General features: G+C 42.2%; 56 protein-coding genes and 1 pseudogene (1 of these 57 running past the window's edge). 29 read left to right on the forward strand and 28 right to left on the reverse strand.

Annotated features, from left to right (window positions below; genetic code table 11):
• The coding region (locus CUN85_RS06835; protein ID WP_135389584.1) for a transposase at window positions 1-199 on the reverse strand (199 nt) is incomplete at its 3' end.
• Between the two features lie 108 nt (window positions 200-307).
• Window positions 308-601 (reverse strand): transposase, encoded by a 294-nt coding sequence (locus tag CUN85_RS06840; protein WP_135389585.1) that lies wholly within the window; start codon window positions 599-601, stop codon window positions 308-310.
• A gap of 233 nt (window positions 602-834) precedes the next feature.
• On the opposite strand from CUN85_RS06840, the gene CUN85_RS06845 reads away from it, so the two are divergent.
• Entirely contained in the window at window positions 835-1,461 is a 627-nt protein-coding gene (locus CUN85_RS06845) for a TVP38/TMEM64 family protein (protein ID WP_135389586.1), read from the forward strand.
• 310 nt (window positions 1,462-1,771) lie between these two features.
• The gene (locus CUN85_RS13530) at window positions 1,772-1,894 is read left to right on the forward strand and encodes a hypothetical protein (RefSeq protein ID WP_268921604.1); all 123 of its coding nucleotides are present in this window, start codon (window positions 1,772-1,774) and stop codon (window positions 1,892-1,894) included.
• Between the two features lie 202 nt (window positions 1,895-2,096).
• On the opposite strand, the gene CUN85_RS06850 is transcribed toward CUN85_RS13530, so the two are convergent.
• Window positions 2,097-2,288 (reverse strand): TRAM domain-containing protein, encoded by a 192-nt coding sequence (locus tag CUN85_RS06850; protein ID WP_135389587.1) that lies wholly within the window; start codon window positions 2,286-2,288, stop codon window positions 2,097-2,099.
• Window positions 2,289-2,568: 280 nt separating this feature from the next.
• Window positions 2,569-3,033 carry a phosphatidylglycerophosphatase A family protein gene (locus CUN85_RS06855; protein WP_135389588.1) on the reverse strand — a complete coding sequence of 155 codons (465 nt, stop codon included), beginning with the start codon at window positions 3,031-3,033 and terminating at the stop codon, window positions 2,569-2,571.
• Between the two features lie 377 nt (window positions 3,034-3,410).
• Between CUN85_RS06855 and CUN85_RS06860 the strand changes: the two genes are divergently transcribed.
• Both CUN85_RS06860 and CUN85_RS06865 read left to right on the forward strand, forming a co-directional pair.
• Window positions 3,411-4,241 carry a DUF1638 domain-containing protein gene (locus CUN85_RS06860; protein WP_135389589.1) on the forward strand — a complete coding sequence of 277 codons (831 nt, stop codon included), beginning with the start codon at window positions 3,411-3,413 and terminating at the stop codon, window positions 4,239-4,241.
• Between the two features lie 70 nt (window positions 4,242-4,311).
• Entirely contained in the window at window positions 4,312-4,920 is a 609-nt protein-coding gene (locus CUN85_RS06865) for a methyltransferase family protein (protein WP_135389590.1), read from the forward strand.
• 189 nt (window positions 4,921-5,109) lie between these two features.
• On the opposite strand, the gene CUN85_RS06870 is transcribed toward CUN85_RS06865, so the two are convergent.
• Window positions 5,110-5,301: a TRAM domain-containing protein gene (locus tag CUN85_RS06870; protein ID WP_135389591.1), complete on the reverse strand. Its 192-nt coding sequence runs from the start codon at window positions 5,299-5,301 to the stop codon at window positions 5,110-5,112.
• 284 nt (window positions 5,302-5,585) lie between these two features.
• On the opposite strand from CUN85_RS06870, the gene CUN85_RS06875 reads away from it, so the two are divergent.
• The 5 genes from CUN85_RS06875 (at window position 5,586) to CUN85_RS06895 (ending at window position 10,773) form a co-directional block, all read left to right on the forward strand.
• Window positions 5,586-5,828: a hypothetical protein gene (locus tag CUN85_RS06875; protein ID WP_135389592.1), complete on the forward strand. Its 243-nt coding sequence runs from the start codon at window positions 5,586-5,588 to the stop codon at window positions 5,826-5,828.
• A 77-nt stretch (window positions 5,829-5,905) separates the two neighbouring features.
• Window positions 5,906-6,112 carry a hypothetical protein gene (locus tag CUN85_RS06880; RefSeq protein ID WP_135389593.1) on the forward strand — a complete coding sequence of 69 codons (207 nt, stop codon included), beginning with the start codon at window positions 5,906-5,908 and terminating at the stop codon, window positions 6,110-6,112.
• A 176-nt stretch (window positions 6,113-6,288) separates the two neighbouring features.
• On the forward strand, window positions 6,289-8,307 hold the full coding sequence (locus CUN85_RS06885) for a CocE/NonD family hydrolase (protein ID WP_135389594.1): 2,019 nt from the start codon (window positions 6,289-6,291) through the stop codon (window positions 8,305-8,307).
• 8 nt (window positions 8,308-8,315) lie between these two features.
• The gene (locus CUN85_RS06890) at window positions 8,316-9,602 is read left to right on the forward strand and encodes an ATP-grasp domain-containing protein (RefSeq protein WP_135389595.1); all 1,287 of its coding nucleotides are present in this window, start codon (window positions 8,316-8,318) and stop codon (window positions 9,600-9,602) included.
• A gap of 94 nt (window positions 9,603-9,696) precedes the next feature.
• A complete protein-coding gene (locus CUN85_RS06895; RefSeq protein WP_135389596.1) occupies window positions 9,697-10,773 on the forward strand; it encodes a KamA family radical SAM protein in 1,077 nt (358 codons plus the stop codon).
• A 75-nt stretch (window positions 10,774-10,848) separates the two neighbouring features.
• Here the strand turns inward: CUN85_RS06895 and mtaA are convergent, their stop codons facing one another.
• Window positions 10,849-11,895 carry a methylcobamide:CoM methyltransferase MtaA gene (mtaA, locus tag CUN85_RS06900; RefSeq protein WP_135389597.1) on the reverse strand — a complete coding sequence of 349 codons (1,047 nt, stop codon included), beginning with the start codon at window positions 11,893-11,895 and terminating at the stop codon, window positions 10,849-10,851.
• Window positions 11,896-12,114: 219 nt separating this feature from the next.
• On the opposite strand from mtaA, the gene CUN85_RS06905 reads away from it, so the two are divergent.
• Window positions 12,115-12,774, forward strand: coding sequence for a YggS family pyridoxal phosphate-dependent enzyme (locus CUN85_RS06905; protein WP_135389598.1), 660 nt, complete (start codon window positions 12,115-12,117; stop codon window positions 12,772-12,774).
• 797 nt (window positions 12,775-13,571) lie between these two features.
• On the opposite strand, the gene CUN85_RS06910 is transcribed toward CUN85_RS06905, so the two are convergent.
• Window positions 13,572-16,304 carry a UPF0182 family membrane protein gene (locus tag CUN85_RS06910; protein ID WP_235856232.1) on the reverse strand — a complete coding sequence of 911 codons (2,733 nt, stop codon included), beginning with the start codon at window positions 16,302-16,304 and terminating at the stop codon, window positions 13,572-13,574.
• A gap of 651 nt (window positions 16,305-16,955) precedes the next feature.
• Between CUN85_RS06910 and CUN85_RS06920 the strand changes: the two genes are divergently transcribed.
• The 5 genes from CUN85_RS06920 (at window position 16,956) to CUN85_RS06945 (ending at window position 20,289) form a co-directional block, all read left to right on the forward strand.
• Window positions 16,956-17,795, forward strand: coding sequence for an arsenic resistance protein (locus tag CUN85_RS06920; protein WP_235856246.1), 840 nt, complete (start codon window positions 16,956-16,958; stop codon window positions 17,793-17,795).
• Between the two features lie 466 nt (window positions 17,796-18,261).
• Entirely contained in the window at window positions 18,262-18,582 is a 321-nt protein-coding gene (locus CUN85_RS06930; RefSeq protein ID WP_135389601.1) for a transposase, read from the forward strand.
• A gap of 243 nt (window positions 18,583-18,825) precedes the next feature.
• Window positions 18,826-19,110, forward strand: coding sequence for a ferritin family protein (locus CUN85_RS06935; RefSeq protein ID WP_135389602.1), 285 nt, complete (start codon window positions 18,826-18,828; stop codon window positions 19,108-19,110).
• 171 nt (window positions 19,111-19,281) lie between these two features.
• The gene (locus tag CUN85_RS06940; RefSeq protein ID WP_135389603.1) at window positions 19,282-20,043 is read left to right on the forward strand and encodes a TrkA C-terminal domain-containing protein; all 762 of its coding nucleotides are present in this window, start codon (window positions 19,282-19,284) and stop codon (window positions 20,041-20,043) included.
• Between the two features lie 48 nt (window positions 20,044-20,091).
• Window positions 20,092-20,289 carry a hypothetical protein gene (locus CUN85_RS06945; protein ID WP_135389604.1) on the forward strand — a complete coding sequence of 66 codons (198 nt, stop codon included), beginning with the start codon at window positions 20,092-20,094 and terminating at the stop codon, window positions 20,287-20,289.
• 495 nt (window positions 20,290-20,784) lie between these two features.
• Here CUN85_RS06945 and CUN85_RS06950 read toward each other — a convergent pair whose 3' ends face one another.
• From CUN85_RS06950 to CUN85_RS13710, 5 genes and pseudogenes are all read right to left on the reverse strand, one after another.
• Complete coding sequence (locus CUN85_RS06950) at window positions 20,785-22,245, reverse strand: MFS transporter (protein ID WP_135389605.1); 1,461 nt, start codon at window positions 22,243-22,245, stop codon at window positions 20,785-20,787.
• A 247-nt stretch (window positions 22,246-22,492) separates the two neighbouring features.
• Window positions 22,493-24,889 (reverse strand): endopeptidase La, encoded by a 2,397-nt coding sequence (gene lon / locus CUN85_RS06955; RefSeq protein ID WP_135389606.1) that lies wholly within the window; start codon window positions 24,887-24,889, stop codon window positions 22,493-22,495.
• A 65-nt stretch (window positions 24,890-24,954) separates the two neighbouring features.
• Window positions 24,955-25,374: a MarR family winged helix-turn-helix transcriptional regulator gene (locus CUN85_RS06960; protein ID WP_135389607.1), complete on the reverse strand. Its 420-nt coding sequence runs from the start codon at window positions 25,372-25,374 to the stop codon at window positions 24,955-24,957.
• A gap of 120 nt (window positions 25,375-25,494) precedes the next feature.
• Window positions 25,495-25,752: a pentapeptide repeat-containing protein gene (locus CUN85_RS13705; protein WP_235856247.1), complete on the reverse strand. Its 258-nt coding sequence runs from the start codon at window positions 25,750-25,752 to the stop codon at window positions 25,495-25,497.
• A gap of 72 nt (window positions 25,753-25,824) precedes the next feature.
• Window positions 25,825-25,968 (reverse strand): annotated as a pseudogene (locus CUN85_RS13710) (pentapeptide repeat-containing protein); the annotation flags it as partial.
• 178 nt (window positions 25,969-26,146) lie between these two features.
• On the opposite strand from CUN85_RS13710, the gene CUN85_RS06970 reads away from it, so the two are divergent.
• Window positions 26,147-26,686 (forward strand): PGF-CTERM sorting domain-containing protein, encoded by a 540-nt coding sequence (locus CUN85_RS06970; protein WP_135389608.1) that lies wholly within the window; start codon window positions 26,147-26,149, stop codon window positions 26,684-26,686.
• Between the two features lie 115 nt (window positions 26,687-26,801).
• Here the strand turns inward: CUN85_RS06970 and polX are convergent, their stop codons facing one another.
• The 4 genes from polX to CUN85_RS06990 form a co-directional block, all read right to left on the reverse strand.
• Complete coding sequence (gene polX, locus CUN85_RS06975; protein WP_135389609.1) at window positions 26,802-28,520, reverse strand: DNA polymerase/3'-5' exonuclease PolX; 1,719 nt, start codon at window positions 28,518-28,520, stop codon at window positions 26,802-26,804.
• Entirely contained in the window at window positions 28,517-30,226 is a 1,710-nt protein-coding gene (locus CUN85_RS06980) for an ATP-dependent DNA ligase (protein WP_135389610.1), read from the reverse strand. Before CUN85_RS06980 ends, polX begins: the two co-directional genes overlap by 4 nt.
• Window positions 30,227-30,416: 190 nt before the next feature.
• Window positions 30,417-30,887 carry a metal-binding protein gene (locus tag CUN85_RS06985; protein ID WP_135389611.1) on the reverse strand — a complete coding sequence of 157 codons (471 nt, stop codon included), beginning with the start codon at window positions 30,885-30,887 and terminating at the stop codon, window positions 30,417-30,419.
• Window positions 30,888-31,422: 535 nt separating this feature from the next.
• Window positions 31,423-32,862 (reverse strand): ribulose-bisphosphate carboxylase, encoded by a 1,440-nt coding sequence (locus CUN85_RS06990; RefSeq protein WP_135389612.1) that lies wholly within the window; start codon window positions 32,860-32,862, stop codon window positions 31,423-31,425.
• Between the two features lie 171 nt (window positions 32,863-33,033).
• Here CUN85_RS06990 and CUN85_RS06995 point away from each other — a divergent pair, with 171 nt between their 5' ends.
• From CUN85_RS06995 to CUN85_RS07010, 4 genes are all read left to right on the forward strand, one after another.
• Window positions 33,034-33,777, forward strand: coding sequence for an SIMPL domain-containing protein (locus tag CUN85_RS06995; RefSeq protein WP_135389613.1), 744 nt, complete (start codon window positions 33,034-33,036; stop codon window positions 33,775-33,777).
• 519 nt (window positions 33,778-34,296) lie between these two features.
• Window positions 34,297-35,775, forward strand: a complete 1,479-nt coding sequence (locus tag CUN85_RS07000; protein WP_135389614.1) for a sensor histidine kinase — start codon at window positions 34,297-34,299, stop codon at window positions 35,773-35,775.
• A gap of 132 nt (window positions 35,776-35,907) precedes the next feature.
• Entirely contained in the window at window positions 35,908-36,870 is a 963-nt protein-coding gene (gene mch / locus CUN85_RS07005; RefSeq protein ID WP_135389615.1) for a methenyltetrahydromethanopterin cyclohydrolase, read from the forward strand.
• Window positions 36,871-36,941: 71 nt separating this feature from the next.
• Window positions 36,942-37,415 carry a DUF2124 domain-containing protein gene (locus tag CUN85_RS07010; protein ID WP_135389616.1) on the forward strand — a complete coding sequence of 158 codons (474 nt, stop codon included), beginning with the start codon at window positions 36,942-36,944 and terminating at the stop codon, window positions 37,413-37,415.
• 32 nt (window positions 37,416-37,447) lie between these two features.
• Here CUN85_RS07010 and CUN85_RS07015 read toward each other — a convergent pair whose 3' ends face one another.
• Complete coding sequence (locus tag CUN85_RS07015; protein WP_205804384.1) at window positions 37,448-38,470, reverse strand: class I SAM-dependent methyltransferase; 1,023 nt, start codon at window positions 38,468-38,470, stop codon at window positions 37,448-37,450.
• A gap of 103 nt (window positions 38,471-38,573) precedes the next feature.
• On the opposite strand from CUN85_RS07015, the gene CUN85_RS07020 reads away from it, so the two are divergent.
• Complete coding sequence (locus tag CUN85_RS07020) at window positions 38,574-39,326, forward strand: ArsR family transcriptional regulator (protein ID WP_135389617.1); 753 nt, start codon at window positions 38,574-38,576, stop codon at window positions 39,324-39,326.
• Here the strand turns inward: CUN85_RS07020 and CUN85_RS07025 are convergent.
• The 6 genes from CUN85_RS07025 to CUN85_RS07050 form a co-directional block, all read right to left on the reverse strand.
• Window positions 39,310-39,993 (reverse strand): DUF2110 family protein, encoded by a 684-nt coding sequence (locus tag CUN85_RS07025; RefSeq protein WP_135389618.1) that lies wholly within the window; start codon window positions 39,991-39,993, stop codon window positions 39,310-39,312. The genes CUN85_RS07020 and CUN85_RS07025 overlap by 17 nt on opposite strands.
• Window positions 39,994-39,995: 2 nt before the next feature.
• The gene (locus CUN85_RS07030) at window positions 39,996-40,577 is read right to left on the reverse strand and encodes a MarR family winged helix-turn-helix transcriptional regulator (protein WP_135389619.1); all 582 of its coding nucleotides are present in this window, start codon (window positions 40,575-40,577) and stop codon (window positions 39,996-39,998) included.
• Window positions 40,578-40,682: 105 nt separating this feature from the next.
• Window positions 40,683-41,846: a tRNA (guanine(10)-N(2))-dimethyltransferase gene (locus CUN85_RS07035; protein WP_135389620.1), complete on the reverse strand. Its 1,164-nt coding sequence runs from the start codon at window positions 41,844-41,846 to the stop codon at window positions 40,683-40,685.
• A gap of 20 nt (window positions 41,847-41,866) precedes the next feature.
• Window positions 41,867-42,388 carry a plastocyanin/azurin family copper-binding protein gene (locus tag CUN85_RS07040; protein ID WP_135389621.1) on the reverse strand — a complete coding sequence of 174 codons (522 nt, stop codon included), beginning with the start codon at window positions 42,386-42,388 and terminating at the stop codon, window positions 41,867-41,869.
• A 61-nt stretch (window positions 42,389-42,449) separates the two neighbouring features.
• On the reverse strand, window positions 42,450-43,106 hold the full coding sequence (locus CUN85_RS07045) for a metallophosphoesterase family protein (RefSeq protein WP_135389622.1): 657 nt from the start codon (window positions 43,104-43,106) through the stop codon (window positions 42,450-42,452).
• Between the two features lie 38 nt (window positions 43,107-43,144).
• Window positions 43,145-43,918 (reverse strand): TIGR00266 family protein, encoded by a 774-nt coding sequence (locus tag CUN85_RS07050; protein WP_135389623.1) that lies wholly within the window; start codon window positions 43,916-43,918, stop codon window positions 43,145-43,147.
• Window positions 43,919-44,110: 192 nt separating this feature from the next.
• On the opposite strand from CUN85_RS07050, the gene CUN85_RS07055 reads away from it, so the two are divergent.
• The 7 genes from CUN85_RS07055 (at window position 44,111) to CUN85_RS07085 (ending at window position 51,188) form a co-directional block, all read left to right on the forward strand.
• Entirely contained in the window at window positions 44,111-45,601 is a 1,491-nt protein-coding gene (locus CUN85_RS07055) for an aminotransferase class I/II-fold pyridoxal phosphate-dependent enzyme (protein ID WP_235856248.1), read from the forward strand.
• Window positions 45,602-45,675: 74 nt separating this feature from the next.
• Window positions 45,676-47,169, forward strand: a complete 1,494-nt coding sequence (gene cobD, locus CUN85_RS07060) for a threonine-phosphate decarboxylase CobD (protein WP_135389625.1) — start codon at window positions 45,676-45,678, stop codon at window positions 47,167-47,169.
• The gene (locus CUN85_RS07065) at window positions 47,166-48,161 is read left to right on the forward strand and encodes a cobalamin biosynthesis protein (RefSeq protein ID WP_135389626.1); all 996 of its coding nucleotides are present in this window, start codon (window positions 47,166-47,168) and stop codon (window positions 48,159-48,161) included. The genes cobD and CUN85_RS07065 overlap by 4 nt, the downstream gene beginning before the upstream one ends.
• Before the next feature lie 40 nt (window positions 48,162-48,201).
• Window positions 48,202-48,807 (forward strand): alpha-ribazole phosphatase CobZ, encoded by a 606-nt coding sequence (cobZ, locus tag CUN85_RS07070; RefSeq protein WP_135389715.1) that lies wholly within the window; start codon window positions 48,202-48,204, stop codon window positions 48,805-48,807.
• Entirely contained in the window at window positions 48,804-49,631 is an 828-nt protein-coding gene (gene cobS, locus CUN85_RS07075) for an adenosylcobinamide-GDP ribazoletransferase (protein WP_135389627.1), read from the forward strand. The genes cobZ and cobS overlap by 4 nt, the downstream gene beginning before the upstream one ends.
• Window positions 49,619-50,266: an NTP transferase domain-containing protein gene (locus tag CUN85_RS07080; RefSeq protein ID WP_135389628.1), complete on the forward strand. Its 648-nt coding sequence runs from the start codon at window positions 49,619-49,621 to the stop codon at window positions 50,264-50,266. The genes cobS and CUN85_RS07080 overlap by 13 nt, the downstream gene beginning before the upstream one ends.
• A 328-nt stretch (window positions 50,267-50,594) precedes the next feature.
• Window positions 50,595-51,188, forward strand: coding sequence for a GNAT family N-acetyltransferase (locus tag CUN85_RS07085; protein WP_135389629.1), 594 nt, complete (start codon window positions 50,595-50,597; stop codon window positions 51,186-51,188).
• Between the two features lie 267 nt (window positions 51,189-51,455).
• Here CUN85_RS07085 and pncB read toward each other — a convergent pair whose 3' ends face one another.
• Both pncB and CUN85_RS07095 read right to left on the reverse strand, forming a co-directional pair.
• A complete protein-coding gene (gene pncB / locus CUN85_RS07090; protein ID WP_135389630.1) occupies window positions 51,456-52,667 on the reverse strand; it encodes a nicotinate phosphoribosyltransferase in 1,212 nt (403 codons plus the stop codon).
• 171 nt (window positions 52,668-52,838) lie between these two features.
• Complete coding sequence (locus tag CUN85_RS07095; RefSeq protein ID WP_135389631.1) at window positions 52,839-53,657, reverse strand: DUF1638 domain-containing protein; 819 nt, start codon at window positions 53,655-53,657, stop codon at window positions 52,839-52,841.
• Window positions 53,658-53,782: 125 nt separating this feature from the next.
• Here CUN85_RS07095 and CUN85_RS07100 point away from each other — a divergent pair, with 125 nt between their 5' ends.
• A complete protein-coding gene (locus tag CUN85_RS07100; protein ID WP_205804386.1) occupies window positions 53,783-54,628 on the forward strand; it encodes a winged helix-turn-helix domain-containing protein in 846 nt (281 codons plus the stop codon).
• Here CUN85_RS07100 and CUN85_RS07105 read toward each other — a convergent pair.
• From CUN85_RS07105 to CUN85_RS07115, 3 genes are all read right to left on the reverse strand, one after another.
• Window positions 54,599-54,967, reverse strand: coding sequence for a hypothetical protein (locus tag CUN85_RS07105; protein WP_135389632.1), 369 nt, complete (start codon window positions 54,965-54,967; stop codon window positions 54,599-54,601). The genes CUN85_RS07100 and CUN85_RS07105 overlap by 30 nt on opposite strands.
• Window positions 54,968-55,087: 120 nt before the next feature.
• Window positions 55,088-55,951, reverse strand: a complete 864-nt coding sequence (locus CUN85_RS07110) for a hypothetical protein (protein ID WP_135389633.1) — start codon at window positions 55,949-55,951, stop codon at window positions 55,088-55,090.
• Window positions 55,952-56,137: 186 nt separating this feature from the next.
• Window positions 56,138-57,671, reverse strand: the 3' portion of a protein-coding gene (locus tag CUN85_RS07115) for a DUF3656 domain-containing U32 family peptidase (protein ID WP_135389634.1). 950 nt of this gene lie beyond the right edge of the window; 1,534 of the gene's 2,484 nt are visible here — the last part of the coding sequence; its start codon lies off the right edge, out of view — the gene reads right to left on this strand; its stop codon occupies window positions 56,138-56,140.

Raw genomic sequence — 57,671 nt, forward strand, 5'->3', positions numbered from 1 at the left:
TTTTCAGCCTTCTCCATGCTGTAACACCAGAACCATAACGTTCAGGCAGGTCTCTCCATCTGCAACCTGTAGCTAGGACAAAGAGAATACCATTGATGACCTTACGGTCATCAGCTCTCTTTCTACCAGTTATCGGTTGTGGTGGTAAAAACGGTTTAATAAATTTCCACTGTTCGTCTGAGAGTTCTTTAAACCCCATTCAAATCCCCATAATACTATTGATGAAAGGGGTATTTATATTTTTGAAACCAGCTCTTTATTATTTCTCTTAAGTATTCTTTAGACTTGATGAATGTGACTGAAATTACTATTTAACACTTTTCCATATAGATTCTATCGGATTCAGATTTGGCGAATAAGGTGGTAAGAACAATAGCTCAATTCCTGGTTCTTGAGCTTTTGCAACTGTTTTCTTTGTATGGTGAGCTCTAAACTTATCGATTATGATAACTATTCTTCCAGTTGCAATCTGCACAGAATCTCCTAAATATCTGAATTTAATAAAATAAAGCCTTTGGAGCAATCTGGAATTCTTTTCTTTTTTGATAAGATCATCAAACTGCTCCAGAGTTAGCTTGTGCTCAATATTTATCCCCCTCATAATAAAAGATAAGTATATCAAGCATAATCAACTATATGTTTAACTATAATTCTTTCCATCGGTCCTGATATTTAACAGCATCAAGAGAAATGCTTACTTTCAGGAATATTTACATTTATTCCTTGTTCTGAGTAACTAGCAGATTATCGAATTTAGTTAATCCCAATAGAAAATCCTTTGCAGGAAGAATAACAAACTCATTCTAAAAACGTTGACTGAAAGGAAGAGATTATATGAGTAAAGGCAAAAATGTCTTAAAATGGAGACATATTCCTGTAATACTTGCTTTTATATTCCTTTTTTTGTTTATATTGTTTGAGGTTTCAGGCTTAATAACTCTTGAAAGGATTAACTCTCTTGTCCGGGAATCAGGTTCTTTTGCAGCAGTCTTAATAATATTGTTTCTGATTATTGATCTTATTCTCCCGATGCCTTCTACGGTATTAATGACCTTTTCCGGAGCGTTTTATGGGACCTTCATGGGTACATTGATAAATATCACAGGATCTCTTCTTGCCTCATTAGCAGGATTTGTAATAACAAGAAAACTGGGGAAAAGATGGTCATTCCTCGACAATCAAGAAAAACAATCCATGAATGAATGGTTCAGAAAATGGGGAGAAGGGATACTTATTCTTTCAAAAATGATTCCAATAGCATCCGAGACGATGGCATGTTTTGCAGGACTTACGAGAATCTCCCTGAGTCACTTCATTATCTTAAGTTTAATAGGAATAATTCCTGTTTCAGTGTATTATGCATATTTTGGAAGCATCTCTGAAAGCTTCTCTGAATGGTTGCTCCCATTATTTTTTGGGATTGCAATACCCATTATAGTCTGGAGCATACTAAAAAGATAAAAGGAAAAATACAGAAACTAATTTCATAAGTCTGTATAAATTAAATCTATCTGTTGTTATTTATTTGATGTTCAAAACCGGTTCAACTTTCAAACTGATTAGTATTTCCATATTTCCGACCTGTGGCCAGGACATCTGCAGATTCTATTCAAATCAATCTGCTTAATTATTAGAAACTAAAATGGAAAAGTCAGTTTCACAAGAGGTTTAATTGCATGGCCTATATTTTACAATCATGTATGCTTCCTGAGTGCCTGGAAATAAAAGTGGAAGCCATACTGATAGATTTGAACAGGGGAGGTGAAAGCATATGGTAAAATGCGGAATTTGTGGAGGAGACGTGCCACAACAGCCACGCGTTACAGATGAAGGAAAATGTGACCAGTGTGGTAAACAATTAGAACTGGCTGAATCGGAAAAGAGCAAAAGGTGATTGCTGTACTTCAGTTAGAAATTAACGAGCTATCCTAACAAGAGATTTGCTGGCAGGAGGGCAGTTTCCACATTTATGATTAACAATAATCAAGAATGCTATATACCAAATTATAAAAAAGTAACAGTGTATAGAAAAGTAAGAGTGGGAGATCAAAATTTGATCTTCCAAGCACATTTTTAATTAATCTGAAATTGTAAAATTAAACAACTTCGCCAAATGCGAACTTGCGCATTACTTTTGTAACTTTTACAGTAACTTCGTCGCCGACCTGTGTGCCTGGGACAAAGATGACAAATCCGTTCACTCTTGCAATTCCGTCGCCTTCTCTTGCAATATCTTCAATTGTCACTTCGTAGCTTTCTCCAGTCTCTACCGGAGCGTTTGAATCCATGTTATCGAACAAATATTTCACATCCTTTAGTAATTAGCTTAAAAGGAAATACAATAATTTGGTTAAAGATACTAAAAAAAAACAGTAAATACGGTTAAAGTAATACTATTTAACTATTAGACCTATAATTCATCAAATTAGTTTAAACCTCTAAAAGCATTCTTACTAATGAAGTTGGTCATATATAAACTTTCTGATATGCATGTACAAAACAGGGCATAAAAAACTTCTCACATTTGCAATCTTTCTCTCACAAAATATATTGAGATCTCGGAGATCATTACACTTTCCCTTTTGATCCCTCCAACAATTTCGAAACCTTGCTCACTAACAATATCAGCGCAATGGCTATTGATGCGGCAGCAATATCATCCAGAACGATACCAAATCCTCCGGGTAGCCGTTCAACTGCGTGAATACCCAGAATTTTCAGGTAATCAAATAATATAAAAAGTGTAAGACTCGCAGCAACATGTATAACTCTCAATGATGATAGAACAAGAAAACCTGCTGCAACGAATTCATCGATGACCACACAAAATGGGTCCTTTCCAATCATTGCAGCAGCAATGTTTGTAATGATGATTGCCAGGATGACCTGCAGGATAAGTATATAATACCAATATTTTGTATGTGACCTTAACCACCACCCCCAACCTGCACCAAGAACTGCAGCCATCCCGGGAGCAAAAGGCAATTCACCAAGGCCTGCCAGTGTCACAATAAAAATTACTGCTTCGTTCATGTAACTTCATTCTTATATGCGTGTATTCTATAACCTAAGTTCTACTCGTGGAATCTCATGAGCCCTACTTTCTTACTTACATGCATTTACTGATATACTTAATTATCTTTAATTATCGTAGTTATGGAGAACTTCTACAGAGGCAGGTTTTATCCTTTTCAAACTATTACATTAAAAATGAAACTAAAATAAACTGATCTACCAGTCATAGTATTTTTTCTAATCTCGAAAAATACTATGCAAGATAAAGGTTATGTTCATATATAAGTTAGCAGAAACCATATTATGCTTAACGGGGTAACACTGTTTACGGAGAAAATCTTCATTTGTAGTATGTGGGAGAACCGTGTGTCAAAAACCAAAAAGAAGGTTACAAAATGCCGTCATTGTATGTAATATCCTGCCGTATGTTTGAAGATGAACTTGTTCACATATTCGAAGAAGAAGATAAGGATGCCCGCGTGATACTGATCGAGAACGAGAATATAGAAGGAATTGAAAAGAAATTTAGTGAAGTAGGAATAAAGTACGAAAAAACCTCCGTTGAGGATTTGCCTTTAAAGCTCGGTCCGAAAGAAGATTTTATAGTAGTTCTTAACATTCTGGAATTTGCACTGGATGCTAACCCTTCACTTCTTAAGGATAAAGTCTACACATCCATCGAAGAGACCGGGAAATATTTTAATGGTATCCTCGTTTTCTACGGCCTCTGTGGAAATGTGCTCGGTTCACTCGAGAAGGATTTTTCCTATATGGATATTCCGGTGAGGATACTTAAGGATGCCTGCGGGAACATTGTAGATGATTGTATATGTGCCTCTTTTGATAACAGGGATGCCTATGTCAATGCAGTGATGGGTGAAACGCGAGGAGAGGGCACATACTTCCTTACACCAATGCAGGCAGCTAACTGGAGGGAAATGCTTGTTCTTGCTAAACTGGCTCCTGATCCTGACGATACCGAAATGATGAAAATGGTCTTTGACTATTCCGGTTATAAAAATGTAGGGAAGGTGGACACAGGATTATCCTATGAAAAAGATTTCGGGAGCATTGTAGATGAATTTGCCTCCCTCTTTGACTTTGAAAAACGTCTATTTAGCGGATCTACAAAAATATCTGATGAATGCTACCATTCCATTAAAAAGTACATAGTTGAGAATGTTACTGCTGAATCATCTGTAGAAGGTGAAGCTTGTAAAAACTGAATCAGCCCTATTTAATTCACAAACTCTAAATACAACCTTCTCCAAATAAAAACTTGGAGAGTACAAGAACTTGGTTTCATCCACAATCATCCTGATAATCAGTCTGGTGGCATTTGCAGTCATACACAGTTTTTTAGCAAGCCTGTTTTTCAAACGCCTGCTTATAAGGGCTATGGGTTCCAGGGCAGAAAAATTGTACATGCCTGCGTTCAGCCTCATTGCAGTGATAACGATATTGCCGCTTGTTTATCTTCTCTACAAGTATCCGGGACCGATAATCTACATCGTTCCGTCTCCATGGCGCTGGCTGATGGTGGGCGGGCAGATAATCGCTGCAGTCGTTGCCCCAAGGGCTTTACTGGATGCACCTCACAGATTCAGGATTAGGTCACAACTATCTGCACCGAATTCCCCTGAAGCGGGTCATCTGGATATCCGGGGTATTTACCGATGGGTTCGGGACCCCTTCCTGCTCTCTGGCCTGGTGATCATCTGGCTCACTCCCTTTATGACAGTCAATCTGCTGATCATATTCATTCTGACCACAATATATCTTTATCTGGGGTCCCTGCATTGGGAAAGCAGGCTGCTTGCACAGTTTGGTGATGAATACCGGAGCTATCAAAAGAAGGTGCACAGGATAATCCCTCTTCCTGGAAGATATCGAAGAAGGCTTTGACAGGACTTATTCAGAAAATCCCTGTCTGGTCTGCAAGTTCCTGAATGAGGTAAGCAAAAGTATTCCTGATCCCGAATCAAATTAGTAAGGTAAATAATGACTTAGGAAAGTGAACTATAGAAAAGTAAGAATGGGAGATCAAAAATTTGATCTTCCAGACACATTTTTAATTGATCAGAACTTGTAAAATTAAGCAACTTCGCCAAATGCGAACTTGCGCATTACTTTAGTAACTTTTATTGTAACTTCGTCGCCGACTTCTGTGCCAGGGACAAAGATGACAAATCCGCTTACTCTTGCAATTCCGTCGCCTTCTCTTGCAATATCTTCAATTGTCACTTCGTAGTTTTCTCCAGCTTCGACCGGAGCATCTGAATCCATGTTATTAAACAAATATTTCACGTCCTTTAATGATGAGCTTAAAAAGAAATACAACCAATTGATTAAATATAAGAAAAAACAGTAAAAACGATTAATGTAATACTATCTAGCCCTATTATTTATCTAAGTAGTTTCAACCTCTTAAAGCACACTATAAACGGAAGTATACTATATAAACCTATTCCTGTGGAACCATATGTATTTCATTCGCCCGCATTGTTGAATTGCCAGCCTACTCCTAATCGAACGAGTATGAAAATGTAAACGGTATCTTTGAGGTCCATATGATAGATATCACAAAGGTGGATAATCCAGGGTCAAATGACACTGCTGAAGCAGAAATCATATTCACAGACCCTGCCGGGAAAAATGAATACAGGGTCGTTCTGACTGATATTATCCCGGTAGGTCCGGATCACCCGTTCGGTGGCGGAGTCATTATTGACAGCTACTTACACGGTAAATCATCGATAGTAACCCGTATGGTAGCAACAGCCTGTGTATGGTACATTTTGGGGAGTGAGTGAGCTATACGTAAACGGTGAAATTGCGAGCGATAACAGTCTGGTACATGTAATGGCAACTGAGCAGGTAAGAACTTCCGATGAGGATTACAGACTGCTTTTTGACAATGAACTGCCACATCAAGGAATACACACATATTGTGTTAGCTGATGTTGTAGTCACACCAGAGGGAACGATGCAGGAACCCGTACCAACAGATTACATGTTACCTGACGGAACAGAACAGCCATTTATTCACATAATTTTCGAAGATACCGAGATTCAGGGATTGGATGTTCCGGGATGATCAGATATCCCGGAACGGGATTAAAAGTTCGAATCTGATGTTGTAGATCACCACATTTGCTTTATATTTTTAATAATTCTTTTTTGATTGCTTATTTAAAAAAATATCTGAGAATAAATCATAGATAAGTTATTTATGTCCTCATGCTGACAATATAGTGGGAGAGGGAGGTTTGGATGAGCTGCATAGAGAATCTACCCGTAAGGGAACTTGAAAATGTCTGGATTACAATGCCTGATAGCTGTAATCTTGCAGCAAAGGTATGGTTACCAGAAGATGCTGAAAAAGATCCAGTTCCGGCTATCTTGGAGTATATCCCTTACAGAAAAAGGGATTTTAAAGCAGTACGTGATTCCCGGATGCACAGATATTTTGCGCAGCAGGGCTATGCATGCCTCCGTGTGGATCTCAGGGGTAGCGGAGATTCTGAAGGGATTCTAAAGGACGAATATCTTCCCACTGAATTAAAAGATGGCGTGGATGTCCTGAAATGGATAGCTGCACAGCCTTGGTGCAACGGAAATGTTGGAATGATGGGAATCTCATGGGGCGGTTTTAACGCACTCCAGATAGCAGCAATGAATCCACCTGAATTAAAAGCTGTAATTACTGTAAGTTCCTCGGACGAGAGATACACTGATGATGTCCATTACATGGGCGGATGTATGCTCACGGACAACCTTTCCTGGGCTTCGAACATGTTTTCATATAATTCAATCCCACCGGACCCTGCCATAGTTGGAGAACGCTGGAAGGATATGTGGCTGGAAAGACTTGAAGAAAGTGGTCTGTGGCTGAAAAAGTGGCTTGAACACCAGCATCGGGACGATTACTGGAAACATGCTTCAATAGCCGAGAATTACGGAGCTATCAAATGTCCTGTTTTTGCGATCAGTGGCTGGGCAGACGGTTATTCAAATACGGTTTTGCGTCTTCTTGAACATCTGGACGTACCAGTAAAGGGTCTGATAGGAGGATGGGGACATAAGTATCCACATTTAGGAGATCCATGTCATTCAATCGATTTTCTGAAAGAGTCAGTAAAATGGTGGGATCACTGGCTTAGGGCTGTGGATACCGGACAGGACAATGAGCCGGCAATACGTGTGTGGATGCAGGATAGCGTCTCACCCCTGATAGCAAAGATTCCCGGGCGCTGGGTGGCAGAAGAGAAGTGGCCGTCCCAGCGTATTGAAATGAAAGAATTCATCCTTTCACCCAACAGGATCAACTTCGAACCTGTAAATACCGGGGAAGAAGTGATGAAAGAGGAAATGCGCATAATAAGCCCCCTGAGTGTTGGTCTTTTCGCCGGGAAGTGGTATTCCTATTCGGAATCAACGGACAGACCACACGACCAGACAGAGGAAGACGGAGGTGCACTTATCTTTGATAGTCCGGAGCTTGAAGAGGATATCGAGATATTTGGTGCTCCGGAGCTTGAAATTGAACTCAGTTCTGACAAGCCGATTGCGATGATCGCTGTTCGCCTCAATGACATGTGCAAAGAGGGCACATCTACCAGAGTAAGCTATGGGCTCCTGAACCTTACACACAGAAATGGTCACGAGAATCCTCAAGAACTGGATGAGGGATGTTTTTACAGGATAAGATTACAGATGAACTACGTGGCTCAGTGTTTTCCTGCCGGCAACAGGATACGTGTTTCAATTTCTACTTCTTACTGGCCTTTTGCGTGGCCGAGTCCCGAATCATTCGTTCTGACCATAAAATCAGGGGGAAAACTGTTCCTTCCTGTCAGGCCTCGTAACGACAGGGATGAAGAGCTTCCTGAATTAGGATTACCGGTGATGGCTGAACCGGTTCCAACTACACTTATTGTACCTGCAAAGAGGGAATGGACCGTGACACATAACCTTGCTAGCAATGAAGTGAAACAGAAGATCATCAATAATGATTCCAGGATACGTCTTGATGACATTGATCTGGAACTGCAAAAGGATACAACTGAAGTATATACATATTTCAATAACAATTATGACACTGTAAGGGGAGAGGTCAATACGATCCGCAGCCTGAAGAGGGGAGAGTGGCACGCAGTTAGTATCACCAGAACTGTCCTGACGTCCACCCGAAGACACTTTCGTATCCGGGCCATCCTGGATGCATACGAAGGAGATACACGGTTTTTTAGCAAGAGCTGGGATGAGACCATTCCCCGTAATATGATGTAGGGGTTAAAATGAAAATGAAAATGAATGTTTTTATCGTGGGAATGGACCGGTTCAATCTCAAAAAGCTGCAGAGAGTTCCCGAAGCAGAAGAATGCGAATTTCATGCCGCTCTTTATATCGATGAGATCAGGAATATTTCGCAGTATGATATGGATGCACTTATCGACAAAGCTGAGCAGCGCATAAAATCGACTCCCGGAGGCATTCATGCTATAGTCAGCTATTTTGATTTCCCGGCAACGGATCTTATACCCATTCTTGCTGAAAAGTTTGGGGTTCCGGGCCCTGATCTGGAATGTATTCTCAAGTGTCAGCACAAATACTGGAGTCGGTATGAACAAAAAAAGATCATTCCCGGCCACATACCTGAATTCTGTCCATTTGACCCCTTCGAAGATGATCCTTTTTCCTCTATTAATCTTGAACTGCCATTCTGGATCAAGCCATTCAGGTCTTTTCGCTCATTTCTGGCTTTCAAGATCACCACAAAAGAGCAATTTTATGAATACATTGATGAAATACGGGAAAATGTCAGTTACATTCATGAGCCGTTTCTATACATCCTGAAAGTACATGAGATACCGGATGAAATAGCAAATATGAAAGAAAGCTGCATCGCCGAAAAACCGATTTCAGGACACCAGTGTACGCTTGAGGGTTATGTTTTCAATAAAAAAGTGGTGATCTACGGTATTGTGGATTCTATCAAAGACCAGTATTTTTTCTCTTTTTTACGCTATGAATATCCTTCCTGTTTACCGGACGAAGTGCAGAATAGGATGGTAGATGTGTGCTCCAGATTCATTAAGCATATCGGACTGGATAATTCGGCGTTCAATGTGGAGTTTTTTTATAACCAGGCAAATGATGAAGTATATCTGCTTGAGATCAATAGCAGAATATCTCAATCCCATGCAGACCTCTTCGAAAAAGTTCATGGAATGTCACATCACCGTGTGATGCTGCAGATAGCACTTGGAAGAGAACCTGATCCCCTTGGACAGAACGGGGAGTTCAGATATGCAGCCAAGTTCATGTACAGGACCTTTGAAGCGGGAAAAGTACAGAGAGTTCCTTCAGAGGAAGAGATTGATGAAGTCATAAAAGAAATACCAGGTACCATCATCAAAACAAGGGTCGTGGAAGGACAGAGACTATCAGAGCTCCAGATGCAGGACAGCTATAGTTATGAGCTTGCCGATATTTTCGTAGGAGCTCAAAACCGGGATGAACTGGTCGATAAGTACAACTATATCCTTGAGAGGATTCCCTTTTCAATTGAAAGAAAGAACTGATTATGCAATGGTTCTGCAGCATTGATTCTGTTCTTATCAGACCGAACAGAATATATTTAATGACTTCAAGTAACTATAAGGAGTATTCACTATAATGAGTGAAGAATGGAAGAATCAGATTAAAGATCAAATTAATACCCTGGAACAGCTCGAAGAAATAATCAACGTAACAGATAGTGAAAGAGAAGCCATTGAAACCCTCAATACACGCTGGGGTACTACACCTTATTTTGCTTCGCTTATGGACAAGGATGATCCTGATTGTCCTATTAGAAAACAGGTCGTTCCCTCTCTTCATGAAAAAAATAACAAATATGGAATGACCGATTATCTTGTCTGGAAGGAAAACCGGGATACCGATGAAGTGCGTCCTGATAGTATTGCCAGACAATACAAGGACAGGGTAGCTTTCACAGTGCTGCAGAAATGTGGTATTTATTGCCGGCATTGTTTCAGGAAGGAGCTTGTTGTCGATGATGACCTGAAACTGGATTTCGATGTGGATGAAGGTATTGAATGGATTCGTCAGCACCCGGAAGTCCGGGATGTGCTTATCACGGGCGGGGATCCGCTATTATTATCAGATGAACAGATAGGATATTTAATAGAAAGCCTCAGGGATATCCCGCATGTCGAAATGATCCGTATCGGTTCAAGGTTGCCTGTCGTACTTCCACACAGGATCACTGATGATCTTAAGAAGATACTAGGTGGCTATCATGATGTACCAATATGGCTGAACACACAGTGTAACCACCCAAAGGAGATTACAGACAAAACCAGACGTGCTGTTTATGACCTTGTCACTTCAGGAGTAAACGTAGGAAATCAGGCCGTGCTTCTGAAAGGTATCAACGATGATGCACAGGTCATGCGCGAACTTCATCAAAAATTGTTAAGCGCAAGAATAAGACCGTATTATATATTCTATTGTGAACCTGCACCGGGAATCGATCATTTCCGGACTCCTGTGGAAAAAGGGGCCGAATTGATACGTGACGGCCTAAGAGGTCACACAACAGGTTTGGCACAGCCAATGTATGTAATAGCAACAAATATTGGTAAGATCCCATTGATGCCTGATTATTACACCATGGACAAGGATGAAGAAAAATATGTCCTTAGGAATCATCGTGGCGAATTGACAGAATTGCCTAATATTCCCGAATGATTCTGATCACAACCGATATTCCGGTGCCTTAAAATAGGCACCCATAACTATTAGATGGTTTATAATCACGATAGATCATTGACCCTGCTCCGAATATGAATATTCATCCCTTGCCTCGACCATGGCCAGAAGGTTTTTCAGAGGCGATTCCGGTGCGATCCCACAACCAGGCGCCAGTATATCAACGCCCTTTTCGAGACAGATCATGGATTCTTCCCTGACATCATCGGCAGTTTTACTGAAAAGAGTTATTGATGTGGAAATATTCCCGATAACAGCTGTGTTCTTCTTGTGGGCCAGATCAACAATACGGCTCAGGTCCTCCACACTTTCCTCAACACTTATTGCATTAAAGCCACAATCCAGCAGATCAGGAATTATACTGTCTGTTTTCCCACATACGTGAATAATACAATGACCATCAACACTATCTGTAAATCTTATCAGTCCGGGTTTTATAAATTCTATGAAAGCATCCGGACCCATAATATCAGGAGAAGCAGTTGCATCTGCAATTACTACCGCATCTGCACCTGAATCGATTAATGCATTGGCATACAATATACAGATATCAATACATTTATCGACAATCTCCCTGGCAAGTTGCGGTTTTTGGATTGTCCATTTTAAAAAGTATCTCATTCCACAAAGATAAGATGCGAGATCTGCAGGTCCTTCAAGTCCTGCCACAATTGGTATTTCCTCTCCTTCTTTACTTCTTAGAAGCTTTGATACTTCCAGTATCACAGGTATCCGCCCTCTTCCCGGAAGATCCGGCGGCACATCGATTGCTTCCGGATTATCTTCAAAAGGATGACTTACTATTGCCGGTGTTCTTGCCTTAGTGCCGGGATCGATGTTGCACCCCATTGCTTCACCAAGTACGGTTACATCAAAAGGATAACGTATAACTTCAAAATTTGCAACTGTATGCAAAGAACCTGCGAGTTTTACCATCTTTTTTGGATCACGATCCGCTTCCGGCCTGATTGCTCCGGTGATATCCATCAGTTCAAGTAAACCTGCTGTAGTCACAGTGCCCACAAGTGGAGCTCCGACATATTTCCTGTCAAGAATATCCCGAAACTTTTTTCTGAGAGTTATTTCTGGTTCGTTGATGATATTACCTCAGTTCTGTTCTTCTAATATATATGCCGGGCCTATTATTGAAAAAAGTTTGCATCAAACTCGTACTGTAACAGATTAAAAAGATATACCGGTATTGAAGCAGAATACTTAAGCAAAATAACTTATTTATATGAAATTAGTTCATTAATTCAATTGATCGCAATCAAAACAGTCCAATTTAAGTGCATTGAATAAAATCGATAAGGGAACAGAATGTCAGTAAATGAGAATGTTAATATGATTCTTAAGGAGCTTGGAAGGACAAAACTTGTCTGTGTCACCAAAACAGTGGGACCTGAAAGGATGAATGAATCCATAAGGGCCGGAGCCACCATCATAGGCGAGAACAGAGTTCAGGAGTTCGAGGAGAAATCGGATGAGATTCTGCCCTCTGAAAAGCACCTTCTAGGACATCTACAGACAAACAAGGTTAAAAAAGCTGTCCGGCTCTTTGATGTGATCCAGTCGGCCGACTCATTAAAAGTAATACAGGAAATTGATAAAAAAGCAGCAGAAATAGGAAAGACACAGGAGGTCTTCCTTCAGATCAATATAGGAGAAGAGCCACAGAAATACGGCTTCAGCCCGGAGGAGATAGAAACTGTCATGCCGGAAATACGTTCACTCAATAATATCCATGTTCATGGGCTCATGTGCATTCCTCCTTTTGTACAACCCGAACAGGTACGTCCCTATTTCAGGAAGATGAAGGAGCTTTTTGATGAGTTGCAGCAGAAAGGACATGCAAAAGAGGATAATATCAACATCAAGGAACTCTCCATGGGAATGTCCAATGATTACAGGGTTGCCATTGAAGAAGGAGCTACTATGGTGCGTATCGGTTCTGCAATATTTGGAGACAGGGATTACTGAGGAGCAAATCCGGCTTGTACTATAAACAAACCTTCACTTATCTCTAATGGAATGGATCCTTAAAGGTGATTAATACTAAACTGACTCTATGGTATCGTCTATTTCTTCTTTTGACTCTTTTTGCTTCTCAACGAATTTCTCGATCAGATTCTTTCTTGATACTCAAGGTAGATCCATCCTCCCAGACTAACAATAAGTGCTCCGGCAGTATCGGCATAGATAATGCATAGTATATGTCAGGCTTGAAAGTTGCAGGTTTGTCCCAAAGAAAGTATCACTTGTGTATTCTACAATTTCCCACAGAGCCCCCTATCGCCAGCGAGAATCCAAAAGTGAGAATGACTGTCATGGAAGGGCTCAATTCGGTAGATTCTGGTCTGTATCGGGTCAGTTCGTTAATCAGTAAGAATCCAGGGGAACCCACGGTAAGACCAAACAACAGATGCATAAATAGACCCCACCACCAGTACTCTTCGAAATAGTTTCTTAATTACCAGGTAATAAAGCAAGATAAAAACAGATAATTATTGGGCTCTGTAAAAATCCTCACAATTCAGGTGATAATCAAATTTTGATAATAATTCAAATGTACTGCCAGCTATTGAACTAAGTTACAAGTTTTGCCTTGATGATAGCGTTTTTTATAGGTTTTCTACAGAGCTTCATTGGCCTTTATTAATTATAATTAGGCAAAATGGGACAAAAGTTTTATGTTTACATTACCCTAAGAACCTTATATATCACTAAAAAATTAAACATGGAAAGTAAAAAATAACAGCCAGGTTATAAGCCTATTATTATGTCGTACTTAAATTTGTTCCCTGCAATGGCGCACTGGAATTTGTTTCCTGAACAACCATAGAGAGCTGGTCAAGTATGTCTTCCATCTGATCGATCTCTTCACCATATCCGGCCCAGTTACCTTCTCCTAGGTGTTCCTGAGCTCTGTTATAATGGTCCAGGGCCTGTTGTGCAAGGTTCCTTGTGATTATCGGTACCTCTGCCTGAGTACCATCCTCCTCAATGACCATGCCCTCAACCAGCATTTGCAACGATATTTGCAGATTTTCTCCCATGACGACCTTCTGTCCGGAAGACGCTACAACTCTCCTGAGCTCAGGAATTTCGGACTCTTCAGCACTAATGAATATAGGTTCTGTGTACAATATCGAATTACCAATAGGCACCACCAGCAAATTACCCCTGATCACCCGGGAGCCTGACTGGCCCCAGAGAGTCATCTGCTCGGAAATATCCGGATCCTGATCGATCCGGGATTCAATCTGGGTCGGTCCGTAGATAAGTTCGCCCTTTGGCAGTTCATAATGCTTTATCTCACCATAGTTTGGTTCGTCACATCTGGCTGCGATCCATGCGATCATATTCTCCCTGTTGCGGGGTGTGAAGGGTTGCAGTAATACATATTCCAGCCCGCCGCCATTGGGCAGTTCTGTGATCATGTAATATGGTTCCATTTCGATACTACTGCCCCTGTAGACCTCTTTTGGGATCTGCCAGGCATCTTCTCTATTGTAAAATGTCCCGGGATCTGTCATGTGGTAGTTTTCGTACATATCCATCTGAACCTTAAAGAAATCCTTTGGATAGCGAATATGTTCCTGCAGACCTTCAGGCATCTCACTGTAAGGCTTGAACAGGTCAGGGAAGATCTTTGAATATGTATTAACGACAGGTTCATCCTCCATCATATAAAAATCGACAGTGCCTTCATGGGCATCGATAATAACCTTCACGGAATTCCTGACATAATTGTTACCATCGAACTTAGTTCCGTAGTGTGTTTCTGAATACGGGTATTTGTCAGCCGTAGTATAGGCATCTATTATCCAGTAGACTTTATCGCTGTATATTACAGGATACGGGTCATTATCATACTCAAGGAAAGGAGCTATCTTTTGTGCTCTTTCTTCGATCTGCCGGTCATACATCAGGCGTGAGTTATCGTCGATATATTCACTAAGGATGAACTTCGGTTCGCTAAAAATGTATGCAAATGCCAGTCTTTTAACAAATGAGTCCAGTAGTATCCCGCTTGCGCCTTCGTATTGTGTGAATACGTTCTGTCCTCCTCTCGGATAGTCGAATTCAGCTCTTCCCGAATTTGCTATTTTGTATTCATCAGTGATCTCCCCATAATAGATACGCGGGTTGGAGACATTGAACACCCCGACCGGCGGAATGTTGCTTAAAACAAACTCAGGTCTGCCATCTGATGTCTTCGTACTTACGGGATTCATCACGACCCCGAACCCATGCGTATAGACAAGACGTTCATTCACCCATGTCCGGGCTTCCGGGGCCAGCTGGGTTGTATCGAGCTCTCTTGCCGATATCATATACTGCCTGTATCCTTCATCCGTATGATACCGGTCGGTATCAACATCATTGAATGTGTAGTAGGTTCTTATCTGCTGGAGTTGCCTGTAGGTCTGTTCAAGGGCACGCCTATCCCATATCCTTATGTTTTCGGTGACCTGAGTGTTATTTTCCAGTTCTGAGGGGGTCAGTTCATTATTGATCTCAAAAGAAGTTTCTTCGATATCCGATAGGCCAAAAGCCATTCTTGTATAATTTATATTATACTCAAGATAAGGTTCTTCCAGCTGGAATTCCGTAGGTTCAACTCTGTATTGTTGATAAGCACCCGGTACAAAGGAGCTGGCCAGGAAGAATGCCGCTATCAGAGCTATACCTATGATCGGGATCTTTATGTTCTTAAGTTTTACATTTGCCAGTAAAGCGACCGCTGTTAGCAAAGATAATATTGTAAGTATGTCAAATATCGGAAGCCTTACATGCACGTCAGTATAGCCTGCACCTGATACGACCCCTTGTTGTGAAAATAGTATCTCGTACCTGTTAAGGAAAAAACCAAAGGCGATCAAAGCAAACAGGAAAGCAAGAAGTGCCGATATATGGATCAGGACCTTTGCAGGCAGTTTGTCAATTACATCCTCTACACTGATATTGCGGCTCTGGAAGTAATATTCATCACGTTCTTTTGTACTGGTTTCAGATTGGAATATAGGTTCGAGCCTGTATAGGTAGAGAACCAGGACCATTATAAGAGAGATAACGGTCAGGCCGAAGAATACCCCTCTTATCAAGTGAATGAACGGGAGCTGGAATATGTAGAATCCTATATCGTTCATCAGGACAGGATCCTCTATTCCAAAAGGTGTACTGTTAAGATAGAGCAGAATAGTTCGCCAGTTTCCACTGAATGTCAGGCCGAAGAAAATTGAAAATGCCCCTATTACTATCAGGATTGTCTGAGAATCTATTTTTTCGTAGGGAATGTTCTTTTCAGCAAGTATCTTGCTTATCGAATCTCTTGCAAATCTCGCATTGATGTAGAGGAATACAAATGCAAGTATAAAACCGGGTATTATCGTAATTAGCTGCCATTGCAGGATTGTTATGAAAACTGATGTATATCCGATCATTTCAAACCAGAGATAGTCTGTGTATATTCCAATAAGGCTACCCATGCCCAGAATCAATACCATTATCAACAGAAAAAGTATTTTTATATTTCTCATAGCAAACCCGTTAAAGGACTTATAATTGGTACTAAGTCCACATAGAATATAATTTACATCCTAATAAATCCTTTCTCTATGATTATTTGACTTAATATTGTTATGTAAGGATACCCTACTGCACCGCAAACATGAACCCCGGCAGGAATAGTACCAGTACGGGGTTTTTTGCTATCTTTATAATATCATTTGCGATGATTGAGGTTGTACCACTTCTATACAGTATCACTCCTATTATACTTCCTCTCGTAACTGCAATTGCAAACTCTGCAAAATGTAACTCATACCTGGCGTGATTGCCTCCATAGTGTTATCCATCTCACCAGCATAAAGCTCTACAAGAACCAAATCTGCTATCAGGCTCAGAAAAGGGTGGACCCTTGGACTTGTTGTGAGAATAAGAATGAACATATATAGAAAAGGCAAAATGCATTATAGAATAATACCTTAATGGCGTGTTAAGATACATTCTTTTTGCTGCGAGGAAATAAGATGGACCCCATCGAAAAATATCAATCTCTCTTCATATTAGTATCTGTAACAGTTGGTTTAACTCTTGGCCAGGTTCCACTTATTCAAAACTATGCTGCTCTTTTTATCGTTCCTTTTCTGATGTTGATGTTATTCGGGATATTTTTGCAGGTCCCCCTCAGTCAATTGAGAAATTCTTTTAAGAACTGGAGGTTCGCAAGCATAAGCGGGAGCATAAACTTCATATTCAATCCATTGCTGGCCTTTTTCCTCGGTTTCCTGTTCTTAAGGGATACACCTGCATTATGGATTGGTTTTATTATGCTCATGGTCACTCCCTGTACTGACTGGTATTTGCTTTTTACAGGGATTGCCAGGGGTAATGTTCCCCTGTCAGCATCTATTCTACCCATGAACCTGATCCTCCAGTTGATATTGCTGCCAGTATACCTGTTGATCTTTGCAGATACAATTGCAACCATTGATCCTGTCCTGCTCATGGAAAGTGTGCTTCTTATTCTGTTCATTCCCTTCCTGATGTCTCTTATATCGAAGGTCACTGTGCCAGCAATAAAAGGAGAATACTGGCTTGAGAAAAAAATATTTCCCAGGCTTGATCATGTACAATTCCTGTTTTTGAACCTTGCGATTATTTCCATGTTCGCTTCACAGGGAGAACAACTTGTTCAGAGTCCCCTGATACTGCTGAAGCTCATTACCCCTGTATTGCTGTTCTTTGTGATCGTATTCGTTGTGGGGCAGCTAGTCGGGAGGTATCTTGGTTTTTCTTATCAGGATACCGCCAGTCTGAATCTGACAACACTTGCACGCAATTCTCCGATAGTGCTTGCTATCGCACTTACGGCCTTTCCGGACGAACCATTGATAGCACTGACACTGGTGATCGGTCCCCTGATAGAACTGCCGGTGCTGGGCATCATATCCCACACTCTGCTGAAGATCAGGAAGCGATGGGCATGCGAATGATATCTGCTGAAAATGGTTTACTGCGAAAGCATCGGGAGCAATGTCTAGTTCTTCCTATTCAGGATCGGACGTATTTCCGGTTTTAACCGATAATATGTATATCTGGAAATTTTGAAAGACTCAGCAACATCGTTCTGTTTCATGATAGAGAGATGATGAGATACAAGGTTCTGTTTCTGCTTTAATACATGAACCAATGCCCCGACATAATAATCTTGTTTAAAAACATAATATGCGACTTTAACCTGATAGGATTATTCAGCACCTTAAATACATTGCACAGCCGGTCAATTTCAGCTTCATTGGCATTGAGTTCATTCTCTAGGTTCTGTTCCCACTCTGTTACTATTATAAATCAGGACTGCTCAGCTCTGTAGAAAACCTATTTCCTATATAATTTAGGCCGTAATCGTTTAAAAAGGATAAAAACCCAAAGTGTTAAATTGCTACCGAAAACACAAAGGGGATGTTTAGTGTTTTGAGTAACAAGTACTTAAAGTTTGTTGATGCAGCGCTAGCTGCATCAGGAAACTCACATTTGCAGATCTACAGTTGTAAGTATTCCAAGAGGAAAAAGATCAAAGGATTCTATCGTAGGAAAATGGTAAAGGAATTCGATGAAGAACTGTATCATAACAGAAGCCTGGTTGAAACAATGTTCTCAGTACTCAAAAGGAAATATGGAGATAATTTAAAGGCCAGAAAGTTCAGGAATCAGGTAAAAGAGATTAAAATAAAACAAATAGTAAACAACCTTGGCAGATACAAGGTTGGTTGTTTGATCTAAATGAGGATTTCTACAGAGCCAATATATTCAATAGCTATTAGCACTCTTTGATTTATTCTTACTTTGATTTTCGCCTGAATATCGAGGATTTCTACAGAGCCCTACAGAGGAGAATTTATTATTCAGTTGACTGCCACCGGGGGGGCAGGCGGTTTTCTGATTGAACATGAAAGTATCCAATCAATATTAGTTTTTTCCAAAAGATTTATAGCATCAAAAATTCATATTTGCACTGGTGATTACATGATCCATGAAGAGAGAAGTAAATTATCAGAAAAGACCCTGGACCTTAAAAGAGCGATCGATTCTCTAAAAGAAGAGCTGGAAGCAGTTGACTGGTATAACCAGAGGGCAGATGCCTGCACCGACGGTAACCTTAAGAAAATATTGATACACAACGCCAATGAGGAAAAGGAACATGCAGCTATGCTTATCGAATGGATAAGGCAGCACGATGAGAACTTCGCCAAAGAACTCAAAGATTATCTTTTCAGTGAAGAAGAGGACATAGCAAGTCTCGAAGACTGAATCCTTAACTTTTTTAAACCATTTATTTCATCTACCCATAGTTTGCTTAATTGCGGATATATACCAAGTATCCTGTTAACAGAACAAAAGTTTAATACTCGTATTTACAAGGTATATGCAAAGAGATTTCTAAAGATGAAAACCGAAACAGGTTCCAGGGAGTAAAGCTGGATGGCAGCGGCTTTGGTAACATTTTTCGCGATTATAATCCTGTCACTCATTATCAACAGGATAGCTACGATAGCCCTTACTCTTACAGGCATGTCCAGTGAAGTTGCACGTTTCCAGGCACGCTCGGCATTCAGTGGTGCAGGTTATACCACACGTGAATCTGAAAGGATGATGAGTCATCCCATGCGCCGCAGGATTATCATGACGCTAATGCTGGTGGGAAACGCAGGAATAGTTACGGTCATAGCCTCTCTAATCCTTGTTTCCTTTAATGTCGGAAACACTAGCTGGTTGGGCCAGATCACTACCATCCTTGCAGGACTGACTGTTCTTCTGGCTTTAACTAAGAGTCGGTGGGTTGATAAACATTTAACCCGGCTTATTAACTTCGCACTTATGAAATGGACCAGTATCGAGACAACCGACACTGCAAGCCTGATCTATCTTGGTGGAGATTACCAGGTATCCGAACTTGAGATCGAACCAGAGGACTGGCTGGCTGATAAAACACTTGCTGAACTTAATCTGCCCGATGAGGGAGTGCTTGTGCTTGGTATCCAGGAACAAAACGGAGAATATAATGGTACCCCACATGCCTACAGCAAGATGAAAGTGGGTGATATCCTTCTGCTCTATGGTAGTGGGAGATCGATACATTCACTGGACATGCGGCGCAAAGGTATAATCGGAGAAGTAGAGCATCAAAAAGCGGTTATGAAGCAAAAGCAGATAATAGAGGAACAAATGGAAGAAGAGAAATAAACTGATAAAGGAAATGTGACTTCATGAATCCACCAAGTCAAAGAAAAGATGAATTGTTTCTTTGAATCTGACAGGCTCGCACTCAGATCCTGGACACATGAGGATAAAACGGAATTGAGGACAATAAATTCAGCTCCTGCTGTGATGGAATACTTCACCGGGATTCTGATTTCTGAAGAAAGTGATATGCTAGCTGATAAGATCAAAAATGGATATTATGGAGAAGAGATGGCTTATACCGGATGACCAGAAGTGAATTTGCAAAAAGCAAATATACAGCTAACAACCAGGTAAAACATCTTTTTTTTGAGAATATGCCTTTGATTATTTTAAACGCATATCCAATTATAATGCCATTAAAATAATCATTGCAAATAAAATATCGTATTGTTCGTACAATTAAGAACGGTTTAGGTTATATACAAAAATGACCTACTATAAAATGCGAGCATGGGTCGCTCGCACATTTTAGACCGAAATTTACGGGATATGGGGATATCTCGGATTCGTAAGGAAAGAGGCGCCGGAAGCGTGGTGGTTTATCAGGTGCCTCATCCCACCTTATGAACATGGCAAAAAAAGCTGTTATCCTATAAAAGCCGTTTCCACTAATGATTATTCTGTCCTTTAAAGGAAAGTTCAATGTCTTTTTTCATAAATAATTTCCGATATGGCTTTTATAAATACTTTCATAGCCTTATTGATATAAAATAACATTTCAGCTTAATCTCATTTAGCTCGTTACATAGATTTTCCTCGTGCAAGTGAGGCAAAAACCCCTGCAATACAAAGTATAGCGAACAGAATAAATGCATACTGCAGACTTGCAGTGAACTGCGGGTAGTATTCAGGCGTTATCATGACAGGACCAGTGACAATAGCAAGAATCATCATCGCAACACCCATTGAAAGCATCTGTCCAAGCAGCCTCATGGTCCCGGTCATGCCTGATGCCACACCGTAGAATCTTTTATCGACCGAGCTCATGATTACGTTGGTGTTCGGAGAGGAGAAGAATCCGAATCCAGTTCCCAGCACCAAAAGAGCAATCATCATGTACCATACAGGAGTTGTCCCTGTAACAAAAATGAGAAGGAAGAGTCCGGTTGCAGTGAGTCCCATGCCTGCCGATGCAATCAAACGTGGTTCGACCTTATCAGAGAGCCTTCCAGCAATCGGCGATATCATAGCCTGGACAACTGGCTGCACTATCAGGATCAATCCGGCGCTTTGGGGTGTGAAACCTTTAGTGTACTGCAGATCCAGACTCAGGAGAAAAGTCACTGCGAAAGTCGCACTGTAGCTGATGAGCGCAGACAGATTAGAAAGGGCAAAGACCCTGTTCCTTGTAAGAAGCCTGATATCAAGGACCGGGGAGAGTATCTGCATCTCATAAAAAGCAAAGAGTATCACTCCGGCGATACCTGCTACCATAAGAGAAACTCCTTTTAGATCAGGAAGGACTGAAAGACCGTACATAACTGAGATTACAGCCAGGCCATAGAGCACTGATCCCGTTAGGTCAAAACGCTCACCACTGCACTCTACCCACTCACCTTTGAGTTTCCAGATAATCAGGAGAATTGTAGAGACCCCTATAGGAACGTTTACCAGGAAGATACTCCTCCAGCCAAGATGCTGTGTCATCAGCCCTCCTATGAACGGGCCGGATGAAAGACCGATGTAGACTGCTGTGATATAGATGCCAAGGGCTGTACCCCTCTCTCCGGGCGGGAAGACCGAAGTGACTATAGCTAGCCCGGTTCCGAAGATCATAGCACTTCCCAGACCCTGGACAACCCTGATAGATATGAGAGTCTCCGTAGAAGGGACCATGGTCATTGCCAGGGATGCAATGGTGAAGATAGTTATACCGTAGAGAAAGACCTTTTTTCTTCCGTAAATATCAGCGATCTTACCGAAGGGTACAAGAAACACCGCTGAAGATAGCAGGTAAGCGGTCGCGACCCAGGAGAGGGCAATCGCATCCATATGGAACTCTGCACCTATTGTCGGCAGTGCGATATTAACTGCAGAGCCATCAAAAGGAGTTATGAAACCGGCGAGTATGGCAATAAGAAGTACGATCTGTTTTTCCGTTCTGTGGACGGAGGTATCAGGAGTCTGGCAGATCCCCGGTTCTTCAGAAGGTATCAGAGTATTCTCTGCAGATGGTCCGGTGTCACTTGTTTTTCTTACCATGTACATCACTGATTGCAAGTTCATCGTTTACTGAATCTTTAAAATATAAATAGTATTCAGTTTTCTTGTTTTGAATAAAATTAAGGTCAGCAGATAAAATCGAAGCTATGTTCCAGGTATGCTTTTGAAAAACCCCAGAAAAATGGCAGGAGCACGATAAGGAAAACAGACCCCGATATCTCTAAAGTCTGTAAAAAAAGAGATTGTGGCCCCTGTCAGGCCAAAAACGATTCCTTCATCTGTCTGTTCAGATGGGAGGTACGGATGCACAGGTATTTCCGATATATGGCGCAATCGGTTTTTGAAGATTTATGTTCAGGGCCTCTTTCAGAACATCTTCAATTGTCTCTACAGGTACGAACCTGAGTTCATTCCTGACATCTTCAGGCACATCTTCCAGATCCCGCTCGTTCTCTTTTGGCAGGAGTACCTTTTTGATACCGGCTCTGTGAGCTGCCAGCACTTTCTCTTTTATGCCACCCACAGGCAACACAGCACCGCTTAGTGTGACCTCGCCTGTCATGGCAAGTTTCGGGTCAACCGCTTTACCTGTGATCAGGGACGTAAGAGCAGTAAAGAGAGTCACGCCTGCTGAGGGACCATCTTTTGGAGTTGCTCCCGAAGGCACATGGATATGGATATCACTTGCAGTGAAGTCAAAGCTGCTGGTAGTGGTTGCAAGCCGTGACCTGACAAGGCTCAGAGAGATATGAGCCGACTCTTTCATCACATCTCCAAGCTGACCTGTAAGCGTGAGATTACCTTTTCCGGGCATGAAAGTGCCCTCTATGAAAAGGATATCTCCTCCCACAGGTGTCCAGGCAAGTCCTGTAACCACACCGGGCACGTTATCTTTTCTGGCCTCGTCCTGCCGGATCAGTTCTTTTCCAAGGATCTCCTTGAGCATATCAGCCTTTACCACGTATGAGAGTTCAGCCTTTCCTGAGACAATCTTCTCGGATACGAATCTTGCAGTCTTTGCAAGCTGCTTCTTAAGACCTCTGACCCCTGCTTCACGAGTATATTTATCGATGATAGTTTTCAGAGCATCATCTTCTATCCTCAGATCGTCCGCATCAAGCCCATGCTCCTCACGTATAACGGGTAGTATATGATCTCTTGCGATTGCAAGCTTTTCATTCATGGTGTAACCTGATATTTCGATAATCTCCATTCTGTCAAGAAGCGGCCCGGGTATAGTTGCCAGAGAGTTGGCTGTGGCTATGAACAGTACTTCAGACAGATCATATTGGACCTCCAGATAGTGATCCGAGAATGTGCTGTTCTGCTCCGGGTCAAGGACTTCCAGAAGTGCACTTGCAGGGTCTCCTGAGTAGGAAGCCGAGAGCTTGTCGATCTCATCCAGAATGAAGACCGGGTTCTTTGTGCCTGCCTTTTTTATACCCTGAACTATCCTGCCTGGCATGGCTCCGACATATGTTCTTCTGTGTCCCCTGATCTCTGCTTCGTCCCTTACACCACCAAGGCTCACACGGACATACTCCCTTCCAAGGGCGTCCGCGATACTCTTTCCAAGACTTGTTTTCCCGGTTCCGGGAGGTCCTGTAAACAGTATGATCGAGCCCTGTTTCTCACTTTTAAGCTTCATGACAGCAAGGTGCTGGATGATTCTCTCTTTGACCTTTTCAAGTCCGTTATGGTTGCTCTCAAGCACATGACGGGCTTCGGTAATATCGATGCTCTTTTTCTCTTCTATTACCCATGGAAGGTCAACCAGAATATCCAGATAATTCCTGATAACATGGTTTTCAGGATTATGATTGCCTCCAGTTTCGAGTTTCTTCAACTCAGAGAGTGCTTTCTTTTTAACTTCATCTGGCATTTCTGAGTTTTCGACTCTGTCTCTGTATCCTCCTTCACCTGAAACAGGATCGTCGTTCTCATTGAGCTCTTCCTGGATCACCCTAAGTTGTTCTCTGAGCATCGCTTCTCTGTGCGACTTATTCACCTTCTCAGCAACCTTTTTTGCAACATCTAACTGAACATTGATGTTCTCTTTCTGGTTTGTCAGAACAAAGAGGAAAGTGAGGTAACGTTCACGAACGGAAACTGTTTCCATAAGGTCCTGTTTATCTTTCAGCTCTATGGGCATGAATGGCATAACGTAACCCATTATCTTGTCAATGGAATCCATCTTGTCGATCGGCTTGACAAACTGTTCCGAGCTCTGGAAACGGTCACTTATATCATGAATTGTCTTTTTTACATCTGCTATGAGCTCCTCCTGGAGTTCATCATCTAGATCATCGATGTCAGGAACAGGCTCATATGCTGTATAGAACACTCCCTCTTTTTTGTACAGGGAAACAGATCCCACTCTCTGGATAGATCTCGCAGAAACCATGTATCCTTTATCAGCGGGTTGAACAAACATCACTCGAAGTAGGTTTCCTGTTCTGTAAAAAGCATCTTCTGAAAGATCAGAGGGTTCCGTACCACTCTTTACAGTCAACCCAATTACATATGCAGATCCATCATTTTTAACTTTATTTAAAAGTGTTTCTCCGGTGGTTCTGTCAACCAGGAATTTGGTCTGACTTTTAGGGTAAATAACTGTTTCAAAGAGCGGTATCGCAATACTTTCTTTACTCTCTCTGTTGTTAGTGGTTTGTTGTGAATACATTATTAATCACTTGATATTATCATAAGTATTTAGTTTTAGTTAACCTAATTATGCGGCAGAAAAAATTATCTCACTTTTTGCAGAATCCATATAAGAGTATCCACATCTTTCTCGTCCAGTGAACCTGCCATCCTTTCAATAAGTTTAAACAACGCGGCCTCTTCGGAACGGGCCAGAGTCTGCCCTTTATCGGTCAGACGTATGTAAAATATCCGGCCGTCATCAGAGGATTTTTCTCTGTATACGCATTTCATTTTAACGAATTTGTTGATCATCTCTGTAATTGTGGGTTTTGAGTTTCGGGTAATCTTTGCAAGCCCGCTGAAAGTCACTTCCCCATGTTCGTCGATCATTCTCAGGTACTCTATCTGCTTCACAGTGATGTCCGGCAATCCACATTCAGAGAATAAGTCAGAAGAGCATTCGCTTTTGATTCTAAGAAGGTTTTCAAAGACTATATATAAATGCTCCTTTTTCTCTATCATATCTTCATCCGGGCTGTTAGTTAGGGCTTGCCTAATTATAAAGCTTTCGGCGATATCCACATAAAGTAATTTTGATCGCCTGCTGATCTGAATAAGTTCCTGATATTTTATCCGGCAGTTTCACACCAGTTCAATATCATAGACATTTAGAAGTGAAATGACTTCGGGAACAGAGAATTTGGTACTTTTCAGGAAATTATCAGTCGGGTCTATATTATAACTTATTGCATTCTTGAATGATGCATGGCTTAGATCCGTATTTTTAAAGATGCTGTCCTTAAGGTCTGAGTCTTCAAAATTCGCATTCTTAAGATTGTTATTTACAAAATCACAATTATAGACCCGGCAGTTGATGAAATCCGTGTTTTCAAGATTCATATTGCAGAACACCGAATAGGATATCAAAGAATCCTCGAAACCGATTGTTAGTATGAAGTTGTTGCATTTTGAAAAATCCAGTCCCATAATCTTACAGTTACTGAATCGGACATCCCGGAATTTTGTGTTTCCCAGGTTCACATTCGATAAATTACAATTCTCAAAACTGGAATCGATAAACATTGAATTCTTGAAAGAGATTCCTGTGAAATCGATATGATCAAATGTCTAATATTCGAATTCCTTATCTTCTAGTTCCATAATTATCCTCTTCCCCGATCTCATAACCAAAATAAGTTTCTGCACTTCACTAATATCTTTGCATATGTCAAAAATAATAATGCTTAAATACATACTGACTAAATCATTCTTCTTAGAAAAGAGTGGTGGACATATGAGATATAAGATACTTGCCGTACTCCTGTCAGTGATTATAATATTGCTGGGCTCATTCACTGTAACTGCAAGACCTCCATATCTGGAGACTTTCAACGAACAATATTACACAGAAGACACAAAGCTTGACGCATGTCTTACATGTCACAACAATGCAAACGGCGGAGGGCCAAGGAATCCTTATGGGATGGCGTATGAGGAAAACGGGAGAGACTTTGCTTCAATTGAAAACCTGGATTCTGACGGGGACGGGTTCACCAATCTGGAAGAGATCAATAATCTGACCTTCCCAGGTGATCCTGCTGATAAGCATCAGACAGCATCAGAGGCGCCATCAGAGACAGGAGACAATGAAAACGATCCGGCAGAGGATAGGGATATGGAAGATGCATCTGCACCTGCAAACGAAAGTGAACCACAGGAAACCACCGGAGAGCCATCCGGCGACTCAGCATCTGAACAGCAATCCCCTGGATTTGGTGCCGTTCTTGCGATTGCCGGAATAACATCAGCCATATACTTAAAAAGGGAGAGATAAGCCAAAAAATCCAAAAATTTAAACAGAAGTCAGATCGTTACTGATACATCTCTGATCTTTAAAGTATCAGAGATGCATCAGGCATAATTAAGATTTCTGTTATAAATATCCCCTTTTAAGCTTTAAGCATTTTTTTGAGGCTGTTATATGAAAATGTATTGACAACATCATCCTTTGTCAACCACCCCCTGCGTGCCTGACCTACACCAAATCTCATGAAATCAAGATTGGGTACAGAGTGACTGTCCGTATTAATACTGAACTTTACACCAAACATCTTTGCCTGCAATATCAGCTTGTCATTCAGGTCAAGTCTTTCGGGATGGCTGTTTATTTCCAGTATTTTTTCCTTGTCGGCAACGGTCTCAAAAATCATATCAAAATCAGCATTATAGGGTTCTCTTTTACCAATCAGCCTTCCGGAAGGATGCCCCAGAATGTTGAGATACTTATTCTCAAGTGCAGCTACAATCCGTTCAGTCATTTCTTCCTTTGCGGACTCAAATCCGGAGTGAACCGAACCTACAACAATGTCAAGTCCGCCCAGAACCTCATCCGGATAATCCAGGCTGCCATCTTTCAATATATCCACTTCAGCACCTTTAAGGATTTTCACATCATATTCTCCTGAGATCCGGTCGATTTCTTCCCATTGTAGCTTCAGTTCTTCGATCTCCATGCCCTTAGATATTCTCCGGGATCTTGAATGATCTGTTATCGCAATATATTCATAGCTCATGTCCTCCGCAGCCCTGACAACATCCTCAAGGCTGTCACTGCCTTCACTAAATGTAGTATGAATGTGAAGGTCTCCTTTGATGTCATTGAGCGTTACCAGTTCAGGAAGGCTATTCTGCCTGGCAATATCGACCTCCCCCCTGTTCTCCCGGAGTTCCGGCGGGATGTACTGAAGACCAAGCCTTTCGTATATACCCTGTTCACTCTCACCTTCGACTTTTTCTTGAGAGACTTTCCCGAAAAGGCCATATTCTGACAGTTTATAGCCTTTTGAGATCGCAAGGTCCCTCAATGCTATGTTATGGTCCTTGGAGCCCGTAAAATACTGCATAGCCGCACCATAGCTCTCAGCGGGAACGACCCTTAGGTCCACATGTATCCCACCTTTTAGTATTACAGTGCTTCTGGTGACTCCCCGGGATTCGACCCTTTCAACATTTTCCATACTTACAAAGGTATTCATGGTCCTGTCAGGATCACTGGCAATAACAAGCATATCGATATCACCTATCGTCTCTTTCATCCTGCGCAAAGAACCTGCATAATCGATCTTCTCAAGGTCACTGTGCTCTTTCATATAAGTTATGACATCTTCTGCCAGGTTCATGGCTTTTCCAAGCTGCATGCGATCATGACTCTTTTCAAACATTCCGATAGATTTCAGGATATTCTTTTCGGTCTTTTCACCGAATCCTGTGAGGTTCTTTATCTGATGCTGTTCCACAGCCTCCCTGAGATCGGAGACGGTTTTAATATTTAGTTGTTCAACAAGCTTTTTCACTTTTTTAGGACCAAGACCTCTTATTTCCACAAGTTCACCGGTTTTGACAGGCGATTTCTCTTTGAGTTTTTCGAATTTCCCCACCTCCCCGGTTTCAAGATATTCAATAATATGATCTGCAATGCGGCTTCCAATCCCTGGTATTTCTTCCAGTCCTTTTTTTCCCCTGTCCCTGTAGATATTGCTTATGTCTTCATTCAGGTCTTCTATCTTTCTCGCAGCTTTCCTATAGGCACGAGGTTTCCATTCCACCTCATTTAATTCAAGGATATCTGCAGCTTCATATAGAATATCTGCAATCTCGCGGTTGATCATCCCATATCACTTATTTCCCTGACCGTCGTGGCTTCTGCTGGCCCTTTATCGTATCTTGTTCTTAAAAATCTCGGGAACCTGAGTGCAAATCCTTTTTTTCCATCACTTTTTCCTGCTGTATGACCGGGACTTCTGGTTATCTGGGAACCCAGTACTTCTATGATTACCGACGGGTCAACATACCTGTCAGGCTCCATGCTCTTATTTATTACTACGTTTGCAGGTACCTTATCGATAAGATGTTCTTCAAGCAATGTGTTCAACTCATCAAGATCATCATCGGTAAATCCTGTACCTACCTTTGTGAACGTCTCGTACTGACCTTTTTCTTTATTCAGTACCGCACATAACAGTGCACCAAATGAAGTTTTTCTCTTTCCTTTTCCATAATAGATTCCGACAACCACCAGGTCAAAGGTCTCCCTGATTCCTTCAGCATATTCCTTCTTCCATTTGACCCAGAGCCATCCTCTTTTACCTGGCTGATAAACAGAGTCCTCTGATGTGGATTTGATAATTATTCCCTCAAGCCCTTTTTTAATACATTCATCAAAAAAATCCTGAATTACAGTGATCTTCGGACTTACTACTCTGCGTGATAGTTTGATCTTATCCGTTACTTTCAGGTTTTTCTCAAGTTGTTTCCTTCTTTCTGGATAGGATGATTGCAGTAAGGACCGGCCTTCAAGATAGATCACATCAAAGAAAAAAACAGCAACCGGTATATTATCTATATATTTTTCTACATCATGTTTCCTTCTTCTTTGCATAAGTTCCTGAAAGGGCCGTATCTTTGAATCCTTATATGCAACTATCTCACCATCGATAACGATTTCTTCCGATCTGACTCCATCGCGCAACGCTTCGATGACGTCGGGAAATTGTTTAGAGATATCTTCCAGTCTCCTGGAGAATGCCCTGATATTATCTCCGTCAATATGCACCTGTACTCTTTCACCATCGTATTTTTCCTCGGCTGCCATCTCACCTGGAAATATCTTATTCAGTTTTTCGATGGTGTCAACCCTTTTTGCAAGCATCATCCTGACCGGCCTCCCTACTTTTATAGAGAAACTGTCAAGCGAAGTTATACCCTGTTCTGCCAGTGACTGCGCAAGTTCACCAATATCGCTGCAGATATTGTAGGTGTCCTCTATTTTTCCTGCATTGTTCCTGTCATCCGTAAATGCCAGAGCCATAGCTTCTATCAGGAATTGCTCCCCGAATCCCAGTCTTAGTTGCCCAAGGACAATCCTCATTATATATTTTGCTTCCTCAGGTGTGGATCCTTCCAGCAGTTTTGAGAGAATAGACACCTTTTTGATCTGACTTCTATCCCCGGTGCTGTCCCTGATCTTTATCAGTTGCCCGAAGACATCCCTTATACTCATGGAACTTCTTTGCCGTTCATTCAATTTGGAAGCCACATCCCCAAGATCTCCAAGTTCAGAAAAGCGTTCGGATACATCTTCTTTTGAGACATCGTAGGCAGATGATATAGCCCTTATGCCAAGCCTCTCTCCAATACCCAGGTCAATGTCCTCGAATTTGGGCCCAATGTTCCCCAATGCAAAATAGGCAGAAATTCCTGCATCTTCAGGTTCGAGCTTCTTCAGGAAGGATGCCAGTGTTTCCACTATTTCCTTATGAGAGTTCATTTTTTCAATATCTGAGTATACCTCTGCAATTTTCCCGAAATTCCCCATATTTCCTGCCCGGCAATACAATATTGGAATTGAAGACAGAAATAATTTTAGTCCGCCGGTTACAAGCTTTTTATTTGTCTCATATATATAGCAGCCACTTAGTAAGGATTCCCAAAAGCACCGCAATGGTAAAACTGAGAAATTACAGAGATGCCGGGTTCAAAACTGGGAAGAACTGAACTTCCCTATGTTAAAAAGCACTTTTCATCTTTGAAATAAAAGCATCGGATATTATATGCACCTCTATTGACAGAACAATACCTGCAATAGTCGCTATGATGAATCCTGCAGGCAGATTCTGCATACCAAAACCTGCAAGCAGTAACAAGGGAACTACTATCAGTGCAAGGTTAATTAATATTGACAAAGGTCCAAGTATCGGATTATGGGAGAATCCTCTATGTTTGAATATGACTTTGTAGGGCCACCAGAGTACTCTGAGAATCCCCCATCTTTTATAGGGCTTACTATCGATGTCAAGGTCAGGGCTAAGGAAGAATGTTGCAAAAACATAGGCTGCCGCAAAGATCAGTATAGTATAGGCGTTCAGGTAATTTATAAATTCAGCAGGTTCTTTCAATGTTGTAAAGTAAATAAGTCCTGATATTGTAACCATCAACACTGCTACGTTGATCATTTCATGCATTTTTCCGCCTGGCATTATTCATCTATCTCCTCGGTATGGATTTTATTTATTTTAAGCCTCGAATAGTATTATAACCTTCGTATCAGGGAAATGATGGCTATTGTAGAAGCAGAACCAGATCAAAAGGATTTACTGTGATCTGCCAATAGCACATATCATCATAATGATGCTCAACATATATTATAGTATAGATATATTTATATAGTTGAAATTAGTAGTAGGATTTGCAGTCATATGATCCCTAAATTCTAGGTGGCTGCAGACCATTCGGTGGTACGATATGGATTGATCGGGAAAACGCTGAAGCACAAAAAACGATTGCTATAAAGGAACGTTATCATGCCAAATATTGCCTCATTCCCTCAAGAGAACCGGCTTGCTAACGTTCCGGCTTTCAGCAGTCATTATTAGTGGAGTATGAGCGATGGTGGAGTTACATTCCGGCAATGTCGGGATGTACCGGGTTATTGTCAAAAAATATGGAAAGCACTTTATTTGTGCTTTTCTTTATATTTTCTGCTGTAACATCATACTGGTTTTATTTTTAAGATCACATGGCATCTTTTGATGCCTTTGCGAAGTATTCGATCGCCTGTGCCAGTTCCTCGTGGCCCCTGGAATATTCCTGTATATCAATGCCTTTGAGATAGGCATCGCATGCCTGGACCAGAGCCCTGGCACCTAGTTGTGTTCCACCGGGATGGGCATGTACGCCGGAACCCATTGTCGTTATGAAATCCACATTACCCATAACATCAATAAAAGGTTTTAGTCTTACAGGATTCAGGCCTCCGGAAACAATTGGACAGCATTTTTTCATACCCCTCCAACTGTCATCCTCCAGGATTACGTGATGGGCTACGTCCTCGTTCACAAGTCCAATGGCATCCTTGTCGGTCTCCGGTATCTTGGTCCATGCCTGCTTGAAGAAGTGGCCTTCTGAGCTCAAATACTGGATGCCGTGCGCAGCAACAACATCCTCTTCTGGTGTTCCTTTCATCTTGCCGACACCGGCAGTGCCTGTATGGATCCCGGAGGCACCGGCAAGCCTTGCAAATTTAGACAGTACCAGGACTGAGAATCCCAGAGGGTTCTCCGGCCGGGTGAAAGCGCCATGTGCCGCCCTGTGGAAATGAATGAATACATTCGGGTATCTTCGCCTGAGCGTCTGCACAGCCGTCCAGCCTGCAGTGATGCCATCGATTAGGAATGCATAACTTCCCGGTTCGAAACCGGCATTTATAATCATTTCGCATCTTTGGATCATGGTGTCAAAATCGGCGGCTGAAACATTGAACGAGTGAACCTTTTTCTGCCCTGTTTCCCTGACAGCTTTATCCATTGCCTCCTTCACATGTTTTACCATTTTGTCGTAGGGACAGAAATCCTGGTTGGCCTGTGGCTCGTCATTTTTAACAAAGTCACCGCCTCCTGCCCAGAAATCATAACAGACCTCAGCATACTCAGCAGATGTAAGCCCCATCTTTGGTTTCACAATGGTCCCAAGAATTGGCCTTTCATATACATCCAGGTATTTTCTCATGTCATCCACTGTATAGCTCGGACCGTCATATTGCTCAAGCATCGATGGGGAGAACCATACATCCAGCAGTTTCAAAGCAGCAACTTCCTTCATTCCCAGAATATTCCCGACAATATAGGTCAAAATGTTCTGTACATTGCCACCCCTGTCAAAAAGCCTCCAGGGATAAGCTATCCAGACAAGTTCCCTTTCCAGATCAATCTGATAGACCAGAGCATTCATTGTTTTGGAGAAAGATGTCTCAGTATTGACCTTAAAATTCGTACCTGTGGAAGATTCAGCAGCAACTTCAGCAGCTGCCTGCAAAACGTTGAATTTGCCACCCGGGACCAGATGGAAAACACTGAGGAGATATTCCCCGTTGGTCGGGTCCGGCAATTCCAGATTTACATATGCTTCCTGTTTGGAGTTAAGCGACCTGATCAGATCATCGTGAATCGAATTCATGTAAGAAAATACAGTCTGCAATCTATTTTAGTTTTTGGAATGGGTTTAGTAACAAAACCTAGGGATGCATGCAAATTGATTATTATGGATCTTCCGGGATGAATACTACTCCTGGATAAGAACTTTAAGAGATAAACAATATAAATATCAAACAAAGAGAAGGTGGGTTTTTTGTCACAACAGAATTCAAACAGTAAACTATACTATATGATTATTGCATTGTCAGTAGCCCTGTTATTTATGGCAGCATCACAATATGCAAGTTCACAGGAGGCAGCACAAGAAGATACGGAGCATACCATTCAGCTGAACGGAAATGCGGAAACCAGAGTTGTTCCTGATACTGCAACTATAGACATAGGTGTTGTAGTGCAGTCCCGGACAGCACAGGAAGCATCAGATGAGAATGCGGTCTTAATGAGTGCAGTTATAGGAGAACTCAGATCAATCGGACTGGAAGAAGAGGAAATCCAGACATCATTTGTATCCGTGCGCCCTGTATATGACTATAACGGAACACAAACTATTGTTGGCTACTCTGCATTCAATAGCGTTCAGGTAACAACTACGATGCTTGATAACCTGAGTGATGTCATTGACAGGTCTACAGCGGCAGGTGCAAATCAGATCGGAAGTATTTCCTTCTCAGCATCTGATGAGATGCAAAAAGAGTTTAGAGAAGATCTCATCGCAGATGCGGTAGCTGATGCATCATCAAAAGCCGACATGCTTGCTGAGAACCTGAATGTTGAGATAATTGGAGTGCAATCATCATCATTAAGAGACAGTAGCGGACCGATAGTTTCTTATGATACAGCAGAAGTGCCTACGGAAGAAAGAGCAGCATCTACCCCTATTCAGCCAGGAGAATCAACTGTTTCCATGTCAGTTCAGATAATATATCTTATTGAATGAGTTGTTCAGAAAGCTCATAAAAACGGGCAATTCTCCAGTATATGCACATCCACAGGTATGACCGGCACAGGATTATCAATGTCAGGATGGCTACAATAGTACGAAGTACCAACTCTGGCCCTTCCGGGAATACCAGCACATTTGGTAAACAGTGGAATTGACTTTCTATAATTACAGTTAAAACATTTCATGTTTTGATCCTGCATTATTAATGCATTTGATATTTGTAATTACTATAAGTTTGATAAGCAAGGGATTGAAGAATTAACTGGATATTTCCTTGGTTGAGAGTTTTTGATTTTCTTTTATTATACATTCATATCTTATAAATGAACTCTATGACCAATTTAATAGAAGTTATAAAGGCAGATGTGCATATTTATGCATATTCATAAATGACCACAGTCCTTTTCCATAACAACTTTTTCAAATACACATATAATTAATATCAGCCAGGTTTCAAGAGCAAGATGTAAAAGCGTAGATATATATAAAATTGAAAATATACTATATTCTTATATGGCATCTATAACCAGGCACAAAATACTCGTGGTTGATGATGAGGTACTGAATGTTGAACTGATGCGTGCATACCTGAGCAACGAGCATGATGTCATTTCCGCATATAATGGTAAGGATGCACTGGAAAAGATTAAGACTGAGAATCCGGATCTCATCCTGCTTGACGTAATGATGCCTGAGATGGATGGCTACGAAGTCTGCAGGGTCATCAGACATGATTATCAGATGAAGTTCATTCCAATCATCATGGTGACAGCACTGACATCCAAGGATGACCATAACAAAGGTATTGAAGCCGGTGCGGATGACTTCCTGAAAAAGCCCGTCGGAAAATTCGAACTTGACAAAAAGATATCCTCTCTTTTAAGAATCAAGTTACAACATGACAACCTGCTCACCGACAGGAACAAGGCTTATAATTATCTGGACTATGTGGGTGTACTCATAGCTGTCCTTGATAACAACTATAATCTTGTTCACATCAACAAAAAAGGTTCAGATTTCCTTGAGTACAGAAAGGACAGGGTCCTTAACACGAACTGGATTAGCTCTTTTGTGCCGGAAAAATATGCAGACAATGTTAAAAATACCTACGACGAACTAATCAAAGGTGCGGCCAGAATTGATGAATACCATGAATACCCACTTATTATTGGTAGTGGTGAAGAAAGGCACTTCATGTGGTATGATTCAGTACTGAGGGATAAAGAAGGCAACATTTCGAACATCCTGATATCAGGGGAGGATATCACTGAACGAAAAAAAGCCGAGGTCAAATTGCAGGATTATGCCTATCAATTGGAGCGTTCCAATGAACTGAAAGATCTCTTCACTGACATCCTGCGCCACGACCTGCTAAATCCTGCAGGTCTCATAAGATCGTTCACTGAGATCCTGATTGAGATCGAGATGGACGAAAGGAAAAAACATATCATAAGCAATATCAATGAATCGACTTCAAAGCTCATAGACCTTATCGAAGGAGCTGCCCATCTCGCAAAGATCGAGTCCATGGAAGAAATAGGATTTGTCAGGGTTGACCTTGCATCACTTTTGCAGGAATCTATCGAGAACTTCGCTCTGGATATTGAGAACAAGAATATTGATGTGGATACTTTGTTCATGGGTACTTATCCTGCACTTGCAAACCCGATGATAGAAAGGGTCTTCAGCAATTTGCTTTCAAATGCTGTCAAGTACACTGCAAATGAAAGTATGGTTAAGATAAGTGTCGATGATGCAGGAGATAAATGGAAGGTCAGTTTCACAGACCAGGGAGAGGGTATACCTGACAAGGACAAAATAGCAGTATTTGAACGTTTCAAGCGCCTTCACAAAGATAACATACGAGGTAGCGGCATTGGACTTGCCATTGTCAAGAGGATCGTAGACCTACATCACGAACAGGTTGGTGTCATCGATAACCCGGATGGTAAGGGAAGTATTTTCTGGCTTACCCTCAAAAAAGCTCAATGATTTTTACATAATATCTCAATAATCGTTTTCCCGGGTGTATTGAAGATCCGGCTTACTATCATGTCTATTTTCGAAACTTATATATGCTTACCAGCCCAATGACACTCGATTAACTGCATAAGAGTGATAAACGTGATAAGTGTCAACGAAAAGGGACTTGCTATTATTGATGAGATGCTTGACTGGGAAGAGGACCTCAAGGTTCAATCCACAGAACTTGAAAATGGTGCGACCATCATAGACTGTGGTGTCAACATGGAAGGCGGATACGATGCAGGAATGTATCTGTCACGCCTCTGCCTTGCAGACCTTGCAGAGATCAGCTACACAAAGTTCGATCTTGACGGACTTCCGGTCCCGGCAATACAAGTAGCTACAGACCACCCGACGATCGCATGCATGGCATCCCAGTATGCCGGCTGGAGAATCTCTGTGGGCAAGTACTTCGGGATGGGTTCAGGTCCTGCAAGGGCTCTTGGTCTTAAGCCAAAGGAACTGTATGAAGAGATAGGCTACAAGGACGATTCCGAATTTGCAGTACTTGTGATGGAATCAAGCGAACTCCCCAGTGAAGAGGTAGTCGACTATATTGCAAAACACTGCAGTGTCGACACTGAGAATATTTATATCGCTGTCGCACCGACTGCTTCTATTGCAGGCAGTGTCCAGATATCCGCCCGTGTAGTTGAAACAGGTATTCACAAGCTCGAGTCCATCGGATTCGATATCAACACAATCAAGAGCGGTTTTGGTGTTGCACCTATCGCACCGATAGTAGGGGATGACACAAAATGCATGGGTTCCACCAATGATTGTATTATCTACTGTGGTGAGACCTACTACACCGTCGAGTACGGGGATGCAGAGAAGCTCGCCGATTATGTCAAACAGGTACCTTCCACAACTTCGAGGGATTTCGGAAAACCCTTCTATACGACGTTCAAGGAAGCGGGATTTGACTTCTTCAAGGTCGATGCCGGAATGTTCGCACCTGCAAAGATAACCATCAATGACAAGAAGAGCAACAAATCCTTCACCAGTGGAAGGATAAACCCCGGCATCCTGCTCGAATCCTTCGGTGTCAAGGAAGTCTGACTTTTAAAAAGTATATTCTTAACGTACAACCTTCTGGTTGTACTCTTTTTTTTAGGTTTTTTGGTGGAATTATGAAAGCAATTAATACAACACAGGGCATTGGCGGCCAGCTGACCGAATTCAGGAAACTTGTCGAAAAATCCGAGAAGATAACTTTTGTAGGAACTGCCGGATTCTGTACTCCCTTCGCCGAACTGATGGCATTTGTCCTGAGAAAAAGCGATAAACAAATGACATTCATCCCTGATCTGAAATTCGAGGAAGCAAGGTCCATTATTTCAACATCTCATGGAATGCAGGTTGGTGATTCCGCTGATCCTCGTGCAGACACTGTTGTACTGCTGGGCGGACTGGCAATGCCAAAAACCGGGATAGAAGCCGGGAAGATGAAGGAGATGACAGATCGTATACTTGATGGTTCCGGTAGAAGACTCATTATCGGCATCTGTTTCCAGTCAATATTCCAGAAAATGGACTGGCCTGATTTCATTGATTTTGATTATATTATTGACGCGGATATGACGAATCAGGTGCTGAAAATTTAATTGTTTATTTTAACTTATTTTCCTTGTTTATTCTAATTAACCCACACATCCACAACAACATGCCAGACACCGGGTGAGTATTTCTTAACCCTGCGACAATCCCTTATCTCAACCCGTCTTCCCTCTCTTAAAGCCGCCTCTTTTATACGGGACACCGGTCTGTCAAATACAAGGGATTCTGGTGTTGTTTCATGGTAATGAAGCATGCCTCCTTTCTTTTTGATGGCCCGGATGCCGTATTGCAGATAATGATGTGTGGTACCCACATATCCCATTATCACCCTGTCCGCGATTCCCTGAGGTGTAAGTTCGGCACAGTCCCCATCTAGGGGTTCTATGATATTATCAACTTTATTCAATGAGACATTTTCCCGAAGGTAAGCAAAAGATTCAGGGTTCAGCTCAATGGATATTATCTTAAGCGGGCAGGCGTGGACGGCAATAGGGATTGAAAAATATCCGATACCTGCAAACATATCAACGATTGTCTCATCAGAGCCCACGCTGCTCATAAGCTTTTTCTCGTAGAGGTTTCCCTTTGAGAACATGACCTTTGTAACATCAAGTTTGAAAAGGCACTTGTTCTCCTTGTGAATTGTTTCGGTGAATGAGCCTGCAATGAGCTCTCTTCTCGGCCTTCTGAGCTGTCCTTCGATACCGAGGTCCCTGACGACCGTCCTGCATGAAGGGTACATATCGAGAAGTTTCTCAGCTATCAAGGATTTATGATCCTCAATACGGGCATCGATATTCACAACAATGATATCTCCGAGTATCTGCCATCCCGAAGGGGCGAGTTCGAGGTCTGTTTCAGGAATAAGGTCACGAAGTCTGTCTTTGAGGGTCTTTGTTTTTCTGTAGTACTCGGGATTTTCCTGCTCTACAGTTCTCAGTTCCTTGTATCCGGATGTTACCGGGATTTCAAGGAACAGCTGCCCGTCGATAGTGCTTGTCCTTATCTTCCTGTCAAGGTCAAGCATGGCACTCTCAAGAAGTTCCTGTCTCAGTGTTTCAGCTTCGGAGGCGTGTACAATGATAGCTTTTCTCACACTCATCTTTTTCAACCGCAGTATTTTAGAGATACACAAATATGCCATAGAAGTATTTATTCGTTAGGCAGCGAACATTTATATACATTGTCTATTAATTGAGTACTGCATGAATAATGGAGACAGTACTGCAATCTTTTCCACAGAAGCGGGTTTCATTGCATTGAACGGTTCTGTAAAGATACAGATTCTGGAACTTTTGAAAAACGGATCAAAATCCTTTGATGAAATAGTAAATCACACGGGGAAAGCAAAAGCTACTATCTCTGTTCACCTCAAAGACCTTCGATCCTGCAGCCTGCTGGAAGAACATGTGGACCCTGATGACCGACGCAAGAAAATATATTCTCTGAGATGTCAGTATGTAGCCTGTTCACAGGAACCAGGGCTCGAACACTATACGGACATGCTGAAGATCATTTCTTCTACTGATTTTGAGAGATTTGGAAGCCTTGTATGCGTTTTCCATGCTGTCCAGTACGGTTTTCTTGCCAACGGAATAAACTGTGATCCCATAATGCGGAATATTGGCAGAGATGTTGGCAAGAGCTTTGCACATAGTTTAATATCAACTGAACCTGATGATCTTTTTGCGGAAATGGAAGTATTCTGGGAAAAGAACGATATCGGTAAGTTCTCTGTTCTAAGTAAAGATCCTTTAAAACTGGAGGTCCACGATTTCTTTGCCTGTAAGTCCCTCCCTATCAAAACCAAAGTGCTCTGTACCTTTGTAAAAGGGGTTTTCGAAGGAGTCTTCATTGACAAGTTTGCAATAGATTGTACTATGGAAAATATATCTGTTTGCAACAATAATTGTGAACCGTGTATCCTTGTGATGAAAGAATTTAAGAAGCTTTTATAACTCCCAGTTCACCACTCACAAACCTGCCAATAGATGCTACTATACCCGGCCCTTCAGTGTTCCCACGACATGTAATGACATGTTCCATCAGTCCCAGACGTTCAATCCCGAAGATATCCCTTCCATGACCTGTTCTTTTGATGGCTGCCTTGAGTTCAGAGCGGGTCACGGCGTTTGCAATGACATGATCGAATCCTGATTTCTTCCAGTTCCACAGGATGTCCACCTGCTTCTTTGTGAAATCTCCTGTGAGATTTTCTGCATCGGTTATCGCTATCTCAACAGGCAGGTGGCTGATCATTCCAAAACGTGAAGCTATCTGTCTGGCATTTCCGGTTCCAAGTACACCGAGTTTATTTCCAGGCACTGTTACAGGTACACCGACATCCACAATTATTTCGTCACTCTCGATTCGGCGGATGAATCCTTTAAGTACATCTCCTGTCCTGACTTTCTGAACGGGCTTGCCATATTCCTCTGCCAGGAAATTTGCTGCGAATTCCTCATCCTCCCCGGTTATTTCCAGGGTCAGCCATCCATCCTCCGAAACAGAATAAGTGGCTGCTGCATCAAGATCTTTGAGTTCGTTGTCTATCAGTACCTGTGCCGAATGGACAGCACGTTCCTTGCTGCCATATATCTTGATAAGTAATTGTAAACTGATCATTGTTAACCGGATTTGACTTTTTGTTTCATAACGTTATCGAACATATCCTGCATTTCGGATAATTTATCCAGCGAATCATCGTCGATCTCATCTTCAGATTGTTCGATGGCGCTAATAAGAAGTTGTATATCACGACTGAAAGGTCCTATCTTCCTTTGCACAGAATCAAAATCAGAACCATTATTTTGTACTTCACCATAGATCAAGCTGATACTACTGTACAGCCTGCCTATTCTATTATGAATGGTATCAGAATCGATGTTAACTGTGGGATTGTCATTCTCTTCAACATCTTCAAAGCCGTCGGACATCTCCCCTTCAAGTGCAACTATGAGGTTCTTTAATGCTTCGACCACTTTGTAACCGTGTTCAGTCAGTTCCACATATTTGACACGACCGTCAACTGAGAATTGCACAAGGCCGTGATCTTCCATTTTTGACAGGATCTTAGTTGTATGAGCAAAAGTAGAATTTATTTCTTTAGTTATGATGGATGCATATGTTTTCTGGAAAGACCAGATCGCAAGAAGTGCAAGCACCGGTTTCTCTTGCAAAAAAAGTTGTTCTGCATATTCTCTTGTCATCGTTTTCCCCTTCAAGGTTAAAATAGGATAATATGTGATTGCTAATAATTAGATTATTGATTATATATTTATGTATATATCTATATCTTAAAATAGTATATATGTTTATCGGAGCATCATTATTATGTTTTCAATTTCATCGATACCCGCATCAGTTTTAAAAGAAGTGCCACTGAAATGTGTCCTTGAAGCAGCGAATCCCCGGCTTTTCAGAGTGTTGATCAGGTCATTGATGCCGGATGCGGACACTCCGAGTCTTTTGCATATGAGATGCTGTTCATAGAAGGTAGGCATTTCCAGTTCATCCATACATAATCCTATAATCCTTTTTGCCTGTTCCTTTGTACCGGGCTCCGTTCTTTCAAGTTCTTTCAAGACATCTCCACAAAAGCCAATGTCGTGTAATTTACCTAGCCAGAGAGGACCTGCAATCAATGCCTCCGAGGAACAGCGTGGGCATCCACTTGCAATGTTTACAGCCATACCCGGAAGAATTTGCCTGAATCCACAGGGTGTACAATGTAAGATGAAGCCAATATGTTCCAGCATTTCATCAGCTTTTTTTGCACCGTTACCTATTTCGAGATAGGTTCGCACATAATGCCGGGTCGCATGCGAAAGCAATGGAACCATGAACTTGTCAGTGATTGCGAGTTCTCTTGCCACCTTTCCAAGCAGTATGCGCACTCCCATCTCAGCATGGTATTCGTTATTGAAAGGAACTGCGGAATATTTTCGTATGCCTGAATGCAGATGGGCACCGCAGAGAGGGGCCGTATCCGTTGCTGTCACAGCCAGAAGATGCACTGCACAGCGTGCAGCCGCTGCCAGAAAAGGAGCCGGCGTTCCAAACGGATCAATATCCACAATGTTGAACCTTTTCTCATGCATTAGCACATTGGCATTCTTATGTGTTGCATCAACCCTCTCCTGTAATCCCAGATGACGAATATTACGGACAATGAGCTCAAAGGCATTTTCACTCCAGTCATTCAGGGTTGTATGAACTCCGACTTCATTGGCAATTCTCAATCCACGTATACCTGAAGCCGAAAGCGCATCAAGGTACCTGATATCCTCGATAGCAATATTACGTCTTTCACTTAGCTTCTCAGCAAAAACAGAAGTTGCAGCCACAGAAATATCCCGATTAAGCTCCATGGCAGGATTATAGAAAACAGGGGCTGCTGAGGGAGGAAATGAAACTCCCTCTTCATGTACCGGAACAAGCACATCGGTTTTACCTTCTTTTACAGCCCGGATATTCATGCGTCTCAGAAGGTGCTTTTTTATTTAACTGTAATGGTACCCTTCATTCTCTCTTCAAAACCACGAATGTGGTAATTATAGGTCCCGGTCTCATTGAATGTATTTGTAAAGCTGTTTCTGTATACCAGACTTCTGTCTTCCCAGAGTCCTTCATCGCTTACCAGTACGAAGTTCCTGGCAGGCTGATTCATATTGATCCAGAAGACACTGTCACCTTCATTGATCGTGACATTACTTGGCTGCGCCAGGAAATTCTTCAAAGTGATCCTGTATGTTCGCGGGCCTGTAGACTCTACTACAGTGACACCGCTGCCCTCATTTACTTCGACATCATCTTCTGCAAGTGTTTCATTTCCATCCGCAGAAGTTACATCGTCATCTGACTGGGTTCCATTATCCATCCCGGATGTCTCATTATTGCCATCATGAATCTCAGTCTGGTCTTCATCAGGACCGTTTTCTTCAATATTGTTGTCCGTAACACAACCTGCTACGATAAGAGAGCATAACAATAGAAACGCTACAAGTATTTTAGGATTCATAATATCACCTTTCTAAAATAGATTTTTAATGTAATATAGATGTTTAAACTAATAACGATTTCTAATCAGCTTCAATAAAACAGACATCAACATCAAGCTTCTCATCTGTCGCTTGCAGATCGATCAAAGCTGCAAAACCTCTGGCAGCCATACCGGGGTTGACTACAACGGTTCCGTTCTTATTTTCGACACCTTTTGCCTCGTGTATGTGCCCGCAGACCATCAGATCGACCTTTCCCAGATATCTTGCAATGGACTTGCATCCAACATGCATGCCTCCAACCACGTCCAGAACACCATACGGAGGGGCATGCGTGAGCAGTACTGCCCGTTTTTTACTTCTTTCAGCCTCCGACATTATTTTCCCAAGCCCCTTCTCGATATCGCATTCCTCTATCTCGAAAGGAGTGCAAAAAGGTGTTGGATTTGACCCTCCCGTTCCCATGAAAGTAATATCTTTATAGGTCACAGAACGGTTATGCAGGTTAATTGCAGAGGAATCATTGATCACTTCAATGATAGATTCCGGATCACAGTTCCCGGGAACAGCCATAACCTTCTGGTCGAACATACCGATCAGCTCATGTGCTTTTTCGGCAGGTCCGAAATTGGTTATGTCGCCTGCGATCAGTACGACATCCACATGGCCGGACTTTTTTAGCAAAGCCCGGATTGCTGAGTAATTCCCATGGGGATCTGCTATTGCAAATATTCTCATAAACAAAACTGGTTTACATTTGGATATAAATGTTGCCTTCAGAAGGACCTGTTCCCTCCAAGTAGTGATCCGAGGGCACTGTCACCAAAACCGCCCGCACCTTTGGATTCACCTCTGTTCCGGGAACTTGCGGCGGCTACCATTCTGTCCGCAAGCCGTGAGAAGGGGAGGCTCTGCAGATAGACTGTACCGGGCCCCCTCAGGGCTGCAAGTACCAGCCCCTCCCCGCCAAACAGGGCATTCTTGAACCCGCTTGCAAGTTGTATATCATAGTCCACTGTTTCAGAGAATGCAGCAAGGCAACCCGTATCTACCCGGAGTGTTTCACCTGTCCGTAGTTCTTTTTCGATAAGAGTGCCGCCTGCATGCACGAAGGCCATTCCGTCACCTGTAAGCCTCTGAAGGATAAAGCCCTCTCCTCCGAAAAGACCCGCGCCGATCTTTTTAGTTAAGGCAACTTCAATCTCTATCCCCTTGGCCGCACACAGGAAAGAGTCCTTCTGACACAGGAAGCGTCCACCGTGCTTTGCGAGGTCTAGCGCAAGGACCTTGCCGGGGTAGGGAGCTCCGAAGGCAACAAATCCTTTATCGTGTCCTTCATGTGTGAAACTGGTGATGAAGAAACTCTCACCTGTAAAAGCACGTTTTAAACCTTTCAGCACCCCGCCTCCGGTGGATGTCTGCATTTTGATTCCGGGACCCATGTACATCATAGCACCAGCTTCCGCCCTGACAGATTCGTTTGGATCGAGCTCGATCTCTACGATCTGCATATCATCACCTATTATTTTATAATCAATCACATCTGCCATTTTATTTTCTCCGGATATTTTTTTGGATATGTCTTTAAAAATCAGCCTAAATATCTATATGTTGTTCGTTTAGTTTATTAGTTTATCTGATATGTAAGCAATAAATTTATACAAGAGTTTTTCCTCCACCAAAGCTCAACTGAACTTGAATAAATTAATATAGGTCCTTTGCGTACACACTTGTTGATAATTGTGTCTGAAGATGATAACCAGCTTCCAGTTAAACGATATCTAGTGGACATGTCTGCCTGCAAACACAGTAGACAGTTGAATAAGACTTCTGAAGAGTTGCATCTGGCGGAATCAGATATTGTTGATTTCAGCTCCTGCCTGAATCCCACTGGTGATCCTTTTATGTTTAAAGGAAGCAGTCTTGATATCGAAAATCTTCGCGATATAGCTGCTGCACAGTTGAAACAGTACCCTGATAACCGTTACATTGAACTCAGGTCTGCTGCCGCGCATTTCCTTGGTAAGGGAATAATATACAACAACATAATTCCCGGCAATGGTTCATGTGAACTGCTCAGGCTAATTCTTGAGTGTACTGTGAAGGAAGGAGATCAGGTCATAGTCCCCGTACCATGCCCGATTGAGTATTACCGCTCTTGCAGGATTTTCGGAGCCGTAACTCAGGAAATAGAGCTGAATGAGATGTTCCAGCTGCCGAAAAGAACAATTGAAAAAGCAAAAGTTATCATTCTCTCAAACCCAAATAATCCGACTGGAAAGCTGGTATCCCGCGAAGAGCTCAGCCAATTGGCTTCAAAATGCGCAGAACATCAGACACTCCTGATAGTAGATGAATCTGTTATAGAATTGTCAGATCCCTGCCAGAGTGTTGCGGATCTTGCAACAGGCAATGATCATCTTATTGTTATCCGTTCAATTGTAAACACTTTTGCACTGCCAGGTATCAGGTTTTCCTATGGCATAGCCTCACATGCAATGGCAGAGCTGCTGAACTCAGCAAGGCTTTCATGGAATATTGGTGCAGTTACCGAAGCTGTTGCAAAGGCCATCCTGAATCTGGAAGGCGGTCCTGACAGCAGGTATCTGGAAGAGTCAAGGAAATTCATTATTAAAGAAAGAGAATACATCGTTGAGCGACTATCTTCACTGTATGGCTTCAGACCCCTGGAAAGCAGTGCCAACTACATTCTGGTGGATATGGACGGGCATTTCATGGATTCCGAGAAGTTTGTGAAGTGCTTTGAGACCCATGGTATACTCATACGTGACTGTAGTGATATCTGCAAAGGAGAAAAACGCTATATACGCCTGTCAGTACGCTCAAGGGAAGAATTCGAAAAGCTTATCGGAAAACTGGATGATGTGTACGCAGAGTCCAGCAGAGAGGCTGCAAGGGAAAAGCTCGAGGAAACCATAGAGCATCCGGAAAAAACAGAAGCAGGAAGGGGAACCTGTAGCTACTACCCATGCCATTTTCAGGGGCAGGACTGCACTTTCTGCTTCTGTCCTTTTTATGCCTGCGAAGATGAGAGAACCGGTGGGTTCTGGATTGACAGCGCCACCGGTGGCAAGGTCTGGAGTTGTGAGAAGTGTACTCTCATGCACCAGCCAAAGATAGCAAAAAAGGTGCTGGATGTACTTATGGAGGATGGAGATACCGATGAGAATATCCGGAAAGCCTGGAAAGAGGTTATAACCTCACTTATCTAGTCCCTTTACACCATCCCATATCATTTAATTGATTAAGTTAATATAGGTCTAATAAACTAGAGATTGTGATTATCGTGTCAAAAAATACAGCACCTCTCCCGGTAAAAGAATATCTCCGCACACTTGAGCCCGGCGCTCACGGTGGACTGATCCGAAAAAGCTCCCAGGAACATGCCATTCCGGAGAGTGAGATACTCGATGCGAGTGCAAGCCTGAACCCTTTTGGCACACCTTTTGAGTATTCTTACACAGGACTTAAGCTCAAGTCATTGCTGGATAAGGGACTTGAGAAAATGGAACAGTACCCTGACAACCGTTACCTTGAGTTCAGGGAAGCAGCTGCCAGGTTCACGGGAATGGGTGTAAGGTCCGAGAATATCATTCCGGGAAATGGATCTACCGAGATAATCCGCCTTGTTGCGGAATGTGTGATAGAAGAAGGGGACACGGTCCTTATCCCACAACCTACCTTCAGTGAATATGAGGTCCAGTGCAAGGTGCTCGGTGCAAATATCAGATATATCCGACAGGAAGAACTTGGTGTTCTCGACGAAGATCTCCTTGAAGATGCAAAAATACTGTTCGTCTGTAATCCAAATAATCCGACAGGAATACTTTTTACAAGAGAACAGATCGCGGAAATGGCACATAAATGTGCCAAACATCATACCTTACTCTTCGTGGATGAGGCTTTCATAGAACTCGCCGACCATTCGCAGAGTGTTGCGGACATGGTAGAAGGCAACGCATATCTTTTCATACAGCGCTCCCTCACAAAGGCATTTGCTATCCCGGGCATCCGTATGGGATTTGGCATTGCTTCCACTGCTTTTGCAAATGTGCTCAATAATGCGAGGCTTTCATGGAACATGGGATGCATAGCTGACACGGTTGCAACGGCCCTTTTGAACATGGAAGGAGGTGTCGACAGCAAATATCTTGTAGATTCTAGGGGACTTATAGAGACAGAGCGTGCTTACCTGATGCAAAAACTGACACGCCGGGGATTCAAACCGTTCGAGAGCAGTGTCAATTACATATTTATAGATATATCAGAATTCTCCATGAATTCCACCGAACTTGCAGAACGTATGGCTTCACACGGAGTACTGATACGTGACTGCAGCTCCTTCCAGGAGATAGGAAATAATTATATCCGAGTCGCTGTCAGGACCAGGGAAGAGAATGAACGCCTTGTGAGCACTATTAAGCAGGTTATCAATGAGTGGGGAAAGCAACAGGCGGAGTCAATGCTTGAAACGAACCTTGCAAAGGCTGCAGATTGTGGTCGTCTTGGTAGCAACTTAAGCTGTGAATATTACCCATGTCACTTTGAAGGCCAGGACTGTACTTTTTGTTTCTGCCCCTTCTACCCATGTAAGGACGAACGTACGGGAGGGCAGTGGATCGAGAGCTCTTCAGGCGGGGATGTCTGGAGCTGCCTTTACTGTGATATAATACATAAGCCGGAAGTTGTTGACGATGTGCTCTCTGTCCTTGTTAAAGAAGGAAGGAACAAAGAGAGTATAAAGAAAGCCTGGAAAAACGCACTGGAGACCCGTTTATGATATTGCCGGTGCAGTTTGTACCAGAAGACCTCATTATAATCCTTTTACTGGCCTATGTCATTGATCTAGCTTTCAATGAACCACCATTTGCAGTTCATCCGGTGGTATGGATGGGGAATCTTATATCTGGGCTTAAAAAGATAGCACCTTCAAATTACAGAAGAGTTTATGGTATTTTCCTGGCACTTGTCACAATTACCTTTGCTGCATCCATAGCCTATGCAGTCCTGCTTGTGTTCAGCATTGAAGCCATACCCAGAATAATCCGCCTTGTCATAGCAGCTTATTTCCTCAAAGCAACGTTCTCCATAAGATGTCTTTTCGAAGCTGCCCGGGAAATAAAAAGCAAACTGGAAGCAGATAAACTAGATGAGGCCCGGCAAGGCCTGTCAATGTATGTCAGCAGGAACACTTCCAAACTTGATGAGAGTCATGTATCTTCTGCAATAATAGAAACCGTTTCCGAGAATTATGTTGACGGCATACTGACTCCGCTGTTGTTCTATGCTTGTTTCGGACCTCTTGGCCTAATCGCGGCCTATATATTCAAGGCAACCAGTACTCTTGATTCAATGGTTGGCTACAAGGATGAACGCCACCTGCAGATTGGATGGTTCTCTGCAAGGCTGGATGATGTATTAAACTGGATACCTGCACGCCTCTCTGTGATCTACATCTTCCTGGCATCTGTTGTAGTAAGTGCATCATTGAAAACCTATAAAAAGATAAGTCCTGCAGGTGCGGTGCAGCTTGCACTGAGAGACGGCATGAAGACACCATCTCCAAACTCGGGTTTTCCAATGTCCTCAGTGGCCGGGGCATTAATGATCCGACTGGAAAAACCGGGTACATACGTGCTTGGAGAGGAGTATGTTTATCCGGTACGTGAGGATGTAAGGCTGACAGCCTGGATAGTGATGGTAGCCTCTTTTATAGCGATTATTACATCTGTATTGATTATTTATGGAATAGGTCTTCTTACATTAGGCTAAATTGTAATATCGAGTATACTTAACTATCAGAGTGATGGCAATGAAATTATCAGATATAGAATCTAAAGACCTGAAAAAGGACCAGTCAGAAGAGCTGGAAGGAGAAGTTACCCACAGTATCCTTGAAATACTTGAAGACGAAGGCATTACTGTAGATATGCTTGTTGACTCCGCGATGGCACTATATGCCCCGCATCCGGGTCTCGAGACAAAGGAACTTGCCGAAAGGCGGTTTCTGGAAGAACTGGATATTGCCCTTTCAGACCCTAATCTCTGTCTGCTCATCTACTCCGGAATACTCCTTGAAAGAGAAGGAAAAGCCGGCACTCTGCCGGATATAAGTAAAAGTTCATATGAAAAGGACCTGACTTTCATAATAGCAGATGAAGTACTGGGAATGAGCATTTCCAAGTATATCAGCGGCGACAAAGGAATGTTTGAATTTGTCAGGTTCGATAAACAGAAACCAGGTATTCTTGCGACCCTTGGGCCCTTTATGGATGATGTCATCGGAGGTCTTATAGGGGGCGTCTCTGCGAACATGTACACAAGAAGTATGGCCGAAGCCGCCGCTTCTTCCAAAAATAAAAATAAAGGTAAAAAGAAGGGATCCGGAAAAGATCAGGGTGGTGTGATCGCAGGATGAATAACTTTTTGCTGGCAGTACGTTCAAGCTTTGGTTTCCTCTCGACCATTCCGGTCGGAATCACCATGGAAGGGCTCGATGAGTTCTTCAAGAGGACCTATCTGCATATACTTGTAGGCATCGTGCTTGGTATGATAATGGGTGCAGTAGCCTTTGTTCTGGGCTCGTTCCTTTCTCCGCAGCTGAGTGCCGTATTCATTATTATATTTGTATACTATCTCACAGGATTGAACCATCTGGATGGCATTGCTGATCTGGGTGACGGGATGACGGCCCACGGTTCCCGTGAGAAGAAACTAAAGGCATTGAAGGACATGTCACTCGGCATCGGGGGAGTCGCATTCGCTGCGTTGACACTGCTAGCATTCTATGCAGCACTTGTGTCATTACAGGCAGAAGCCTTAATAGCAGGCGGCTCTGTCACAGATATGGCAGTTATAATCTTTATATCGATATTCGTTGCCGAGGTCAGTGCCATGCAGTCAATGCTGACAATTGCTGCATTCGGAAAATCCATACACGAGGGGCTGGGTTCCATTCTGGTGGACAATACAACCCTTCCCAAGTATTTCCTTGGTTTTGCCCTGGGAATTGTTTCCTGTACGCTTGCGTTCTGGACAATCGGCATCCCGCTGGCAGGAATGATTGCATTCCTGGCGGCCATTGCGGCAACGTTCATTCTGCTCAATGTCAGCAACCGGCATTTTGGTGGCGTGAACGGGGATGTCATCGGCTCATCCAATGAAATTGGAAGGATTATTGCACTGATCGCTATTTACCTTGTTATAAAGTATGATATCGGAGGTATTGTTTGGACGCTATAATCATGGCAGGGGGGTTTGGAAGCAGGCTTGGTATGGGTGAGAAACCCGTAGTTGAGCTTCTTGGTAAACCACTCATCTCATACGTAATCGATGCTCTTGGGAGTACGGAAAATATTGGAAAGATCTACGTTGCGGTCTCACCTGCAACACCAATCACAGCCAGTATTGTGCAAAATCGCTACAAAGACAGGGTCAAAATCATTGATACCATGGGCGGGAACTATGTGGCGGATATGGTTTATGCAGTAAAGTCCGCAAAAATATCAGAACCTGTGATGGTCCTTATGTCGGATATCCCCCTGCTGAGCGTGAAACTTATAGAACATATAATCAAGGAGTACCAAAATTGCGAAACACCTGCAATGTCTGTGTTCTCCCCCATTTATGTATGCAAGGGGCTCGGAATAAGACCTGATACAGTCTTTAACTGGAACGGAAAGCTCATTGTTCCCGCTGGGATCAACATACTGGATGGTAAGGACGTTGAACAGGAACAGGCATATGTAAGCCTGGTTATGGAAGATATAGAACTGGCCCTGAACATAAATACGGTCGACGACCTGCAAAAATGCAAGGAAATACTTTCAGAAAAAAAAGAGCAGATGCTGGCCGAAAAGAATGCATCACCAGGTTAAATTAAAGCTACTTATCCGGTTATAGAAATCCTGTATTGTAATTACCAATTCAAAGAAGCCATGTTGCAAGATGCGAGGGGAACAACTTTGCATCTTCGCGTCCTTGCTGCGTTCTTCCGGCTTCAGGTCCTTGCCATAATTCTTTTTAGTCTAGTTGAGTAATAGTCATTCAAATGCACTGACAAACACCATTCCAATTAATGTGTTTGCTTAGAATATTTTTTCAGAAGGAAATTGCCGCAAATCTTTTACATGCATGGGTCATATTAACATTGCATAAAAGTCTAAAAAATGGTTTTCATATAATTATGAGTTCTGTTGTATGGCCATGAAAATAATACCTGAGCACTTTATTGAGAAAATTGCACTGGTCCCAAAAAAGCCTATCAAAGCATTTGAACTATTAATAGGCATTCTTTTTATTAGGAACTGGGTGAGGATCGAAGATGATAGTATAATCAACTTCAATGATACAGTTGCTGATGCGGTGCTGAATATCTACAAAGACAATTTCACAGTAACTTATGAGGACAGATTTTTAAAATATGCTCAGTACTTCAATAATATAACCTACGTATATTCGGATGAAGAGGCTGTTAAAGGATATTGCTTTTTTTTCTCAAAGCCTTTATTCTCAGCGAGCAGAATGAAAAAGATGTGCACTGTTTATTCGTTGGTTGTTGATAAAAAATACAGAAGACAGGGTATCGGAAAAAGTTTATTGCAAAAAGGTATTCGTGAGATGGAATTGAATGATATTGACACAGTTACATTATATGTGGAAGTGAGCAACGAATCTGCAATAAGACTATACAGGAAAATAGGTTTTGAGATAATCGGCGAAGTAAGGGATATTTGTTCCCCGGGAGACAGGTGCTACGAGATGGCACTTGATCTTAGTAAGAATCGCCCCACAATATAAAAACTGGCTATTTTAGATTTCATTTTCATCTGATGAATTGACATCAAAATATTTGTTTAAGTTGTAAATTTCAAAGTAAAATGAAATTACAGAACGACTGGTTTATATGCATAAAACTTAATATGTTAAGTAAGTGTAGGTTGGTTTGAAGTATTGGGTGACGGACATCATCGGGCACCGGGAGAAAAGGTGCCCTTCACTATTTTACATTCTGCCCGTACTCCGGAACTAAGATAGTCCGAAAGATAATCTCAGATACTCAAATGTTCACTCATCAAGTCCTTTTATTCCGAAGATGTGGTTTGCCACCCTGATAGCATCCCTGTCACCGGTCGCCTTGCCTTCATCATCACTTAGTTTAACAACCGGGATGTTATTTACTGCATGCAGTTTAATGACCATGTTCAAGGGAGGACTTGAACTGAAGAAATGATGGTTATTTGTAAAACTCGTACCAATACCAAAACTGCAGTTGATCCGTCCCCCGCAATACTCCTTTATCCTTATAGCATCTCTTGAATGGAGTGAATCACTGAATACAACTATCTTTTGCATCGGATCGATACCCGCCTTTAAGTAATGTTCGATAACCTTGTCAGCAAAAATGAACGGATCCCCACTGTCATGTCTTACGCCATCATACAGTTTAGATAGCTTGAGATTGAAACTGTTAAAGAACGCTCCGGAACCGAATGTATCTGATAGAGCTATACCCAGGTCACCTTTGTAAATGTCCACCCAGTTCTCAAGAGAGAATAGATTAGCATTCCGCAATCCTACCAGCGCCGAATTGCCCATGATCCATTCATGACCAATCGTCCCGATGGCCCGAAGACCATATCTTTTTGCAAGGAATACATTGCTTGTTCCTGAAAATGTTTTTACTCCCGATAGTGTACCAATGACCGAATCATGAAGCTCAAAGCTTCGACGTCTTCTGGTCCCGAATTCTGAGAAGATACAGTTGTTAGATTCGAGTTCTCCGCCCATGTCCTGTATGAAGGAGGTATATTCATCGATCAGGGAGCCGCCAGTTGAAGCATCTGTATCTATGTGCCTGTTCTTCCATTCGGATTCAACGGTATCAAAGTACAGTTCCGAGATCAGTGCCATAAGCACGATCTCCCACAATATGCTACTATGCCACGGACCTTTGATGCGAAGATCAAGGTTATTATCTTCCGTAAGGTCTATGGTCACTTCAGAAGGGTCAAAACTGTAGTTTCGGAGATATTCGAGATACATTGGCTTGAAGAAAGGACAGGCTGCTCTCAACCATTGGTGTTCATCATCAGTAAGTTTGACCGCTGGCATATCCTCATCTATTGTGCGCTTAAGTTCCCTGACAAAACCTTTGTTAAAACGTTGTATGCCGCGGTTTGTAAAACGATATTCTGCAACCACGTCAGGAAAAAGTTCCAGAACAGCCATCTGCATAGTGAACTTATAAAGGTCGTTGTCAAGAATTGAACGAATCATCTGATCCTTCCTTTTGGATACATTTAAAGCTAAATTGCGCCTATATCCGTAGGTCCTTACTCTATTTACATTTTTCTTGGAATCATCCATTCATCTGAAAGCCAGGATCGGACATATGTCAGGCAGGTGCAGAATAAGCTAGCATTCATGAATATAGTTTCGGAGTCCCTGTCAGGCGAGGAGTTTCTTTTTGATCTCTATGTAGCAGTTTTCCACTATTTCAGTGTTGCCTTTTACTTCCACCGTTTCTGCGCTGAATCTTTTTGCCAGTTCTGATATCTTTGCCCCGAAATCCTTTTCGAATCTCAGACCGGTATCCAGTTTTACTATTCTTCCTATACTGAAAGAATACCGGTACTCAGATACCATATCTGAATCCAGGGGAAGGTCTTTCATATCCTTCCAGTTAGATGCCCAGAGAGGAGTGAAGTAAAGGGTTGCTGTGTCGTTCCATTTCTTAAGTTCCTGTTCATACCGCCGGTTTCCTCCAAGTGCTATACTTATACAGTCATCGACACGTTCACCCTCTCCGTCCTTCAGGACGTACAGGGGAACCGGGCTTTTCCCTGCAGAAATTCCTATGTCTTTCAGAGCGTTACCGCAAAGTCCATAGAAAAGAAGGATGCTGTCAGAGAATTCTGACATAATGTCAACCTGTATGCCAACCTCCGATCGAAGTGAGGTGCCATTAATATGAAGTCCGAGCGGCATTATCTTTATGACAACAACAATATCTTCAGTACATTCTTTTCCGATAAACGACATAAATTTCTTTTTAAAAGAGCCGAGGCCAGCAGAACAGATAAAGTCATCGATCCTGTCTATCGGAGTCACTGAAAAGGATATATCCTGCAGGCGGAGTTTTCTTGCAAGTCCCCGGGATTCCCGGTCCTCGATAAGCACAATCCGGGTATTCTCAGTGTATTTCGACAGCACATGAGTGATCTCATCTTCAAGTATCTTGCATCCTATAAGACTAAGTACTGGCATTCTGTTACTCCGTTACCTCTATTCAGGTCAGCTGTCAGATATGGACACAACTTACAATGTAGTACACATTAATATAGTTTAATGTCAGTTTTCTATACAAATTCCGCTGAAACAGAGGTTTAAATATGAAATACATATCTGCAGACCCGCATAGGAAAGATCAGGACCAGTTCCAGGAAAATGATCCTTACCTGGATGAACTTAATCAGATAAAAGCCGAACTTTCTTCCCTGAGCAGAACAGTATCAAGGGTACTTGAGTATTCCGGCCATCGGCAGATGGATATGATGTTTACAGAGATAAAGAATGACCTCTCCAGACCATTGATAAATTATATGATGCATGATACCAGGGATTCACTGAACAGCAATATGCCAGAGGACTGCGATCAAATTCACATATGCAGATCTGCATTCGAAAAGCTTTTTCAGGAAATGTCACTGCTTCTGCTGGATAAAGAGGTAGATGAGGAGAAACTTCAGGCATGTCAGGAGCACTTCAATGAGCTGCTGGAACTTGCTTCAACTGAGAACTGTGATTCCTGCACGGCCCATGCTTCAAAAATGTTCAGCAAACAAATGGAGTTGCTTCAGATTGTAAACAGTTCCGTGAACTGCAGACCGGACCATGAAAAGGTCACAAGTATCGTCGACCTTCCCGAAGAAGTGGTGAGCAGCATATGCGAACCTCTTGCAAACAAGCAGCGTCTATTGCTATTAAAGACACTGAGTACCGAAACCAGGAGCTTCTCCGAACTTTCCAGGATCACCGGACTTCGTGGAGGCAACCTGCTATTCCATCTCCAGAAACTGCTGGATACGCATATGATCCTTCAGAGGACAGAACGTGGTGATTACCTGCTAACAAATAAGGGTTATAAGATATTGCAGGGTATCGCAGATCTGTATAGCATGACAGAAGAAACGCTTCCCGGAAAGGTATCACTTGAAAGTGATCAGGTCATCAGTTGAACATTCTTTCCCTGCAACATATATCCCCATAATCTCTTCGGCGGTTTTCGTACCAAGTCTCTTTTTAATGAGGTCAAGGAAAACCTGCATATAATGAGGTTGCACACAGCCCAGACTTTCTTCCCCACTTCTGATTAATGACAGCAGGTAAAGAAGTTCGTCTTCCTCCAGAGAAGATACCCTCTTTTCAAAATCCTCAGCATTCTTTGCAAAGTGGTTTGACAAAGGCGGGAGTATGGATCTGTATGGTGCTCTGGATCCTGAGCATTCAAGGCCTGAACATTCAGGTGCAAGTTTTTTTAAGACTTCGATATCTTTTACGGATAATTCACGTGCCAAATTATCACCGTTCATTACTAATTGCTAATAACTGATATCAAAACAGATTGACTTCAAACCACATGTACTTATCCGGTGAAAAACAGTTCGCATGAAATAAAAGGATCATCATCCATGAACCTACAGCACAGGTTTAGCCCGAACCTGCTGCAGATCGATGTTATACTCAAGTATCTTTGAGCATACGGACATCTTTTTAAGTTCCGAGAGTACCGTTTCAAGTCTTAAGGCCGCTTCCAGAAGTTCATCCTCAAGGCCTTTGATATAGTCGGACTGTTGTTCAACCCTTGCATCAAGTTTTTTGATCTCGAGATTCTGCCTGTGGATAGTAACATGCTTGCCGACCTCATTTTCGGTTTTTTGCTCAAGTTCCTGTAATTCGCTTCTGCGTGACTCAAGCCCTTTTTGCCGGGCATTCAGAATCTCGTCCTGGTGTTCCACATATTTACGTTTGCGCTCGATCTTCTCGTTCTCGACCTCGATGTCCATTTCCTGTGATACGATGTCCGCTTTCTGGGCTATGATCTCACCTATCTTTTTGTCAAGCCTTTGTTTAGTCTGAAGAAGGCGTTTTTCTCTTTTACGGGTACTAAGTTCTTCTTCGTACTGGGATCTCATGATCCTGTAATTATCACACTTGCGTTTTTCAAGGGATTCGAGATCCAGATGATATCGGTTGATCCGGGGGAGAAGGTCCTTTTCCTTTTTATAGAGCCCCTCCCTTTTTTTCTCATACTCCTTTTTAGCCAGCTTGAGTTCATCATTCTTGATAACAAGTTCTTCATACTCTATAGAGATTAGTTTCTTTGCCTCGCGAATCCTTTCATATTCATCGATCAGCAGGGATTCCTCATTCTTAATCTCCTCTTTCCCAATTGCAATTTCTGCCCGTTTCTTTTCTATCTCATCAAGCTGACGGAAATAGGTATTTTTAATATCCTCCAGGGCCTGGAGTTGATTTTGATAATAGAGTTGTTCACTCATAGTAACATCGCCACGCTTTTGATATTCCCATATGAAATCCTGAACCTGCAGACTATAAGCCGGTATCGACTAAACATATCTGTCCGGTAGATCATCCTTCTTTAGAATCAATATTTTTATGTATATGTATAAGAGGTTCATGTTCATGAAATGAGAATCCTATGTACTTAGTTCATACACAGGAATTCATAGGACGCCCTCAAAATAATGACCTTGCGTGAGGAATTCATTATCCTTCATAATTGTTTTTGGCCTCTTATCATCGATAGCACTTTTATATGCTCTGATGATGTCCCTAATATTATTTTTATTGTTCAGGGTAAGGTCGAGTCGCAGTATATCAACACCACTTTCTTTTAGAAGTCCTACATGATCAAGCATGTTTAACATCTTCGAATGATAAATGAGTGTGCGCGTACCCAGACTTCTGACAGGAAAAATATGTCCCTTGCGATCGATCAAATTGATGTTGCTATTTCTTTCCAGCAGCCCTCTGTCAGCAAGGGGTCTCAGAAGATCGTTCTCGGTGATAAGCAACAATTCACGGCCATGCACAAGAAGCTCAAGTTGACAGTTATCGGAACTGCGGACCAGCGCAGCGGAGACATCTTTTATTTCATCCAGATTCAATTCACTTGAGAGCGTCACGCATGATGCACCAGTTCCATAGTAAAACTTTGCAGTAAGGGCATTGAAAATGTTAAGTTCCCTCTGGACTGCAAAATCCAAGCCCATAACCGAGGCAATCCTGATAGTACCCAGGTTGGAACATGCAAGCTTGAATCCTGCTTTGTGAACATCTGCCATTAGATGTTCAATAGTTATAAGTTCATAATCGAATGTCACCTGAGGAGTTAGAAATATAATTTCTGTTCCTTTTTCTTTCAGCTCAAGCATTCTCTCCCTGTTACCAGGCTTCATCAGTTGTTCAAAATACTCAATGGACAAGTAAATGATATCAGCGCCGGCTTTTGCTGCAATGAGAAGTGATTCCCGGTCGCTGACCTCAACACTTAAGAGCATCTTATTTTCGGGAGGAACTGCTACCGCATGAATGCCTGTGATCTGCCTTTGCAATTCAGGGTCTTTCAGGTCCCTTTTATACAATTCCAGTATCTTTTCTTCAAGCAAAGCCACAGCCTCACGCCTGGCACTTGTGATGACCCCAACAGGGATGAATATATTTTCGTCCGCCTCGATCCGGACACTATCTGCATAATAAGAAGTGTCTCCCAGTTTTGTGACGGCCTCTGATATTTTTTCGGTTGTGGTGGGAGAACTTTTTGCATCCAGGACTACATATTCGTCAGTGAAGCTTGCATTAGCCCTGTTTTCATTTACCTCTATTCTTAGTGGCTCCCCTTTCCGGGCCATAACCACAATATCCACAGGTAGCTTTTTTAAATCCTTTTTCCGGAGGGAGTCGATCAGCAGGTTATCCGTCGAGAGGAAAACCTCATCCTGTGGGTGAACAGCTTTTCCGGTCTTGGGACTTATCTTAAGCACTACATCATCACCTTTTGATGCCCTTTCTACCTTCTTTCCATTAAAAAGGATTACATCAACCTTGCTGCCCAGCATTCTCATCCGGGTAAGGATCGAGATTCCGTCTTTGTTATTGATATCCTGCTGTAATTTAAGTCGCAAATCTGCATGATGTTTCGAGCGTGATATTTCTTTGACCCTGCCAAGGAATAGTCCGTAGCTTGAACTGTATTTC

The organism is Methanolobus halotolerans (assembly GCF_004745425.1).
GTDB classification, from domain to species: domain Archaea; phylum Halobacteriota; class Methanosarcinia; order Methanosarcinales; family Methanosarcinaceae; genus Methanolobus; species Methanolobus halotolerans.

Bases quoted from the DNA above. Each gene is read 5' to 3' on its own strand.
- lon (WP_135389606.1), bottom strand. From the start codon at position 24,889: ATGTATTCACAACAAACCACTAACAACAGAGAGAGTAAAGAAAGTATT.
- CUN85_RS06930 (WP_135389601.1), top strand. From the start codon at position 18,262: ATGTTTAGTGTTTTGAGTAACAAGTACTTAAAGTTTGTTGATGCAGCG.
- CUN85_RS07085 (WP_135389629.1), top strand. From the start codon at position 50,595: ATGAAAATAATACCTGAGCACTTTATTGAGAAAATTGCACTGGTCCCA.
- CUN85_RS06970 (WP_135389608.1), top strand. From the start codon at position 26,147: ATGAGATATAAGATACTTGCCGTACTCCTGTCAGTGATTATAATATTG.
- CUN85_RS06870 (WP_135389591.1), bottom strand. From the start codon at position 5,301: ATGGATTCAGATGCTCCGGTCGAAGCTGGAGAAAACTACGAAGTGACA.
- CUN85_RS06945 (WP_135389604.1), top strand. From the start codon at position 20,092: ATGAATTGTTTCTTTGAATCTGACAGGCTCGCACTCAGATCCTGGACA.
- CUN85_RS06850 (WP_135389587.1), bottom strand. From the start codon at position 2,288: ATGGATTCAAACGCTCCGGTAGAGACTGGAGAAAGCTACGAAGTGACA.
- CUN85_RS06885 (WP_135389594.1), top strand. From the start codon at position 6,289: ATGAGCTGCATAGAGAATCTACCCGTAAGGGAACTTGAAAATGTCTGG.
- CUN85_RS06875 (WP_135389592.1), top strand. From the start codon at position 5,586: ATGATAGATATCACAAAGGTGGATAATCCAGGGTCAAATGACACTGCT.
- CUN85_RS06990 (WP_135389612.1), bottom strand. From the start codon at position 32,862: ATGAATTCGATTCACGATGATCTGATCAGGTCGCTTAACTCCAAACAG.
- CUN85_RS07030 (WP_135389619.1), bottom strand. From the start codon at position 40,577: ATGACAAGAGAATATGCAGAACAACTTTTTTTGCAAGAGAAACCGGTG.
- CUN85_RS07100 (WP_205804386.1), top strand. From the start codon at position 53,783: ATGAAATACATATCTGCAGACCCGCATAGGAAAGATCAGGACCAGTTC.
- CUN85_RS06920 (WP_235856246.1), top strand. From the start codon at position 16,956: ATGTTATTCGGGATATTTTTGCAGGTCCCCCTCAGTCAATTGAGAAAT.
- cobZ (WP_135389715.1), top strand. From the start codon at position 48,202: ATGAAATTATCAGATATAGAATCTAAAGACCTGAAAAAGGACCAGTCA.
- CUN85_RS06905 (WP_135389598.1), top strand. From the start codon at position 12,115: ATGTCAGTAAATGAGAATGTTAATATGATTCTTAAGGAGCTTGGAAGG.
- CUN85_RS06950 (WP_135389605.1), bottom strand. From the start codon at position 22,245: ATGGTAAGAAAAACAAGTGACACCGGACCATCTGCAGAGAATACTCTG.
- CUN85_RS06985 (WP_135389611.1), bottom strand. From the start codon at position 30,887: ATGCCAGGCGGAAAAATGCATGAAATGATCAACGTAGCAGTGTTGATG.
- CUN85_RS06880 (WP_135389593.1), top strand. From the start codon at position 5,906: ATGAGGATTACAGACTGCTTTTTGACAATGAACTGCCACATCAAGGAA.
- CUN85_RS06960 (WP_135389607.1), bottom strand. From the start codon at position 25,374: ATGATAGAGAAAAAGGAGCATTTATATATAGTCTTTGAAAACCTTCTT.
- CUN85_RS06910 (WP_235856232.1), bottom strand. From the start codon at position 16,304: ATGGTATTGATTCTGGGCATGGGTAGCCTTATTGGAATATACACAGAC.
- CUN85_RS06935 (WP_135389602.1), top strand. From the start codon at position 18,826: ATGATCCATGAAGAGAGAAGTAAATTATCAGAAAAGACCCTGGACCTT.
- CUN85_RS06840 (WP_135389585.1), bottom strand. From the start codon at position 601: ATGAGGGGGATAAATATTGAGCACAAGCTAACTCTGGAGCAGTTTGAT.
- CUN85_RS07000 (WP_135389614.1), top strand. From the start codon at position 34,297: ATGGCATCTATAACCAGGCACAAAATACTCGTGGTTGATGATGAGGTA.
- CUN85_RS07015 (WP_205804384.1), bottom strand. From the start codon at position 38,470: ATGAGTGTGAGAAAAGCTATCATTGTACACGCCTCCGAAGCTGAAACA.
- CUN85_RS06890 (WP_135389595.1), top strand. From the start codon at position 8,316: ATGAAAATGAAAATGAATGTTTTTATCGTGGGAATGGACCGGTTCAAT.
- CUN85_RS06845 (WP_135389586.1), top strand. From the start codon at position 835: ATGAGTAAAGGCAAAAATGTCTTAAAATGGAGACATATTCCTGTAATA.
- cobS (WP_135389627.1), top strand. From the start codon at position 48,804: ATGAATAACTTTTTGCTGGCAGTACGTTCAAGCTTTGGTTTCCTCTCG.
- CUN85_RS06940 (WP_135389603.1), top strand. From the start codon at position 19,282: ATGGCAGCGGCTTTGGTAACATTTTTCGCGATTATAATCCTGTCACTC.
- CUN85_RS07095 (WP_135389631.1), bottom strand. From the start codon at position 53,657: ATGCCAGTACTTAGTCTTATAGGATGCAAGATACTTGAAGATGAGATC.
- CUN85_RS07045 (WP_135389622.1), bottom strand. From the start codon at position 43,106: ATGAGAATATTTGCAATAGCAGATCCCCATGGGAATTACTCAGCAATC.
- CUN85_RS07035 (WP_135389620.1), bottom strand. From the start codon at position 41,846: ATGAATATCCGGGCTGTAAAAGAAGGTAAAACCGATGTGCTTGTTCCG.
- CUN85_RS07040 (WP_135389621.1), bottom strand. From the start codon at position 42,388: ATGAATCCTAAAATACTTGTAGCGTTTCTATTGTTATGCTCTCTTATC.
- CUN85_RS06895 (WP_135389596.1), top strand. From the start codon at position 9,697: ATGAGTGAAGAATGGAAGAATCAGATTAAAGATCAAATTAATACCCTG.
- CUN85_RS06980 (WP_135389610.1), bottom strand. From the start codon at position 30,226: ATGGGGAATTTCGGGAAAATTGCAGAGGTATACTCAGATATTGAAAAA.
- CUN85_RS07110 (WP_135389633.1), bottom strand. From the start codon at position 55,951: ATGAGTGAACAACTCTATTATCAAAATCAACTCCAGGCCCTGGAGGAT.
- CUN85_RS07065 (WP_135389626.1), top strand. From the start codon at position 47,166: ATGATATTGCCGGTGCAGTTTGTACCAGAAGACCTCATTATAATCCTT.
- CUN85_RS13530 (WP_268921604.1), top strand. From the start codon at position 1,772: ATGGTAAAATGCGGAATTTGTGGAGGAGACGTGCCACAACAGCCACGC.
- polX (WP_135389609.1), bottom strand. From the start codon at position 28,520: ATGATCAACCGCGAGATTGCAGATATTCTATATGAAGCTGCAGATATC.
- CUN85_RS13705 (WP_235856247.1), bottom strand. From the start codon at position 25,752: ATGAATCTTGAAAACACGGATTTCATCAACTGCCGGGTCTATAATTGT.
- CUN85_RS07025 (WP_135389618.1), bottom strand. From the start codon at position 39,993: ATGATCAGTTTACAATTACTTATCAAGATATATGGCAGCAAGGAACGT.
- pncB (WP_135389630.1), bottom strand. From the start codon at position 52,667: ATGATTCGTTCAATTCTTGACAACGACCTTTATAAGTTCACTATGCAG.
- CUN85_RS07010 (WP_135389616.1), top strand. From the start codon at position 36,942: ATGAAAGCAATTAATACAACACAGGGCATTGGCGGCCAGCTGACCGAA.
- CUN85_RS07020 (WP_135389617.1), top strand. From the start codon at position 38,574: ATGAATAATGGAGACAGTACTGCAATCTTTTCCACAGAAGCGGGTTTC.
- CUN85_RS06855 (WP_135389588.1), bottom strand. From the start codon at position 3,033: ATGAACGAAGCAGTAATTTTTATTGTGACACTGGCAGGCCTTGGTGAA.
- CUN85_RS06860 (WP_135389589.1), top strand. From the start codon at position 3,411: ATGCCGTCATTGTATGTAATATCCTGCCGTATGTTTGAAGATGAACTT.
- CUN85_RS07050 (WP_135389623.1), bottom strand. From the start codon at position 43,918: ATGGCAGATGTGATTGATTATAAAATAATAGGTGATGATATGCAGATC.